At 75.0% G+C, this 42,459-nt stretch carries 35 protein-coding genes, 1 tRNA gene and 2 pseudogenes; 12 read left to right on the top strand and 26 right to left on the bottom strand.

Features of this window, described 5'->3' with window-relative positions; all coding sequences use genetic code 11:
* Positions 1 to 237: 237 nt before the first annotated feature.
* From FVA95_RS17410 to FVA95_RS17385, 6 genes are read left to right on the top strand one after another with little or no spacing between them, the layout of a single operon-like run.
* Complete coding sequence (locus FVA95_RS17410) at positions 238 to 996, top strand: hypothetical protein (RefSeq protein ID WP_149665162.1); 759 nt, start codon at positions 238 to 240, stop codon at positions 994 to 996.
* The gene (locus FVA95_RS17405) at positions 989 to 1,954 is read left to right on the top strand and encodes an FtsK/SpoIIIE domain-containing protein (RefSeq protein WP_149665161.1); all 966 of its coding nucleotides are present in this window, start codon (positions 989 to 991) and stop codon (positions 1,952 to 1,954) included. The genes FVA95_RS17410 and FVA95_RS17405 overlap by 8 nt, the downstream gene beginning before the upstream one ends.
* Complete coding sequence (locus FVA95_RS17400; protein WP_149665160.1) at positions 1,951 to 2,250, top strand: hypothetical protein; 300 nt, start codon at positions 1,951 to 1,953, stop codon at positions 2,248 to 2,250. The genes FVA95_RS17405 and FVA95_RS17400 overlap by 4 nt, the downstream gene beginning before the upstream one ends.
* Entirely contained in the window at positions 2,250 to 3,782 is a 1,533-nt protein-coding gene (locus FVA95_RS17395) for a replication initiator (RefSeq protein WP_149665159.1), read from the top strand. Before FVA95_RS17400 ends, FVA95_RS17395 begins: the two co-directional genes overlap by 1 nt.
* A 28-nt stretch (positions 3,783 to 3,810) precedes the next feature.
* Positions 3,811 to 4,026, top strand: coding sequence for an AlpA family transcriptional regulator (locus FVA95_RS17390; protein WP_240051556.1), 216 nt, complete (start codon positions 3,811 to 3,813; stop codon positions 4,024 to 4,026).
* Positions 4,027 to 4,058: 32 nt separating this feature from the next.
* A complete protein-coding gene (locus FVA95_RS17385) occupies positions 4,059 to 5,237 on the top strand; it encodes a site-specific integrase (RefSeq protein WP_240051555.1) in 1,179 nt (392 codons plus the stop codon).
* 83 nt (positions 5,238 to 5,320) lie between these two features.
* Here FVA95_RS17385 and FVA95_RS17380 read toward each other — a convergent pair.
* From FVA95_RS17380 to FVA95_RS17305, 16 genes and pseudogenes are all read right to left on the bottom strand, one after another.
* Positions 5,321 to 5,394: transfer RNA gene (locus FVA95_RS17380), tRNA-Pro, on the bottom strand.
* Between the two features lie 27 nt (positions 5,395 to 5,421).
* Positions 5,422 to 6,147, bottom strand: a complete 726-nt coding sequence (locus FVA95_RS17375) for a response regulator transcription factor (protein WP_240051554.1) — start codon at positions 6,145 to 6,147, stop codon at positions 5,422 to 5,424.
* Between the two features lie 26 nt (positions 6,148 to 6,173).
* Complete coding sequence (locus tag FVA95_RS17370; protein WP_149665156.1) at positions 6,174 to 6,947, bottom strand: DUF5995 family protein; 774 nt, start codon at positions 6,945 to 6,947, stop codon at positions 6,174 to 6,176.
* 73 nt (positions 6,948 to 7,020) lie between these two features.
* Complete coding sequence (locus tag FVA95_RS17365; RefSeq protein ID WP_149665155.1) at positions 7,021 to 9,960, bottom strand: LuxR family transcriptional regulator; 2,940 nt, start codon at positions 9,958 to 9,960, stop codon at positions 7,021 to 7,023.
* Positions 9,961 to 10,175: 215 nt separating this feature from the next.
* Entirely contained in the window at positions 10,176 to 11,150 is a 975-nt protein-coding gene (locus FVA95_RS17360) for a zinc-binding dehydrogenase (RefSeq protein ID WP_240051553.1), read from the bottom strand.
* Positions 11,150 to 12,562, bottom strand: coding sequence for a ribosome biogenesis GTPase Der (der, locus tag FVA95_RS17355; protein WP_164514873.1), 1,413 nt, complete (start codon positions 12,560 to 12,562; stop codon positions 11,150 to 11,152). Before der ends, FVA95_RS17360 begins: the two co-directional genes overlap by 1 nt.
* Positions 12,563 to 12,645: 83 nt before the next feature.
* Complete coding sequence (locus FVA95_RS17350) at positions 12,646 to 13,341, bottom strand: 1-acyl-sn-glycerol-3-phosphate acyltransferase (RefSeq protein WP_149665153.1); 696 nt, start codon at positions 13,339 to 13,341, stop codon at positions 12,646 to 12,648.
* The gene (gene cmk / locus FVA95_RS17345; RefSeq protein ID WP_149665163.1) at positions 13,338 to 14,012 is read right to left on the bottom strand and encodes a (d)CMP kinase; all 675 of its coding nucleotides are present in this window, start codon (positions 14,010 to 14,012) and stop codon (positions 13,338 to 13,340) included. Before cmk ends, FVA95_RS17350 begins: the two co-directional genes overlap by 4 nt.
* 103 nt (positions 14,013 to 14,115) lie before the next feature.
* Positions 14,116 to 14,478, bottom strand: coding sequence for a chorismate mutase (gene aroH, locus FVA95_RS17340; protein ID WP_020622138.1), 363 nt, complete (start codon positions 14,476 to 14,478; stop codon positions 14,116 to 14,118).
* Complete coding sequence (locus FVA95_RS17335) at positions 14,478 to 15,239, bottom strand: pseudouridine synthase (RefSeq protein ID WP_020622137.1); 762 nt, start codon at positions 15,237 to 15,239, stop codon at positions 14,478 to 14,480. Before FVA95_RS17335 ends, aroH begins: the two co-directional genes overlap by 1 nt.
* Positions 15,240 to 15,405: 166 nt before the next feature.
* Positions 15,406 to 16,233, bottom strand: a complete 828-nt coding sequence (scpB, locus tag FVA95_RS17330; protein WP_149665152.1) for an SMC-Scp complex subunit ScpB — start codon at positions 16,231 to 16,233, stop codon at positions 15,406 to 15,408.
* A 229-nt stretch (positions 16,234 to 16,462) separates the two neighbouring features.
* Positions 16,463 to 17,305, bottom strand: a pseudogene (locus FVA95_RS32995) (ScpA family protein); the annotation flags it as partial.
* Between the two features lie 2 nt (positions 17,306 to 17,307).
* Positions 17,308 to 18,201, bottom strand: a complete 894-nt coding sequence (locus tag FVA95_RS17320; protein ID WP_149665150.1) for a ParA family protein — start codon at positions 18,199 to 18,201, stop codon at positions 17,308 to 17,310.
* Between the two features lie 189 nt (positions 18,202 to 18,390).
* Complete coding sequence (locus FVA95_RS17315; protein ID WP_149665149.1) at positions 18,391 to 19,080, bottom strand: DUF4097 family beta strand repeat-containing protein; 690 nt, start codon at positions 19,078 to 19,080, stop codon at positions 18,391 to 18,393.
* A gap of 55 nt (positions 19,081 to 19,135) precedes the next feature.
* Positions 19,136 to 20,059 carry a site-specific tyrosine recombinase XerD gene (locus tag FVA95_RS17310; RefSeq protein ID WP_149665148.1) on the bottom strand — a complete coding sequence of 308 codons (924 nt, stop codon included), beginning with the start codon at positions 20,057 to 20,059 and terminating at the stop codon, positions 19,136 to 19,138.
* 3 nt (positions 20,060 to 20,062) lie between these two features.
* A complete protein-coding gene (locus tag FVA95_RS17305; RefSeq protein WP_149665147.1) occupies positions 20,063 to 21,055 on the bottom strand; it encodes an LLM class F420-dependent oxidoreductase in 993 nt (330 codons plus the stop codon).
* 141 nt (positions 21,056 to 21,196) lie between these two features.
* Between FVA95_RS17305 and FVA95_RS17300 the strand changes: the two genes are divergently transcribed.
* The 6 genes from FVA95_RS17300 (at position 21,197) to FVA95_RS17275 (ending at position 29,007) form a co-directional block, all read left to right on the top strand.
* The gene (locus tag FVA95_RS17300; protein ID WP_149665146.1) at positions 21,197 to 22,534 is read left to right on the top strand and encodes a cytosine permease; all 1,338 of its coding nucleotides are present in this window, start codon (positions 21,197 to 21,199) and stop codon (positions 22,532 to 22,534) included.
* Positions 22,535 to 22,602: 68 nt separating this feature from the next.
* A complete protein-coding gene (locus FVA95_RS17295; protein ID WP_149665145.1) occupies positions 22,603 to 24,195 on the top strand; it encodes a hydantoinase/oxoprolinase family protein in 1,593 nt (530 codons plus the stop codon).
* Positions 24,192 to 25,292, top strand: coding sequence for a DUF917 domain-containing protein (locus FVA95_RS17290; protein ID WP_149665144.1), 1,101 nt, complete (start codon positions 24,192 to 24,194; stop codon positions 25,290 to 25,292). Before FVA95_RS17295 ends, FVA95_RS17290 begins: the two co-directional genes overlap by 4 nt.
* Positions 25,289 to 26,422 carry a DUF917 domain-containing protein gene (locus tag FVA95_RS17285; protein WP_149665143.1) on the top strand — a complete coding sequence of 378 codons (1,134 nt, stop codon included), beginning with the start codon at positions 25,289 to 25,291 and terminating at the stop codon, positions 26,420 to 26,422. The genes FVA95_RS17290 and FVA95_RS17285 overlap by 4 nt, the downstream gene beginning before the upstream one ends.
* Before the next feature lie 18 nt (positions 26,423 to 26,440).
* On the top strand, positions 26,441 to 27,523 hold the full coding sequence (locus tag FVA95_RS17280; protein ID WP_161992339.1) for a DUF917 domain-containing protein: 1,083 nt from the start codon (positions 26,441 to 26,443) through the stop codon (positions 27,521 to 27,523).
* Entirely contained in the window at positions 27,520 to 29,007 is a 1,488-nt protein-coding gene (locus tag FVA95_RS17275) for a CdaR family transcriptional regulator (RefSeq protein ID WP_149665141.1), read from the top strand. The genes FVA95_RS17280 and FVA95_RS17275 overlap by 4 nt, the downstream gene beginning before the upstream one ends.
* Positions 29,008 to 29,051: 44 nt before the next feature.
* On the opposite strand, the gene FVA95_RS17270 is transcribed toward FVA95_RS17275, so the two are convergent.
* From FVA95_RS17270 to FVA95_RS31740, 10 genes and pseudogenes are all read right to left on the bottom strand, one after another.
* Positions 29,052 to 29,684, bottom strand: coding sequence for an NUDIX hydrolase (locus FVA95_RS17270; protein ID WP_020623249.1), 633 nt, complete (start codon positions 29,682 to 29,684; stop codon positions 29,052 to 29,054).
* 183 nt (positions 29,685 to 29,867) lie between these two features.
* Positions 29,868 to 31,646, bottom strand: a complete 1,779-nt coding sequence (locus FVA95_RS17265; protein ID WP_149665140.1) for a CTP synthase — start codon at positions 31,644 to 31,646, stop codon at positions 29,868 to 29,870.
* 22 nt (positions 31,647 to 31,668) lie between these two features.
* Positions 31,669 to 32,591 (bottom strand): annotated as a pseudogene (locus FVA95_RS17260) (copper transporter).
* On the bottom strand, positions 32,576 to 33,763 hold the full coding sequence (gene steA / locus FVA95_RS17255; RefSeq protein WP_149665138.1) for a putative cytokinetic ring protein SteA: 1,188 nt from the start codon (positions 33,761 to 33,763) through the stop codon (positions 32,576 to 32,578). The pseudogene FVA95_RS17260 and the gene steA overlap by 16 nt, the downstream one beginning before the upstream one ends.
* 217 nt (positions 33,764 to 33,980) lie before the next feature.
* The gene (recN, locus tag FVA95_RS17250) at positions 33,981 to 35,969 is read right to left on the bottom strand and encodes a DNA repair protein RecN (RefSeq protein WP_149665137.1); all 1,989 of its coding nucleotides are present in this window, start codon (positions 35,967 to 35,969) and stop codon (positions 33,981 to 33,983) included.
* A 90-nt stretch (positions 35,970 to 36,059) separates the two neighbouring features.
* Positions 36,060 to 36,986 (bottom strand): NAD kinase, encoded by a 927-nt coding sequence (locus FVA95_RS17245; protein ID WP_149665136.1) that lies wholly within the window; start codon positions 36,984 to 36,986, stop codon positions 36,060 to 36,062.
* Complete coding sequence (locus tag FVA95_RS17240) at positions 36,983 to 37,816, bottom strand: TlyA family RNA methyltransferase (protein ID WP_149665135.1); 834 nt, start codon at positions 37,814 to 37,816, stop codon at positions 36,983 to 36,985. The genes FVA95_RS17245 and FVA95_RS17240 overlap by 4 nt, the downstream gene beginning before the upstream one ends.
* Before the next feature lie 2 nt (positions 37,817 to 37,818).
* Entirely contained in the window at positions 37,819 to 38,025 is a 207-nt protein-coding gene (locus tag FVA95_RS17235; protein WP_020622954.1) for a hypothetical protein, read from the bottom strand.
* A gap of 70 nt (positions 38,026 to 38,095) precedes the next feature.
* Complete coding sequence (locus FVA95_RS17230) at positions 38,096 to 39,103, bottom strand: HAD-IIA family hydrolase (protein ID WP_149665134.1); 1,008 nt, start codon at positions 39,101 to 39,103, stop codon at positions 38,096 to 38,098.
* Entirely contained in the window at positions 39,100 to 42,231 is a 3,132-nt protein-coding gene (locus FVA95_RS31740) for a hypothetical protein (protein WP_193564370.1), read from the bottom strand. Before FVA95_RS31740 ends, FVA95_RS17230 begins: the two co-directional genes overlap by 4 nt.
* Positions 42,232 to 42,459 lie beyond the last annotated feature (228 nt).

Here is a 42,459-nt window from a genome sequence, read left to right as displayed (position 1 = left end):
CAGCAACGACTGAACACCCGACAAGGGGGTCAGTCCCAATCCGTCGTTACGGGGTTACTCCCAACCCGCCGTTGACACCTGACCTCGTCGGTCGGTGGCGCGGGTCGGGGCGCTTCTTCCCCGGTGTCCCGCCCCGCGCCCCGGCGCCCGCCACTCCCGCCCGTCTGCGCTCGGAAGGCCCTGATCATGGCTCGCACCGCTGCTCCGTCCCGTTCGTTCGGTGTCGGGAAGTCCCGTGTGGACTCCTTCGAGATCATCTCCGCCCCGCCCGCCAATCCCGTCGTCCGTGTCCTGGCGCTGCTGCTGCGCCTGCGCGCGGAACTCACCGTCGCCGCGGTCCTTGTGGCCGTGTGGGTGTGGCTGGGTCCCGACCACGCCCGCGACAACGCAGGGCGCTGGGTCGCGGTGCCCGGCACCGGCTGGGACACCACCACCCGCACCGCCGTGCTCGTCGCCGCCGCTCTGGTGCTCGCCGGGCTGCCCTGGACCCGTCGCTTCCTGTTCCATCGCGCGCAGGCCGTTCTGACCCGCCACCGGGTCCGGCAGACGCTGTTGGAGTGCCGGGTCCTCAACTCCCGCTCTCGGGCCTGTCCGCTGACTGTGTGGGCCCGCCCGACCCGTGTCGGGGAAGCGGTGTGGGTCGTCCTGCGCGCGGGGATCTCCCCGACCGCGGTGGCCGAGCAGGTCGAGGAGCTGGCGTCGGCGTGTTTCGCCCGGGACGCCCGGGTCATCCCGTGGCCGCGGTTCACCAACGTCGTCCGGGTCGAGACCATCCGCCGCGACCCGCTGGCGCCGAACTTGATCCGCTCGGACCTGTTCCGCTACGCCTCCGGCGACATCCACGACCCGGGCTGGCCCAGCTCGGACAGTCCCGACTCGCCGGCGCCGGCCCCGCGGCGCGAGCCGTCCCGCCCGGCGCTGCCCGCGGCCCCGCAGCCCGCGTTCGACAGGTCGGTCGACAACGGGCGTGGTGGGGACTGGTCGGACTATGTCTGAGCACCCGCCCACGCAGCCCCTACCGCTGGCCAACGATGACGAGAACGCGCCTGGGCGGCTCGTACGGCCGCTGCTGGTCCTGGCCCGCTGGGCCGAGGAGTTCACCGCCCGCCGCCGAGCCCGCCGCACCGACGCCGGCCCCTCGATCTGGGAGCCGATCCACCTCGGCACCGACGAGGACGGCCGCCCGGTCCGGGTCCCGCTGATCTACCGCAACATGCTCCTCGCCGGGGAGCCCGGAGCCGGGAAGTCGGTGGGGCTGAACAACATCGTCGCCCACGCCGCTCTCGCGACGGACTGCCGGTTGTGGTTGTTCGACGGCAAGATCGTCGAACTCGGCCTGTGGCGGTCGTGTGCGGACCGGTTCGTCGCCAACAGCCTCGACGACGCCATCGCCGCTCTGCTGGACCTGCAGTCGGAGATGGACTCCCGCTACGCCGTCCTCGACGACGAACGGCGCCGCAAGATCGCCCTCGCCGACGGCGTCCCGCCGATCGTGGTGGTGCTCGACGAGCTGGCCTACTTCTCCGCGACCGTCGGCACCAAGCGCGAGCAGGAAGCCTTCTCCGTGCTCGTGCGGGACCTGGTGGCCCGCGGCCGCGCCGCCGGGATCATCGTCGTCGCCGCCACCCAGCGGCCCAGCTCGGACATCATCCCCACCTCGCTGCGGGATCTGTTCGGGTGTCGGTGGGCGTTCCGCTGCACCACCGACGCGTCGTCGGACATCGTGCTCGGGCACGGCTGGGCCGTCCGCGGTCACTCCGCCGCGAGCGTGGCTCCGGAGACCAAGGGCATCGGGTTCCTCCTCGCCGAGGGCGGTGTCCCGCGGCGGATCAAGGCTGCGCACCTGTCCGACGAGCAGGTCTACGCCCTGGCCGAGCGCGCCGCCATGCGACGGCTCGCCGCCGGGATCGCCCACGGCCAGGACCTCGACGACGCCACCGGTGGTGCGGCGTGACCGCCCGGCCGACGACGGCTGAGCTGGTTCATGCCGGGCTGCGCCGGTGCGCGGCTGCCCGCCGTCAGGTGACCGCCCGCTACGACCGCGGAGCCCTCACCGCCACCGAGTGGGCCGACGCCCTCGCCTCGCTGCACGCCCGCTGGTGGGCCGTGCTCGCCCGCACCGCCGTTGCCGACCACGCGATCCCGCTGGTCTACATCGCGGCCGTGTCCGACGCCGAGGCCTCCGCCCGGCGCTCCGCCGCCGACTGGGCCTGCACCGCTGCTGCGGCTGCTGCGACACGGGTCGCGTGATGAGCACCGGCCAGCACTCCGCGGCCGTCGACAGCCTCGCCGCTCGACGCCTGGCCCGCCTGGCCGGATCCACTCCCGCCGCCGACCTCGTGACCGCCGCCGGACGACGCGAGGACTTCGCCGGGTGGCTGCGCCACGTCACCCCCGCCGCCGGATGCGCCCACCCCATCCGACTGTCCGGCACCGTGTTCCGGGTCGAGGAAGCCACCGGCCGCATCACCTCCGAGCGGCACACCGCCGAGATGCCCGACGGGCTGATCTATACCGCCTGCGGCAACCGCCGCGCGAGCGTCTGCCCCTCCTGTGCCGAGACCTACCGCGCGGACACCTTCCAGCTCGTCATCGCAGGACTGGTCGGAGGCAAAGGCACCCCCGCTTCGGTTGCCCGGCACCCGTGCGTGTTCCTAACCGTCACCGCACCCTCGTTCGGCCCGGTCCACGCCCACCGCACCGACCGGAAAGGCCGGCCACTTCCGTGCCGCCCCCGCCGCGACGACACGTCCTGTGAGCACGGGTTGTCGCACGCCTGCTGGGAGCGCCACGCCGAAGACGACCCGCGCGTGGGGCGGCCGTTGTGTCTGGACTGCTACGACTACCCGCACCAGGCGGTGTGGAACCTGCACGTCGGCGAACTCTGGCGCCGGACGATGATCGCCGCCACCCGCAACCTGCGCCGGCTCGAGAAACTCACCGGCCACAAGCTCCGCCTGTCCTACACCAAGGTCGCCGAGTTCCAGGCCCGCGGCGCCGTCCACCTCCACGCCCTGGTCCGCCTCGACGGCCGCGACCCCGACCCGGCCCTGTCACACCTGACCCTGTCGCCCCCGCCGGGGATCTCCGCCGCCCAGGTGGCGCTGCTGCTGCGATCCGCGGTCACCGAGACCTCGTTCACCACCGCCCCGCACCCCTACCGGCCCCAGGGCTGGCCGATCGCGTGGGGTGAGCAGGTCGACCCGCGCCCGGTCCGGCTCGCCGCGCGCGACCTCGACGACCAAGCGGAGATCACCACGACCGCCGTCGCCGCCTACCTCGCCAAGTACGCCACGAAGGCGACCGAGACGGCCGGGCATCTGTCGACGCGGTTGCGGCCGGACACGGTGCGGTCCTACACCGACCACGCCACCCACACCGGTCGTCAGATCGACGCCTGCTGGCGGCTCGGACAGCGGCCCGGCGGCTGGGACCCCGACGACTGGTCCACCTCGTGGGGCCGACTCTGGCGATGGGCCCACATGCTCGGCTTCGCCGGCCACTTCTCCACCCGCTCCCGCCGCTACTCCACCACCCTCACAGCGCTGCGGCAGGCACGTCGGGACTGGCAGCGCGACCACGCCAACCCCCGCCCCGCTGCCGAGGACGTCGAGCGCCTCGACGACGGGGAGGACACCACCGAGGTCGTCATCTCCTCGCTGCACTTCGCCGGGATCGGCTGGCACACCACCGCCGACGCCCTGCTGGCCAACACCGCCGCTGCGCAGGCCCGGGCCAGGAGGCGCACCGCGCGCGAGGAACTGACCAGCACGACAGCCTGACCAAGCCCCGCAACTGGAGGTGATGACCATGACTGCTGATCTACTGCTCGGACGCTGGTACTCCACGGAGGAACTGGCGGAGCTGCTGAACGTCGACCCGTCGTCCGTGCGTCGTTGGCGGACCGCGCGGCCGCCACAGGGACCGCCGTTCGTCCGGGTCTCGTCCCGGGTGACCATGTACTCGGCCGCTGACGTCGAGACCTGGTTGCGGAGCCGCCGCGTCGATCCCGGGAGGGCCGCGTGATGGCCTCTCCGGGTCAGGGGCTTCCCCTGGGCGTGACGATCCGGGGAGACGTCGAGCACCGGCCGGACCGCCCGCAGCCGTATCGGGCCCGCGTCCGGTGGATAGACCCGGCCACGCGGCAGCGCCGATCCAAGTCGGAGGCGTTCGACACCGAAGCGGCGGCCCAGGGCTGGATCGAGCGGGTGCAGCGGCTCGCCACGTCCGGGGTCGATCCGATCACCGCTACCCGCACGCTCGCCGACTACGGCGACACCGTCATGCCGCTTGCCCTGCGTGGGCTGGAGGCCAAGACCTACGACCCGTACCTCGCGGGCTGGAAGTACCGGGTGGTGCCGACGCTCGGCCACCTGTCGGTGCACATGGTGACGAACGGTGCCGTCGATCGCGCGGTGCAGCAGTGGATCGCCGACGAGTGCAGCCGCTCGACGGTGAAGAACAGCCTGGCCGTTCTGGTGCGTGTGCTCGAACAGGCCGTCCGCGACGGGATCGTTGACCGCAACCCCGCTCGGGTCACCGGTTGGCAGTACGCGTTTCGCCAGGCTGAGGACGAGCTCGACAACCCCCGGGCGCTGGCGCTGCCGAGCTGGGAGTCGCTGAGCACCCTGGCCGACGCGCTGGTCGCCCGGTCCTCCGGGCAGTTTCGCGGCTGGGGTGACGTCACGATCTTCGCTGCGTGCACCGCGGCCCGGATCGGCGAGGTGTCCGGGGTCCGGGTCGCCGACATCGACACCGGCCGGTGGCTCTGGACGGTGCGCCGGCAGACCACGCCCTCCCCTGGCGGTCTCGTCGATAAGGGCACCAAGGGCAAGCGGGCGCGGTTCGTACCGTTGATCGCGGAGGTGCGCGAGCTGGTCCAGCACCGGATCGACGTCGTAGAGGGCCGGCCCGACGCCCGGCTGTTCACCGGGCCCCGCGGTGGCCGGATCACGACCGCGGTGTTCCGGGACGCCACCCACTGGGACGAGATCGTCGCATCCCTCGGGTTCGAGCACTTGCGCCGCCACGGACTCCGTCACACCGGCCTGACGTGGATGGCCGACGCCGGTGTCCCGGTGCACGTGCTCCGGAAGATCGCCGGTCACGGCTCGCTGACCACGACGCAGCGCTACCTGCACCCGGATCAGGCCGCGGTGTCGGCCGCCGGGGATTCGCTGACGGCCTTCCTGCGGGCCCCGCGGTCCCCACATGGTCCCCAGGAGGCTGCGGGATGACCAGCACGATGATCGACACCCGGACAGCGAAACAGCCCGCCGACCTGGTGGTTTCCCAGATCAACGGGCTGTTGTTCGGCCTGTCGGGACGACAGGATTTGAACCTGCGACCCCTTGACCCCCAGTCAAGTGCGCTACCAAGCTGCGCCACGTCCCGGCCACCCCTCGCGGGGCACGTGGAACTTTACCGCATCCACGGCAGGACCCCACCAGGGGTGTCGTCCGTGGCATCGACGCTGCGCACGAGCGCGACCGCCTCCAGCTGCGAGCCGACGTCGAGCTTCGCGAGCACGGCCCTGACCTGCGTGCGGACCGTCGGGAGCGACACGACGAAGTGCTCGGCGATGGCGTGCGCCCGCATGCCGGCGGCGAGCAGTTCGAGGACCTCCCGCTCGCGGCGGGTCAGGGTCGCGATGCGTCCGCGGACGGCCCGCTGGCGGCGGTCCCACTCGACGTAGCGCTGCACGAGCTCGTCGCGGTGGGTGAGGTGCAGCAGCGAACGACCGGCGCGGGCCTCGCGGATCGCGACGGCCAGCGCCGGCATCGAAGCCGTCTTCGACACCCAGGTGAAGCCGCCGTGGTGCAGGGCGGCGCCGATCCGGGTGGGGTTGGAGCTCCCCGAGAGCACGAGGACCCGCCAGCCCTGGGCACGCAGCCCCGGGACGAGCGGGACGGTGTCGATCCGGCGGCCGTCGGCGTCGCGCCCGAGGTCCAGGTCGAGGACCAGCAGCCCGGGCTCGACCCCCGCGACCGCGCGGTGCACGTCCACGTGGGAGTGCGCGGGCCGGAACGAGGCCCGTTCACCCTCCGCGCGCAGCGCCAGCGCCAGCGACGACCCGACGAGCTCGTGGTCGTCGATGATCAGCACGCTGTCGAGCGGCGGGGCCGCCGCCGACGGAGGGTGTGACACCCGCCCGCCCCCCACTCGGGCGGGTGTCACGTCAGGGCTCCCAGCGTGAGCAGGCCACGCCCCAGGAGCGCGGTCCGGCGGTCGAGCGCCGCGACCTCGTTCTCGTACTCCATCGGCCGGGAGCGGAGCTCCCACAGCTCGAGCGCCTGCCGCCAGGCGACGTCGCGGGCCAGCACCACCGGCACGTCGGCGACGCAGCCCAGCAGCTGCTCGGTCAGCGAGACCTCACCGGGGGCCGTCTGGTCGAAGCCGTCGAGCAGGCGGACCATGTGCAGGGAGAACACGTCGTTCACGGCCCGGTAGTCGGCCCGCTCGGCGGGGCCGGGGGCGCTGCGCCCGAGGACGGTGCAGGTCCGCACGACCGCGGGCGCCAGGTCGAAGTTGACGTGCGCGTTCACCCCGACGACCGCGTACTCCACCGGGGAGATCCGCTCGTGCCGACGGCGCTCCAGCAGCACCCCCCAGGACCGCGGTGGGGTCCCGCCGGTCGCCTCGGCGTGCAGCGCCCGGAAGTAGCGGCGGGCGAACTCCACGTCGAGCCGGACCAGGAAGTCGCGGTCGGCGAACAGGTCGTCGTCGAGCTGGTCGCGGATCCCGCGGGTGATGCGCAGGTACAGCCGGTTGAACGAGGCGACGCCGTCGCCGGGGCCGTACTCGCACTCGAGGATCTCCTGGAGGCGTTCCTGGTGCGCGATGACGCCGTCGATCGTCTCGGGTGAGGTGGCGAGCAGTTCCGCGACGCGCGCCCGGCCCGCCGGGGCCGCGCCCTCGTCGGAGGGCGTGTCGATGGTCGCCGTCATCGGTTCCTCCGCGTCGCTCGGTCCGGTGATCACCTTGGTCGAGCGGGCGTGGCGACGGTATAGGGCGAATGACCTAGATGTCGGCGCGGTGCTCACGCAGGACGGCCGCGGCGCTGGTGCGGTTGGTGACGTCGAGCTTGGCGAAGACCGAGGCGAGGTGGGCACCGACCGTCTTCGGGGTGATGAACAGCCGGGCCGCGATCTGCTTGTTGGTGGCGCCGTCGGCGAGGACCTCCAGCACCTCGCGTTCGCGGTCGGTGAGCCGGGCCAGCGGGCCGTCCACGGCGACCGGGGCATGACCGACCGCGCCGACCGCGGCGAGTGCGGGCACCTCGATCCGGGTCCGGTGGGCGACCTCGGCGATCTCGGTCAGCAGCGGACCGGCCCGCAGTCCTGCGGCGAGCTCGGCGGCACGGCGCAGGTCCGCGGCGCCGTCCTCGGTGCGTCGGCCCGACAGCAGCGCCTCGGCGCTGCGCAGCCGGGCGTAGGAACCCGGGTAGGGCTGGCCGAGGCCGTCGAGCAGGTCGGCGACACCCCGCCAGGTGTCCGGGTCGGCGCCCGGGGTGATCCGGGCGTCCTCGGCGGAGCACATGGCCTCGTAGCTCGCGATCACCCCGCGCAGCGCCGGGGCCGAACGCTCCCCGCGCTCGACGAGGTCGCGGCGGTGGCGGCGCAGCCGCCGCAGCCCGCTGGCGTCGGGGGGTCGTCCGGCGAGGACGGCCTGGGCGTGTGCGCGGGCGCCGTGCCAGAGCAGCGGCGCCACCGCGAAGACGTCGTCGATCCCGGACTCGACGACGTCGAGCCCCTTCCCGACGTGGGCGAACGCCAGCTCCGGGTTGCCCCGCCACATCTCCAGCCCGGCGCGCAGGATCAGCAGCGGCAGCCGCTGCTTGGGCAGGCCCGTCGACCCGGCGACGAGCTCGGCCGCGGTGAGGTCGACGTCGGAGCCGTCGAGGTCGCCACGCCCCATCCGGAGCCGGGCGCGGGCCAGGCGCAGCTCCAGCATCTGCGCACCGGACGGGGCGGCCGCCCACGCCGTCGCCACCTCACGCTCGGCCTCGTCCCAGGCTCCGGCGCGGAACAGCCCGTTCGCCGCCACCACCCGCAGCGACACCGACGCGGTCCGCCCCAGCCCCAGCCCGGACATCCGCTCGGCGCCCGCCCGGGCCGCGGCGACGCCGTCGTCGAGGGCGTTGAGCGGGCCGGTCAGCAGCTCCGCGCGCCGGGCCAGGCACTCCCCCAGCGTCTCCGGGTCGCCGCCGGCCTCGGCGACGGCGACCGCCTCGGTCAGCGCGTCGAGCCCGGCGGTGCCGTCGCGGGAGTGCGCGGCACCGAACCCGAGCGTCGCCAGCACCGACGCCAGTGCCCGCGGCTCGCCCACCCGGCGCGCCGCGACCAGCGCGTCCTCGGCGACGGTGCGGGCACCGGCGTAGTCGGCCCGGTCGAGGAGCGCGGCTGCGAACCCGGCGAGGACCTCGGCGCGGGCGGCGACGGCGGTGTCGTCCGGGTCGTCCGGGTCGTCCGGGTCGTCCGGGTCGTCGCTGTCGGCGGGCAGGGTGGCGACGGCGCGCCGGTGGGCCTCCTCGGCCTCGGCCAGCTGACCCGCCGCACCGAGGTAGCGGCCGAGCCGGGACCGGAGCACCGCATGCTCGGTGCCGGTGGGCGCGTCGGGTTCGCCGAGCCGTTCGGCCAGCAGCGCCACGGCCGAGCCGTGGTCGCCCGCCAGGGCCGCGGCCGCCGCCGCCCGTTCCAGGTAGCGGCTGCGGTCGCGGACGGCGGCCGGGACCGGCAACGTGGCCGCGCGCAGCCAGTGCCGGTGCGCCTCGGCGTAGCCGCGCAGCCGTTCCGCCTCCTGCGCGGCGTCGAGGGTCGCCTCCAGCGCCTCGTCGGGGCGCCCGGCGAGCTGCCAGTGGTGCGCCAGGCGGGCTGCCGACCCGGGGACGCGGTGGCCGCCGTGCAGCGCGGTGGCGTAGCGGCGGTGCAGCTCGACCCGCTCGGCGGGGAGCAGGTCCGCGGAGACGACCTCGGTCATCAGCCCGTGCCGCAGCGTGTAGCCGTCGGCACCGGCGACGACGACGAACCCGGCGTCGGCAGCCTCCCGCACGGCGGCGGCCAGCTCCGCCCCGTCGACGTCGACGACGGCGGCCAGCAGCGTGTGCTCGACCTCCCCGACCCCGGCCGCGACGGCCCGCACGACCGCCGTCGCCGCCGCCGACAGCCCGGCGGCGCCCGCCCGCACCAGCTCGCGGACGGTCTGCGGCACCCCGTGCGGGTCCCCGTCGAGCACGGCGCGGACGGTCTCGCGGGCCAGGAACACGTTCCCACCGGAGTGCCGCCACACCAGGTCCTCGATGTCGTGCCGCTCGGGTGCCCACCGCGCGACCAGCTCGGCCAGCTCGTGCCGGGGCAGCGGCTCCACCCGGGCGAAGCGCACCCCACGGTGCCGGCGCAGCTCCCCGGTGAGCCCGAGGAGGTCGATCGGGACACCGCCCGCCGGGTCGTCGCGGTAGGTGCCGACCAGCAGCACCGGCGACGACGACAGCGCCGCCAGCAGGTAGGCGAACAGATCGCGGGTGGAGCGGTCGGCGCGGTGCAGGTCGTCGACGACGAGCACCACCGGCGCCCGGCGGGCCGCCCGCTCGACGACGGCGGCCAGCTCCCCCAGCATCTCGACCCGCCCGGCCGGAGCGTCGGCGCGGTCCAGCCGGGACAGCGCGGCGGCACACTCCCGGCCCAGGGCGCCGCGGCTGCGGGACTGTTCGCGCAGGGCGGACACGACCGGCCAGAACGGCGGGGCGTCGGCGATGTCCAGCGCGCGGCCGGACAGCACGACCGCGCCACCGCTCGTCGCGGTCCGGCCGAACTCCGACACCAGCCGGGTCTTGCCGACCCCGGCGTCGCCGCCGAGGAGAACGGCCGAGGCGCCGCCGGCGACGGCGTCGCGCAGCGCCTCGGCGAGCAGGTCCAGCTCCGCGACCCGGCCGTGGAAGACCTCGGCCGGTGTCTCCCTCACGTCCGGCCACGATAGTGACCGTGTCGTCACCGTTCCAGGGGGCCCGTGGTGACGGTGCACCGAGCGAGCAGGATCGAGGGCTCGCAGGCAGCACCCGCCCGCCGGAGCCGTGCGACGGCCGTCACTCCGGCGTCGTCACATCGGCTCCCTCTCACGTCTGCACAGTCACGTCCGGGCGCTCGTCGGGGCTGCGCCGGTGGATGAGGGGCGTGGCGTCACGAGCCGGACATCTCGATCACGACCTTGCCGACGGCACTGCCGGACCGCAGGTGCGCGACGACGTCCGGGGCGTCGTCGAGGGCCACGACGCGGTCGACGGTGGCACGCACCCGCCCGTCACCGACGAGGCCGAGGACCGGCGTCAGCGCGGCGGCGACCGCAGCACGCTCGTCGGCGCCACGGACGCTGAAGGTGGTGCCGATCAGGCGCAGCCTGCGGAAGGACAGGGTGTTCAGGTCCAGCGTCGCCGACGGCCCGGCGAGCCGGCCGATCTGCACGATCGTCCCGCCGATCCGCACGGCGGACAGGACGGCCGCCAGGTGGTCGCCGCCGACGAGGTCCAGCACGACGTCGACGGGCCCGTCGAGATCACCCAGCGCATCGATCCCGACGAGCGGGATCGCCCCCGCGTCGACGAGCGCGGAGCGCTTGGTGGGCGAGGTCGTCGTCGCGAGGACCGGCGCGGCCCCCAGCGCAGCGGCCAGCCGGATCGCGACCTGCCCGACCCCGGTACTGCCCCCGAGCACCAGGACGGCGCCGCCGTCGGCGCCGAACCCGGCCTGGGTGACCAGCGCGTCGTGCGCGGTCTCCAGCGCGACCGGCAGCGCGGCGGCCTCGGTCCAGGTCAGCCCGGACGGGACGGGCAGGGCGCGGCGGGCGTCGACGACGGCGTACTCGGCGAACGCGGCCGGGGCGGACGCGAACACCCGGTCCCCCGGCCCGCGGCCCGGTGCGCCGGTGACGCCCGGACCGGCGGCGACGACCTCACCCGCGAGCTCCATGCCCGCGGTGAAGGTGCCGTCGTCGTCGGCGTGCGGGACGGGGTAGCCACCACCCAGCGCGAGCAGGTCGGCCCGGTTCACCCCGGCCGCCCGGACCCGCACGAGCAGCTCCCCCGGCCCCGGGGCCGGGGTGTCGATCCGGCCGACCTCCCAGGTCCGGGCACCGGGACGGCCGCGGAGGGCCCGCATCACTTCTTCCGGGCGCGCTTCTCGCGGACCCGGACCGAGACGCGGATCGGCGTGCCGCCGAACCCGAACTCCTCACGCAGCCGCCGCTCGATGAAGCGCCGGTAGCCCGCCTCGAGGAACCCGCTGGTGAACAGCACGAACGTCGGCGGACGGGTCTGCGCCTGCGTCGCGAACATGATCTTCGGCTGCTTGCCGCCGCGGACCGGCGGCGGGGTCGCGGCGACGAGGTCGTTGAGCCACTGGTTGAGCCGCCCGGTCGGCACCCGAGTGTCCCAGGACGCCAGTGCGCGGTTCAGCGCCGGTGCGATCCGCTGGGTCGACCGGCCGGTCAGCGCGGACACGTTGACCCGCTCCGCCCAGCGCACGCTGATCAGGTCGCGCTCCAGCTCGCGGGTGAGCTGGTGGCGGCGCTCCTCGTCGACCTTGTCCCACTTGTTGAACAGGATGACCAGGGCGCGCCCGGACTCCACCACCATCGTCAGGACCCGCTGGTCCTGCTCGGCGATCGGCTCGGAGGCGTCGATCAGCACCAGGGCGACCTCGGCGGACTCGATCGCGGAGCTCGTCCGCAGCGAGGCGTAGTACTCCATGCCCGAGGCCATCTTGACCCGCTTGCGCAGGCCGGCGGTGTCGACGAAGCGGAACACCTGGCCGTCGAGCTCGACCAGGGAGTCGACCGGGTCGACGGTGGTGCCCGCGACGTCGTGGACGACCGACCGCTCCTCGCCCGCCAGCTTGTTCAGCAGGCTGGACTTGCCGACGTTCGGCTTGCCGACCAGCGCCACCCGGCGCGGGCCGCCCCCGGACGCGCCGAAGTCGTCGCGCGGGGTCTCGGGGAGGATCTCCAGGATCGCGTCGAGGAGGTCACCGGAGCCGCGGCCGTGCAGGCCCGACACCGGGTGCGGCTCGCCGAGCCCGAGCCGCCACAGGTCGGCGGTGTCGGAGGTGAGCCGGTCGTCGTCGACCTTGGTGGCGCACAGCATCACCGGGACGTCGGCGCGCCGCAGGACCCGCGCCACGGCCTGGTCGGTCGCGGTCGCACCGACCGTGGCGTCGACGACGAGCAGTACCGCGTCGGCGATCCGCATCGCGGTCTCGGCCTGGCGGGCGACGAAGCCCTGCAGGCCGTCGGCGTCGGGCTCCCAGCCCCCGGTGTCCATCAGCTTGAACCGGCGGCCGTTCCACAGCGCGTCGTAGACGACGCGGTCACGGGTCACCCCCGGCACGTCCTGCACGACCGCCTCGCGACGGCCCAGCATCCGGTTGACCAGGGTGGACTTGCCGACGTTCGGGCGGCCGACGACGGCCAGGGTCGGGGTCGCCAGGACCTCGTCGGGGTCGATCCCGGCGGTGACCACACCGTCGGAGTCGACCGCGACGAACTCGGCCGGGTCCAGCCCGAGCCGGTCCATCTCGGCCCGGTCGGCCGCGTCACCGACCCCGACGCCGGCGTCGTACGCCGCGCCGAGGCTCGTTCCGCGTTCGCTGTTCTCGCTCACTGCTCTCTCACGTCCCCGGCCGCGTCGGGCCGTGTCACTTGCCTGTGTTCGTTGTCCAGTTCGCGGACCAGTGTCCGCAGGGCCTCCGTGACCTGGGCGGTCGCGGCGGCCAGGCCGTCCCGTCCCGGCGCCGTCGGCGCCGGCAGCGGGTCACCGACCAGCACGTCCACCCGGGGGCGGAAGCGGCGGGCCGCACCCACCGGGCGGCGCGTGCCGCGCACCGCCACCGGGAGCAGCGGCGCCGATGCCGAACGAGCCAGCCAGGCCGCGCCCTGCCGGGCCCTGCCGATGTCACCGCCGAGCCCGCCGGTGCCGCGGGTCCCCTCCGGGAAGACGGCCACCATGCCCCCGTCGCGCAGGACCTCCAGCAGGGTCGTCAGCGGCCTCCGGTCGACGACGTCACGCCGCACCGGCACCTGCCCCAGCCACCGCAGCAGCGTCCCCACGATCCCGGTGAACATCTCCGCCTTCACCAGGAACACCACGCGGCGCCCGAACATGCCGAACAGCAGCGGTCCGTCGACGAACGCGGTGTGGTTCGCGACGAGCACCACCGGACCGGTCGCCGGGATCCGCTCCCGGTGCCGGATCCGCACCCGGAAGAACGGCACCCACACCCACGTGCCGATCCAGCGGCCGAGGTCGTGCAGCCACCCGAGAGTGTGCTCCGGCAGCGCACGCGCCCGGCTCACCCGTCCAGCCCCCGCGCGGCGACGAGCTCGCGCAGCTTCGCCAGCACCGCGTCCGCCGACAGGTGGTCGGTGTCGAGCACCAGCGCGTCCGCCGCCGCATACAGCGGGGACACCCGCCGCGACGAGTCGAGCCGGTCCCGGCGTTCGACGTCGGCGAGGGTGACGTGCAGGTCGGCCTTGCGGCCCGCCTTCTCGTCCTGCCGCCCGCGCCGCGCCGCGCGGACCTCCGGCGACGCCGTCAGGTAGACCTTGAGCGGCGCGTCCGGCACCACCACGGTACCGATGTCGCGGCCCTCGACGACCATCCCGCCCCCGCTCTCGACGGCCGCCCGGATCAGGGCGTGCTGGCGGGCGACCATCTCGGCGCGGACCTGCGGCACCGCCGAGACGGCCGAGACGAACCCGGTCACCTCGGGGCCGCGGATCGGGCCGGAGACGTCCTCGCCGTCCAGGGTGATCGTCGGCGCGTCCGGGTCGGTGCCCGACTCCAGGCGGGCCCCGACGGCGGCGCGGACGATCTCGTCCTCCGTCGCGCCCTCCCGCAGCCCGGCGCGCAGCGCGGCCAGGGTCGCGGCGCGGTACATCGCCCCGGTGTCCAGATAGGCCGCTGAGCAGGCCTGCGCCAGCCGCCGGGAGACGGTCGACTTGCCCGTCCCGGACGGACCGTCCATCGCGACGACGCCCCGCAAGGCCACCTTGTTCCCCCACCGTGTTCGAGTGTGCTGCGTCCGGCATTGTCGCCGGTCGGCCCCCGCCACGACGGGGCGGGGTGTCCTACTGGGGTAGATCGGTGCGCAGCGCCCGGGCCCCGTGCAGGTAGACGTGACGCATCGCCGAGCGCGGCTTCGGGGTGTCGACGTGGGCGAGCAGCCGCAGCACCCGCGGCAGCGCGCCGGGCACCGACATCTCGGTGGCGCACATCAGCGGCACGTCGGTGAGCCCGAGCAGCCGTGCCGCGTACGCCGGGAACTCGGCCGTGAGGTCCGGCGTGGCGGTGAACCAGATCGAGATGATGTCGTCGGAAACCAGCTCGTTGCGTTCCAGCACCGCGGTGACCAGCTCGGCGGAGCGGTCGAGGATCTGTTGCCGGTCGTCGGCGTCGACCTGGGTCGCGCCCCGCAGGGCCCGCACGGCCATCAGAGACCGACCGCCTTGTACAGGGAACCCACCTCGACACGGTCGAGGGGACGGAGCTTGCCGGGCCGCTGGTTGCCCAGCGCGACCGTGCCGACGTGGGTCCGCACCAGCCGGAGCACCGGGTGACCGACCTCGGCGAGCATCCGCCGCACGATGTGCTTGCGGCCCTCGTGCAGGACCAGCTGCACGGTGGCGCGGCCGGGGACGGCGTCGACGAGCTTGAACGCGTCGACGCGGGCGATGCCGTCCTCCAGCTCGATGCCGTCGCGCAGCCGTCGCCCGAGGTCCCGGGCGATCTTGCCCTCGATCTCGGCGAGGTAGGTCTTGGGCACCTCGTAGGACGGGTGCATCAGCCGGTGGCCGAGCTCCCCGTCGTTGGTGAGCAGCAGCAGTCCCTCGGTCTCGGCGTCGAGCCGGCCGACGTGGAACAGCCGCTGCGCGGTGTTCATGATCTCGACGCGGTCGGCGAGCAGGTCACCGATGCACGGCCGGCCCAGGTCGTCGGACATCGTGGAGTGCAACCCGTACGGCTTGTTCAGCGCCAGGTAGACCTGGTCGTCACGCAGGGTGACCCGGGCGCCGTCGACGTGGACGACCGCGGTCTCCGGGTCGATCCGGCGGCCCTGCTCGCGGACGGTCTCGCCGTCGACCTGCACGCGTCCCTGCGCGATGAGGTCCTCCGCCGCGCGCCGGGAGGCGACGCCCGCGCGGGCCAGCACCTTCTGGAGCCGGACGCCGTCGGGGTCGTGTGTGTTGCTCATGATGACTTGTTGCCTCGTCCAGGAATGTCAGGGCCGGAATCGGTGGGGCCGGGTGGTCGTCGGCAGGGCGCCGGACCGGCCGGGTACCGACGGTACCCGGCGTGCTCGGCTGCGGCGCCGACAGGCGGCGCGCGCCGGGTCCGGTGTCGACGTTCCCGGACCGGGGTCAGCTGTCCAGGTCGTCGATCGCGTCGATGTCGGGGAGCAGCGGTGCCAGCGGGGGCAGCTCGGCCACCGAGGATATCCCGAGCCGTTCGAGGAACAGCTCGGTGGTCCGGAACAGCGTCCCCCCGGTGTGTTCCTCGGTGCCCGCCTCCTCCACCAGCCCCCGGGTGAGCAGCGTGCGGAGCACGCCGTCGCAGTTGACGCCCCGGACCGCGGAGACCCGGGCACGGGTGACCGGCTGGCGGTACGCGACGACGGCGAGGGTCTCCAGCGCGGCCCGGGTCAGCCGGGCGCGCTGGCCGTCCATCAGCATCTTCTCGACGTAGGGGGCGTAGCGGTCGCGGGTGTAGAACCGCCACCCCTCCCCCGCCCGTCGCAGGTCGATGCCGCGCCGGTCGGCGGTGTAGGCCAGCGACATCCGGTGCAGCGTCTGCCGGATCCGCGACGGCGTCTGGTGCAGCGCCGTGGCCAGCGACGCCTCGTCGACGGGGGCGTCGACGACGAGCAGCAGCGCCTCCAGGGCGTGCTCGAGCTCGGTGTCGTCGGCGAGCTCGTGGAACTCGGGGTCCTCGGGGTCCTGATCGTCCTCGGGCTCCGGGTCCTCCGTCCGCGGGTCCTCGGATCGGGAGAGCTCCGGCCCGTGGGAGGGATCACCACCGGTGGGGTCGCGTCGTGGCTCCCGGCTCACATCGAGATGCACGTTTCCGCCCTCGGCGGGGCCGGAACGTGCATCTCGATCGCTCGGCCCGGTCGTCACTGGTGCGGTGGTGGCGGGGGCCGGGCGGTCCTCCGGGTCGTCGGAGCCCGGCCGGTCGTCCGGCTCAGTCACCGGTGGTTCCGGTCCTCTCGTCGTCGGGTTCGGGGTGGAGCACGTCCGCCGGGTCCGGGTCGGAGCCGTGACCGGCGAGGTCGGTGTCCTCCGGATCGAGGTCCTGCCGATCCGGGTCCTCGGAACCGGGACCCTCGGGGTCCGCGGCGGCGGAGCCGGACGCGACGGGGTCCTCGCGGTGGTTCTTCTTCCTGCGGCGCCGGTCGCGGGCCCGCACCGCCTCCTCGGCGGCGGCGGCCTCGTCCTCCAGTGCGGCGGCGTAGGCGACCGGGTCGTCGTCGCGGTCCGCGGTCCAGGTGACCGTCAGGTCGGCGAACGCCTCCGGCTGCTCCAGGGCGACCGAGCGCTCCCGGTACAGCTCCAGCAGCGCCATGAAGCGGGCGATGACCTCCAGCGTCGCGACGCAGTCGGCGGTCAGGTCGGCGAAGGTGGCCGTGCCGACGAGCGCGAGGCGTTCCCGCAGGATCGCCGCGTGCTCGGGCACCGACACGTGCACCGCGTGCAGGTGGTCGACCCCGACCTCGTCCGGCGGGCGGGGCCGGAACACTGCGGCGGCGAGTTCGGCGAAGGCCTGCGCGTCGACGCCGAGCAGCACCTCGGGCAGCAGGTCGGCGTAGCGGTCCTCGATCGCGACCGAGCGCGGGAAGCGGCGCATCGCGCCGTTCTCCAGCTCGACGAACAGCGCCGCGGCCTCCTTGTAGGCGCGGTACTGCAGCAGCCGGGCGAACAGCAGGTCACGGGCCTCGAGCAGGGCGAGGTCGTCCTCGTCGTCGACCTCGGCGCCGGGCACGAGCCGCGCGGCCTTCAGGTCGAGCAGGGTCGCCGCGACGACCAGGAACTCGGTGATCTCGTCGAGGTCGGCGTCGTCGCCGAGGTCGGTGAGATGGGCGATGAAGTCGTCGGTGACCTTGTGCAGGGCCATCTCGGTGAGGTCGAGCTCGTGCTTGCCGATCAGCTGCAGCAGCAGGTCGAACGGGCCCTCGAAGTTGTACAGCCGGACGGTGAAGCGCCGGGTCCGCGGCGCCGCCACGTCCCCGTCGTCGAGCCCCTCGGGGGCGCCGTCGGCGAGCAGCGTCACCGGGCGATGACCTCGCGCGCGAGCATCCGGTAGGCCTCCGCGGCGTACGACGTGGGAGCCCACGTCGTGATCGGCTCCCCGGCGACCGTGGTCTCCGGGAACTTGATCGTCCGGTTGATGACGGCGTCGAACACCTTCTCCCCGAACGCCTCCACCACGCGGTCGTGGACCTCGCGGGTGTGCAGCGTGCGGGTGTCGAACATCGTCGGGAGCACACCGAGCAGGCGCAGGTCCGGGTTGAGCCGCTCGGTCACCTTGTCGATGGTGTCCATCAGCAGCGCGACGCCGCGCAGCGAGAAGAACTCGCAGGCCAGCGGGATGAGGACCTCGTCGGCGCAGGCGAGCGCGTTGATCGTGAGCAGGCCCAGCGACGGCTGGCAGTCGATGAGGACGATGTCGTAGTCGGGCAGGAACCGCTTGAGGGCGCGGCCCAGTGCCTGCTCCCGGCCGACCTCGGTGACGAGCTGGACCTCGGCCGCCGACAGGTCGATGTTCGACGGCAGCAGGTCGAGGTTCTCCACGCCGGTGTCCTGGAGCACCTCGTCGGCCTCGACGCCGCGCTCCATCAGCAGGTTGTAGACGGTGGACTCGAGCTGGTGGGGCTGCACGCCGAGGCCCACCGACAGCGCGCCCTGCGGGTCGAAGTCGACGAGCAGGACCTTGCGGCCGTACTCGGCGAGCGCGGCCCCGAGGTTGATGGTCGACGTCGTCTTCCCGACGCCGCCCTTCTGGTTCGCCACCGCGATCACGCGGGCCGGCCCGTGCACCGACAGCGGTGCGGGCTCGGGAGCGCGCGCGCTGGTGGTCTGGGTGCCTCGCCCGTGATCCGGCGCCGGCTCGTCGCTCGGGTCGTCGAACCTGCCCTGGGCCTCCGGCCGCGTCGGGTTCATGCGGTCTCCGGTCTCGTCGCGGGTACCGTGCCGGGTCTCGGGTCCCGGTCAGGGCCTGAGACCGCACTGCAGGAGATGCCCCCACGTGCGGCGACGTCCCTGTCGGGCCACGTCGCGGTATCGATTTCCGGTCACCCTACCCTCGGGCGGGCGCCGTCCGGCCGACGGTGCGCCCCGGCGTGTCGCGCCTCAGCCCGCGGGCAGGACCGACACTCCTCCCGCGCTGCTCCTCGCGGTGATCCGGTGGTCGGCACCGGGCTGGTCGGGGACGCCGACCTCGGTCGACCCGGCGGAGGTCTCGGCGGTCACCTCGTAGGCCGGACCGACCGGGACCCGGACCTCGACGCCGCCGGCGCTGGACTCCGCGGTCACGTCCGCGGCCGCCGCGGCGAAGGTCAGCTCGACCGAGCCGGCGCTGGACTTCGCCCGCACGTCGCCCGGTCCGACGCCGGTGGCGTCGACCCCGCCCGCCGACGAGGTCAGGTCCAGCGCCCCGGTCAGCCCCCGGACCTCGATGCCGCCCGCGCGCAGGTCGACCAGCGCCGACGACGCGGCAGGCGCGGTCACCACGAGCCCTGCCTGGCAGCGGTCGCCGCCCTGGTCCGGGCAGCGGGCGGTGATCCGCAGGACGCCGCCCTCGACCTTCTGCTCGACCTGCGGGCGGGCGTCTCCGGTCCACCGCAGGTCCTGCTCGACCGCAGCCTTCTCCCCCGCGACGAGGCGCACGTCCCCGGCGTCGGAGTCGACCTCGACGCGGGTGACCGTCCCGTCGACGGGCTCGTTCACCGTCTGCTGCTGCTCCGGCCCGGCGGCGACACCACCGCACCCGGCCAGGAGGAGTCCCGCCACGACCGCCGTCACCCACGTTCCGTACCGCATGGGCGGAACGTAGTCGTTCGTCCTCCCCCGCGGCCCGCCGCCCCGGGGTCCGTGGTCACCCCCGGGCGCGGGGGTGCGCGGTGGCGTAGACCTCGCGCAGCGTGTCGACGGTGACGTGGGTGTAGATCTGCGTGGTCGCGACGCTCGCGTGCCCGAGCAGCTCCTGCACCACCCGCACGTCGGCGCCACCGGAGAGCAGGTGGGTGGCGAAGCAGTGCCGCAGCGTGTGCGGGGAGACGGTGGCGACGACGTCGCCGGGCAGCCCGGACGCCTCGGCGGCAGCCCGTAGGACGTGCCAGGCGCTCTGCCGGGACAGCCGGTTGCCGCGGGCGTTGAGCAGCAGCGCCGGGCTGCCCGTGCCCCGTGCCGCGAGGTCGGGGCGGGCGCGGACCCGGTAGGCGTCGACGGCGGCGAGCGCGGGGCGCCCGACCGGCACGATCCGCTGCTTGTTCCCCTTGCCGTGCAGCAGGATCGTCCGCGCGTCCGGGTCCAGGTCGTCGAGGTCGGCGCCGACGACCTCGGAGATCCGGGCGCCGGTGGAGTACAGCAGCTCCAGCAGGGCGCGGTCGCGCAGTCCGATCGGGCCGTCGGAGACGCAGCCGGCGAGCAGCTGGTCGACCTGGTCGACCGACAGCGCGGACGGCAGCCGCGAGCCCAGCGCGGGCGGCGCCACCCCGGCCGCGACGTCGGTCGGGGTCAGCCCCTCGTGCAGCGCGAACCGGTGCAGCCCGCGGACCGCGGCCAGCGCCCGCGCCGCCGACGACGCGGCCAGCGGACGCTCCCCCGTGCGCAGGGCCGCGACGAACGCGGCGACGTCGGCCTCGGCCACCTGGGTCAGCTCCGTGCGTCCCAGGCGGTCGAGGTGGTCGAGGTAGCGCCCCAGGTCGAGCCGGTAGGAGCGCAGGGTGTTCTGCGCCCGTCCCCGTTCGACGGCCAGATGGTCGAGGTAGTCCTCGGCCACCCGTCGCGCGGTCGGCACCGGTCAGTCCCGCAGGGCCGGGACGACCTCGCGCTCGAACAGCTCGATGCCCGACCGGTCGTAGGCGGCCTCGGGGAAGTAGAAGATGCCGTAGCTCATGCCGACGGCCGCCAACGCGGAGAGCTTCTCCACGATCTGCTCCGGGGTCCCGACGCCCGGCATCCCGCGGAACGCACCCAGCGCACCCTGGGCCTTCTCCGCGCCGACGACCGGCTCCAGCCGGGCGACGAGCCGGGCGAGCCGCTCCTCCACCTCGGCCTCGGTGTGCCCGATCGCGACGTTGTAGTTGGCCGAGCGGACGATGGCGTCGTAGTCGGTGCCGACGTCGCGGCAGTGGTCGGCGAGCAGCGCCGACTTGTGCCGGAAGCCGTCGAAGGTGCCGTCGAAGTTGGTGTACTGCGCGTACTGCGCGGCGATCCTCAGCGTGACCTTCTCGCCGCCGCCGGCGATCCACAGCGGGATGCCGCCGTCCTGGAGCGGGCGGGGCGCGACGATGGCGTCGTCGACGGTGTAGTGCGTGCCGTTCAGGGTGGCCCGGCCCTCGCGCCAGGCCTGGCTGAAGATCTGCACGCCCTCCTCGAGCATGCCGAGCCGCTCACCGGGCCGGGGGAAGCCGTAGCCGTAGGCGCGCCACTCGTGCTCGTACCAGCCGGCGCCGATGCCCATCTCGACGCGGCCCTTCGAGATGACGTCGGTGGTGGCGGCGACCTTGGCCAGGTGGGCGGGGTTGCGGTAGGCCATGCAGGTGCACATCTGGCCGAGCCGCACCCGCTCGGTCGTCGCGGCGAAGGCGGCCATCAGGCTCCACGCCTCGTGGCAGGCCTCGTCGGTGGGCGCGGGGACGGTGTGGAAGTGGTCGTAGACCCAGACCGACTCCCAGACGTCGCCGCGGTCGGCGTGCTCGGCGAGGCCGCGCATCACGTCCCACTGCGCGGTGGGGTCGACGCCGACGAGATCGAGGCGCCAGCCCTGGGGCACGAAGAGTCCGAAACGCATGCACCGAGCCTAGGACGCCCGCCGCTCCGCGGCCGGGAAGGGCGATCTGCACAGTCGCCGGCCCCGGACCGGGCACATCGCCCCGTGACCTGGTCCTGACCTGCACCTACCGTTCTCCCGACCAGCCGAGAGGAGACCGAGATGAGCGGTGGGGTCGGTACGGACGACTACGCCCTGAGCAGGGTTCCGGAGCACGCCCGGTACTCGTGGTGGAGCGTGGCGGTACAGCGGTTCGGGCAGGTGTCGGCCCTGAGCCAGTTCCTGCTCGGCTCGACACTCGGGTTCGGGATGGGGTTCTGGGACGCCTTCCTCGCCTTCACCCTCGGCGCGGTGATCCTGGAGCTGGTCTCGATCGGCGTCGGGATCATCGGTTGCAAGGAGGGCCTGAACACCTCGCTGCTGGCCCGCTGGACCGGCTTCGGTCACGGCGGCAGCGCACTGATCGGTGTCGCGATCGGGGTGAGCCTCGTCGGCTGGTTCGGCGTCCAGTCCGGGGTCTCGGCCGAGGGCCTGGTCTCGCTGGTCGGGGTGCTGCCGGTCTGGGCGTGGTCGCTGGTGTTCGGCCTGGTCGTCACCATGATCGTGCTGTGGGGCTTCGGCTCGATGCAGTGGGTCGCCTTCGTGACGGTGCCGGCCTTCCTGGTGCTGGTCGGCTGGTCGATCGGCAGCGCCCTGCTCGGCCACGACGTCGGCGCGCTCATGGTGAGCCCGCCGCCGGGGCCGTCGATCTCGCTGGTGGAAGGCACGACGCTGGTCGCGGGCGGCTTCATCGTCGGGGCGATCATCACGCCGGACATGACCCGGTTCAACCGGACCTCCGCCGACGTGGTCAAGCAGACCGTCGTCGGGTTCACCCTCGGCGAGTACGTGATCGGCATGTCCGGTGTGCTGCTCGCACACGCCGTCCGGTCCGACGACATCATCACCATCGTCACGTCGTCGGTCGGCTGGGTCGGCACGCTGATCATCATCCTCGGCACTCTCAAGATCAACGACTGGAACCTCTACTCGGCCGGGCTGGGCGTGGTGAACTTCGCCGGCAGCGTCCTGGGGCGCACCGTCAGCCGCCCGATGGTCACCCTCGCGCTCGGCGTCGTCGGCTCGCTGCTGGCCGCGGGCGGCATCCTCGACCTGTTCACCGGGTTCCTGTCGGTGCTGGGCGTGGTGTTCCCGCCGATCGCCGGGATCATGGTCGCCGAGTACTTCGTGGTGAAGCGCTGGCGCGGTGACCTGGAGGCCGCGCGGACCACCGGTGCGCTGCCCGCCACCTCGCCGACCTGGGTGCCGGCGACGCTGGTCGTCTGGGCCGCCTCGGCCCTGCTCGGCGGCCTGGTCGACGCCGGGCTGCCCAGCGTGAACTCGATCGTGGCGGCCTTCGTGCTCTACGTCGTCGCCGGGCGGCTCGGGCTGCTCCGCGGGATCGGCGTCAGCCGCACCGAACGGCCGGACGTGGTCCCGGCCCCCGCCGTCACGTCCTGACCCGCACTCCGCGCCGCCCGTCCGCGATCCCGCGGGCGGGCGGCGCGGCACCACCGAAGGAGCACTCCATGCGCATCGGCATCGACGTCGGCGGCACCAACACCGACGCCGTCCTGCTCGACGACGCCCCGGCCGGCGGAGTCCGGGTACTGGCCGCCGTCAAGTCCGCGACCACCGACGACGTCACCTCCGGCATCGTCGGCGCGCTCACCGGTCTGCAGGCCGACCACCCGTTCTCCCCCGACGACGTCGACGCCGTGATGATCGGGACGACGCACTTCGTCAACGCCCTGGTCGAGGCCCGCCGCCTCGCCCCCACCGCGGCGCTGCGCCTGGGCCTGCCGGCCACCGCGGCGCTGCCGCCGATGGTCGACTGGCCGCAGCGGCTGGTCGACGCGATCGCCGGGCGCGGCTACCTCGCCCACGGCGGCCACGAGTTCGACGGCCGCCGGATCTCCCCGATCGACCCGGACGAGCTGCGCCGCCACGCCGCGGACATGGCCGCGCACGGCGTCCGTTCGGTCGCGATCTCCTCGGTGTTCTCCCCGGTGACCAGCGAGTGCGAGCTGGCCGCGGCGGAGATCATCGCCGAGGAGCTGGGCCAGGACGTCCCGATCTCGCTGTCCCACGAGATCGGCCGGGTCGGGCTGCTGGAGCGGGAGAACGCGACGATCGTCAACGCCGCGCTGCGCGAGCTCGCCGCGCACATCGTCGACGCGCTCGCCGGGGCGGTGCAGGGCCAGGGCATCACCGCGCCGCTGTACCTGTCGCAGAACGACGGCACCCTGATGGACGTCGGCTACACCCGTCGCTACCCGGTGGCGACGTTCGCCTCGGGTCCGACCAACTCGATGCGCGGAGCCGCCGTGCTGTCCGGGCTGGGCACCTGCGCGGTCGTCGACGTCGGCGGCACCACCTCCGACGTCGGCGTGCTGACCGCTGGCTTCCCGCGGGAGGCCGCCGTCGAGGTCAGCGTGGCCGGGGTGCGCACCAACTTCCGGATGCCCGACGTGCTCAGCGTCGGCATCGGCGGCGGCTCCCTGGTCCGCACCGGCGGGCCCGGACGGTCCGAGGGGCCCACCGTCGGCCCGGACTCGGTCGGCTACCGGCTCACCGAGCGGGCGCTGGTGTTCGGCGGCGACACCCTGACCGCGACCGACATCGCCGTCGCGGCGGGCCGGGCCGACATCGGGGACCGCTCCCTGGTCGCCGGGCTGTCCCGGGAGCTGGTGACCGCGGCGCTGGACCGGATCGCCTCCGACGTCGCCGACGTCGTGGACCGCATGCGGATCTCCGCCGACCCGCTGCCGGTGGTCGCCGTCGGCGGCGGCTCGGTGCTGCTGCCCGACGCCTTCCCCGGGCTGGGCGCGGTGCACCGCCCGGAGAACTTCGCCGTCGCCAACGCGATCGGCGCGGCGATCGCGCAGGTCGGTGGGGAGGTCGACCGGGTGTACGCGATCGAGCCGGGGCACCGCGACGCCGTCGTCGACGCCGCCAAGCAGGAGGCGGTCGACCGTGCGGTCGCCTCCGGCGCCGACCCCGGCTCCGTCGCGCTCGTCGACTTCGACGAGGTCCCCATCCCCTACCTGCCCGGCAACGCGACCCGCATCCGCGCGAAGGCGGTCGGCGACCTGCGTCTGGAGCGGAGGGTGACCCGGTGACTGTGCTGACCGTCGAGGACCTGCCCGCCCTCGCCCGCGGCGCCGCGCTGCTGGGGACCGGCGGCGGTGGCGACCCCTACCTGGGACGGCTGCTGGCCCAGCGGGCGCTGCGCGAGCACGGGCCTGTGCCGCTCGTCGACCCCGCCGACCTGCCCGACGACGCCGCCGTGTTCGTCGTCGCGCAGATGGGAGCGCCGACGGTGAGCGTGGAGAAGCTGCCCGCCTACGACGAGATCGGCCGCGCGGTCACCGCGCTCGCCGAGCACCTGGGGGTCACCCCCACCCACGTCGCGTGCATCGAGGCCAGCGGCATCAACTCCACGATCCCGGTGGCCGGTGCGGCGATGCTCGGGCTGCCGCTGATCGACGGCGACGGCATGGGCCGGGCGTTCCCCGAGCTGCAGATGGTGCTGCCCGGCATCGCCGGCGTCCCCGCCACCCCGATGTCGATCACCGACGAGCAGGGCAACACCGGCGTCCTGCACTGCCCCACCGCGAAGTGGGCCGAGGACCTCGCCCGCTCCATGACGATCACCATGGGCTGCACCGCGATCATCTCGAACTACCCGATGACCGGGGCCCGGGCGCGGGAGACGATGATCCGCGGCACCCTCGGGCTCTGCGTGCGCATCGGGCGTGCCATCGCCGGGGCCCGGGCCGGGTTCACCGACCCGGTCGCCGCGGCCGCCGCCGAGATCGGCGGACGCGTGGTGCACACCGGGAAGGTCGTCGACGTGCAGCGGCGCACCACCACCGGGTTCGCCCGCGGGACGGCGACGCTGTCCGGCGGGTGCGTCCTGCACTTCCAGAACGAGCACCTGATCGCCGAGGTCGACGGCGCGACGGTCGTCACCACCCCGGACCTGATCATGGTGCTGGACACCGCGACCGGGGAGCCGGTGACCACCGAGGCGCTGCGCTTCGGGCACCGGGTCAGCGTGCTCGCCGCCCCCGCGGACCCGCGCTGGCACACCCCGGAGGCGATCGCCGTCGTCGGACCGCGGTACTTCGGCTACGACACCGACCCGGTACGGGTCGCAGGCAACACCGACCCGGTACGGGTCGGCGAGACCGCCACGGACGGAGCGCCGGTATGAGCTGGACCCTGACCCCCGACGACCTGCCCGACCTCGCCCGCGGCGCCGCGCTGCTCGGGACCGGCGGCGGCGGGGACCCCTACATCGGGCGGCTCATGGTGGAGCAGGCGATGCGCGAGCACGGGCCGGTCACCGTGCTCGACCCGGCCGATCCGGCCGACCTGCCGGAGGAGATGTTCGTCATCGCGACGGCGATGATGGGCGCGCCCACGGTGATGATCGAGAAGATCCCGCGCGGCGACGAGCCGGTGCTCGCCCTGCGCCGCCTGGAACAGCACCTCGGGCGCACCGCGGACGCGACCATCCCGATGGAGTGCGGCGGCATCAACTCGATGATCCCGCTGCTCGTCGCGGCCCGGACCGGGCTGCCGGTGATCGACGGCGACGGCATGGGCCGGGCGTTCCCGGAGCTGCAGATGGAGACCTTCGGGGTGTACGGCGTGCCCGGGTCCCCGATGGTCGTCGCCGGGGACCACGGCGAGTCGGTGCTCATCGACACCGGCACCGACAACCACCGCATGGAGCACCTCGCGCGGGGCGCCGCCATCCGGATGGGCGGGTCCGCGCTGATCGCGGAGTACCCGATGTCCGGCGCCGACGTGCGCCGCACCGCGATCCCGCACACCCTCACCCTGGCGCTGCGGCTGGGCCGGGCGATCCGGGAGGCCCGCGAGCAGCTCGGCGACCCGGTCGCGGCGATCGCCGACACGCTCGCGCCGACGCTCTACCGGCACCTGCGGGTGCTGTTCGCAGGCAAGGTCACCGATGTCGAGCGGCGCACCGTCGACGGGTTCGCCCGCGGCACCGCCCGGTTCACCGCGTTCGACGGCGGCTCGGAGCTCCGCACGGTCTTCCAGAACGAGACCCTGGTCGCCACCGTCGACGACACCACCGTCGCGGTCGTCCCGGACCTCATCTGCGTGCTGGAGGCCGAGTCCGGGGAGCCGATCACCACCGAGGCGCTGCGCTACGGCCAGCGCGTCGTCGTGGTGGGGATCTCCACCCCGGACATGATGCGCACGCCGGAGGCCCTCGCCGTGTTCGGGCCGGCCTGTTTCGGTCTGGACGTGGACTTCGTGCCGCTGGAGGCGGCGGTCCCCCGGGGCGCGGGCGCCACGGACCGGGTCTGACCTGGCAGCATCCCCGGCGTGGAGGTGACCGCGGGAGACGTCGACGCCCTCGTCACCGGGGTGCTGCTGCTGGGCTCCGGCGGGGGTGGCGACGCCCGGGTGTACGCCCACGTGCTGCGGTCGGTGCTGGCGGCGGGCCCGATCCGGCTGCACTCCCCGGCGGAGCTCGGCGACGCCCCGGTCGTGCCGGTCGGGATGCTCGGCGGCACCCGGGTGCTGGGCGAGAAGCTGCCCTCGGGCGACGAGCTGCCCGCGGCCGTGCGCGCTCTGGTCCGCTGGACCGGGGTCGAGCCGGCCGCGGTCATGCCGTTCGAGGCGGCCGGGCTGAACGGCGTGCTGCCGCTGCCGCTGGCCCACCAGCTGGGGCTGCCACTGGTCGACGCCGACCTGATGGGGCGCGCGCTGCCCCGGGTCGACCAGCTGACCCGGGTCGTCGCCGGGGGCGCGGTGACGCCGATGGCGCTGGCCGAGCCGGCCGGGCAGACCGTCGTCGTCGACGGCGGGGACGCGGTGTCGACCGAGCGGACCGTGCGGGCGTTCGTCGCCCAGGCGGGCGGCTGGGCCGGGACGGTGATGGCACCCGCACCGGCCTCGGCCTCGCTCGGCGACGCCTGCCTGGGCACGCTGGGCCGCGCACTGGGGCTGGGTCGCGCGCACGCCGGGCTGGGTGACACCCCGGCACCCGCCCGCGTCGCGGACGCGCTCGGCGGACACCCGCTCGGCGGCGGCCGGGTGGTGGACGTGCGCCGCTCCCCCGTCGGTCGGTTCGGCCGGGCCGCGGTCACCGTCGACGCGCCCGGTACGGGCGTCCTGCGGATCGAGGCGGAGAACGAGTACCTACTCGTGCTCGCCGACGGCGAGACGGTGGCCGCGTCGCCGGAGGTGATCGTGCTGCTGGACCGTCGCTCGGCCGTGCCGATCGCCGCCGACGGCGTCCGCTCCGGCGACGACGTGCTGGTCCTGGTGCTGCCCGCGCCGCCGTGGTGGGCGGCCCGCCCGGATGCCGCTGTCCACGTCGGTCCGGAGGCGTTCGGGCTCGGACCGCCCACGGCCCGCGACGGGGCGGCACCGGCGCGACCCGGGACGGGGGCGGAGCGGTGAGCGGCGGGCTGGGTCTGTCCGGGTTGCTCGCCCACCCCGACTGGGCCGCGGTGCGCGCACTGGGCGGGCCCGTCCCGGACGGCGCCACGGTCGAGCGGGTGGTCACCGTCGCCGACCTGCACGCCGACCCGGGTGAGGTGCGGGCGGCGTTGCTGACGGTCGCGGTGTCCGCGCCGCGCGAGGACTGGCACCTGGACGTGCTGCTGCGCCGCGCCGTCGCGGCCGGGGCCGTCGCGGTGCTGCTCGCCGGGGACGCACCGTTGCACCCGGCGAGCCGGCTGCTCTCCGGGCGGCTGGAGCTGCCGGTGCTCGGCACTCCGGACGCGCTGGCCGCCGCGCTGACCGCGACCCGGCTGCTGCAGGAACCCGACCAGGTGGTCGCGGCACTCGTCGGTCGGACGGCGGCGGTGTGCGGGGTCCCGCACGGCGGCGTGGACGACCTCGTCGCGGACCTCGCCCGGACCTGGCGACGGCCGGTGTGGCTGCTCGACCCGGGAGGCTCGGTCGTCGCGGGCGCGGACCCGACGGGGCCCGCGCCCCCGCCGCCCGACGCCGGGTCGGCGCTGCTGGAGGTGGCGTTCGGTCCGGGCCCGCCGGACGGTCGCCTGGCCGTCGCGGAGCCGGAGGGGGTGCCCGCCGAGACCGCGGCGCTGCGGGCGGCGCTGGCCGTCGCCGCGGACTCGGTGCGTCAGCGGCTCGCCGAGCAGCGGCTCACCGTGGAGCGCGACGCGCGGCTGCGGACGGCGCTGCTCGCCGAGATCCTGCAGGCCGGGGACCCGCTCCCGGCCGGGCTGCGTCGCCGGGCGCTCGACGCGGGCTGGTCGCTGGACGGCTGGCACGCGGGCCTGCGGATCGACGTGCCGTCCTCGGTGGACATCGTCGCGGCCCGGGAGCAGGTGCTGCGGGCGGTGGAGACGGCGCGGCTGCGGGCGGTCGTCGTCGAACAGGGGCCGGGGTGGAACGCCTGGACGACGTTCGACCACGAGCCCGTCGCCGGCGAGCTGCAGCAGCACGCGACCGCCGCGCGGCGCACCCAGTGGCTGCTGCGGGACTCCCTGCCGACCTCGACAGGGGTGGGACGGGTGCACCGCGGGGCGGGCGGCCTGGCCCGGACCCTCGGCGAGGCCGGGGACGCGGCCCGGCTCGCGGCCGAACGCACGACCAGCGGCCGGTTCGTCCACGTCGACCGGCTCGGCCTGGGGGCGCTGCTGCTGGCCTGGACCCGCACCGACACGTTCCTGCCCGCCGCCAGGTCGATGCTGGAGCCCCTGCAGGGCAGGCCCGGGGACCTGCTGACGACGCTGACCGCCTACCTGGACGCCGAGTCGTCGCTGACCGAGACCGCGGCGGTGCTCGGGGTGCACCGCAACACCGTCGCGACCCGGATCGAACGCGTACGCCACGTGCTCGGCGTCGACCTCGCCGACCCGGACGAGCGCCTCGCCCTGCACCTGGCGTGCCGCAGCGTGCTGTTCCACAGCTGAACGCGGCTACGGCCGGAGGATGCGGCACCCCGCGGCGGAGGCGGTCACTCGTCGGCGCGGCGGGCGAAGCGGAACGGCCGGTCGACCCACTCGGCGTCGACCGGCCGCGGGTCGAACTCCCCGGCCAGGACCGCGCGGGCCGCGAGCAGCCCGGCGCAGGACACCGCGTTCACGATCTCCCCGGAGAACACCATCCCGAGCGCCTCGGCGATCGGGATCCAGCGCAGCTCCAGGTCGGCCTCCTCGTCGTCGCCCAGGTCGGGGCGGGGCTTCTCGACGAGGTCGCGCGCCAGGAAGATGCGGACCGACTCGTCGGAGAACCCGGGCGAGGGCACGACGTCGAGCAGCACCGACCAGTCGCGCGCCGACAGTCCGGCCTCCTCGGTCAGCTCCCGGTCGGCGGTGACCGCGGGGTCCTCCCCCGCCACGTCGAGCAGGCCGGCGGGGAGCTCCCACAGCCGTCGCCGGACGGCGTGGCGGTACTGGTGCAACATCCGGACCCGCCCGGACTCGTCCACCGCGACGACGGCGACCGCCCCCGGGTGCTCCAGGATCTCGCGGGTCGCGACCCGACCGCCGGGCATGACGACGCGGTCGGACCGCAGCGCCATGACACGGCCGGAGTAGATGTCGGTGGCCGAGCGGACCGGGAAGTCGTGCTCACCGGGGCGGGTCACCGGGCCACCGCCCGGCGGGTGCGCAGTTCGATCACCCGTCGGACAGTAGTCGCCGGGCCCCGTCCGTGCGGGTGCGCGGGCCGTACGGGCCGCGCCCCGCGCCCGGCGGCAGGGCGTCCGACCAGCGGACCGGACCGCACCACCGACGGCGGCCCGGTCCGGTCGGGTCGGGTCGGGTCGGGGTCAGCGGACGGAGGTGCTCTCGGCCGGGGCCACGCCGTTGCCGCCCGTGCCGACGGCGACGTCGTCGCCCTCGACCGTCTCGGCGTCGTCGGCGTCGGTGTTGTCCCGGCCGGGCAGGTGCACCGGCAGCCGGTCCTCGGCCCGGTAACGCAGCGCCGCCTTCACGAACGCCGCGAACAGCGGGTGCGGCCGGGTCGGGCGGCTCTTGAGCTCCGGGTGCGCCTGGGTCCCGACGAAGAACGGGTGCTGCGACGACGGCAGCTCCACGAACTCCACCAAGGTGCCGTCCGGGGAGGTCCCGAACACCAGACCCGCCTCGGTGAGCTGCTGCCGGTAGGCGTTGTTGACCTCGAAGCGGTGCCGGTGCCGCTCGGAGATCTCGCGCGTCCCGTAGGCCTTCGCCGCGACCGAGCCGGGCTGCAGCACCGCCGGGTAGGCGCCCAGGCGCATGGTGCCGCCCATGTCCCGCTCGCCCGCGACGACGTCGCGCTGGGTCGCCATCGTCGAGATGACCGGGTGCGCGGTCTCCGGGTCGAACTCGGTCGAGCTGGCGCCCTCCAGGCCGGCGACGGTGCGCGCGGTCTCGATGACCATGCACTGCAGGCCCAGGCACAGCCCCAGGGTGGGGATGCGCCGGGTGCGGGCGTGGGTGATCGCGCCGAGCTTGCCCTCGATGCCGCGGATGCCGAAGCCGCCGGGGATGAGCACCCCGTCGACGCCGTCGAGCGCCTCGGCCGCGCCGGCCGGGGTCTCGCACGAGTCCGACGGCACCCAGCGGACCGCGACCTTTGCATGGTGGGCGAAGCCCCCGGCCCGCAGCGCCTCGGTGACCGAGAGGTAGGCGTCGGGCAGGTCCACGTACTTGCCGACCAGCGCGATCGTCGCGGTCTCCCGCGGATGGTGGACGCGGTCGAGCAGATCGCCCCACACGGTCCAGTCCACGTCGCGGAAGGGCAGCCCGAGCCGGCGCACGACGTAGGCGTCGAGGCCCTCACCGTGCAGCACCTTCGGGATGTCGTAGATCGACGGGGCGTCCGGGCACGCGGCGACGCCGTCGAGCTCGATGTCGCACATCAGCGAGATCTTGCGCTTCATGCCCTCGGGGATGTCCCGGTCGGCGCGCAGGACCACCGCGTCGGGCTGGATGCCGATGTTGCGCAGCGCCGCGACGGAGTGCTGGGTCGGCTTGGTCTTCAGCTCGCCCGACGGCACCAGGTACGGCACCAGCGACACGTGCAGGAAGAAGCAGTTGTCCCGGCCGACCTCGTGGCGGACCTGCCGGGCGGCCTCGACGAACGGCAGCGACTCGATGTCGCCGATGGTGCCGCCGACCTCGGTGATGACCACGTCGGGGGCCACGCCCTCGGCGTCGGGCTCGGCCATCGCGAGGACGCGGTCCTTGATCTCGTTGGTGATGTGCGGGATGACCTGGACGGTGTCGCCGAGGTACTCGCCGCGGCGCTCCTTGGCGATGACCTCGGAGTAGACCTGGCCGGTGGTCACGTTGGCCCGCCCGGCGAGGTCGCGGTCCAGGAACCGCTCGTAGTGGCCGACGTCGAGGTCGGTCTCGGCGCCGTCCTCGGTGACGAACACCTCGCCGTGCTGGAACGGGTTCATCGTCCCGGGATCGACGTTGAGGTACGGATCGAGCTTCTGCATGGTGACGCGGAGCCCGCGCGCGGTGAGCAACTGACCGAGACTGGAGGCGGTCAGGCCCTTACCCAGCGAGGACGCGACCCCACCGGTGACGAAGAGATGACGGGTGGCGCGAGTCTGCACGGAGCTTCAGCCTACCGATCGGTCAAGGGGCGGCGGGAACCGGCCCCGCCGTTCCGGCCCCGGAACCGTAGCGGCCGGTGCCTCCTGCCTGTCGTTCGGCGAGTGCGAGCACGGTCGCGACCCGCCCGGCCCCGGTGCCGACGCCGTCGACGGTGGCGAGCCGGCCCCGGCCGCCCGGGCGGCGGCGACGGCCGAGCCCTCCGCGGCGTCCCGCCCGGCCAGCACGGCTCCCGTACCCCGACGGTCGAGCTCGGCGGCCAGTGCCGCGGCGGTGCCTGCCGAGGCGTCGGCGTCCACCCCGGAGTACGCCGCCCCGGTCACGACGACGGCGAGTCTCCCGGCCGCGGGGCTGCCCTGCGGGGCCTCGGCGAAGCCGCCGCCGGCGAGCCCGGCGAGGACCGTGCCGGCCGCGTCCGGGGCGGGTGCGGGGCCGTCGGGCGGGGTCAGCAGGGCTGAGCCGAGCAGGCCCCCGGCGAGCGCACCGGCGTCGGTGGCGGTGGGGAGCTGCGCCCCCGACGGCAGCAGTCGCGCGGACAGGTCGCGCAGCTGGTCGGCGCGGGCCGGGTCGGTGACGGCCGGGGTGAGCACGACCTCCCCCGCGACGCTGCCACCCGCGGTGACGACGAGCTCGGCGACCGCGCGCGTGTCGGCCGGGTCGGCACCGAGCGAGACGACGGTCACCGGCACCCCGGTGAGCTTCCCGCGCACCAGGTCCGGTCCGACGCGGCCGGCGAACTCGTCGCTGGCGTGCAGCTGCGCGGCCAGGGCGTCGCGTTCGGCGCTCAGCCGGGCGGTCTCGCCCGTGTCCGCCCCCGAGGCCACGACGTCGGCGATGCGCTGTGGCAGCCCGACGACGGCGAGGGCGAACCCGGCCGCGAGGGCCAGCACGAACACCGCGACCAGGGCGATGCGGTGGTGGCGCCGCGAGATCACGCCGGGAACCATCCGGCGACCAGGGCCCGCACGCTCTCCAGCACCCCGTGCAGCCACTCCAGCACCGCCGGACCGCCACCGGACACGAGCACCGCGACGACAACCGCGACCACGGCGGCCGCGACGAGCAGCAGCAGCGGCGCGAACGAGGTCCGGCTCCGGTACATCTGCGCGATCATCGTGCCGTCGACGACACTGCCCCCGGCCTGGAGCCGGGTCAGGAAGGTCGAGGCGTTGCTGCCGGAGCGTCCGCGGTCGAGGAACTCCCCCATCGACGCGGACAGCCCGACCGTGACGATCATCGAGGCGCCGCGGTGGTGGGCCAGCAGCAGCGCCAGGTCCTCGGGGTTGGCCATCGACGGGAAGGTGACGGCGCTGGCGCCCAGGTCCTGCACGCGGTGCAGCCCCGGGGCGTGCCCGTCGGGAAAGGCCGGGACGACGACGTCGGCGCCGCTGGTCAGTGCCTGGTTCGACACCTCGGAGGGGTCGGCGACGATGAGGTCGGGGCGGTGGCGCGCGTTGAGCAGCGCGTCCGCGCCGGCCCCGACGCCGATGAGCACCGGCCGGTACTCCTTGATGTAGGCCTTGAGCTGCTTGAGCACGGCGAGGTGCTCGAACCCGGCGGCGACGACGAGCACCGGCCGCCCGTCGAGGGCGACGTCGACCTCGGGGACGCCGTGCCCGTCGAGCAGCAGCGAACGCTCACGACGCATGAACTCGATGGTGTTCGCGGCGAACGCCTCGAGCTGGTGGGTCAGGCCCTGCTTGGCCTCGTCCAGGGCGTCGGCGACGGTGTCCTCGGTCTGCTCACGGCCCTCGCACAGCGGCTGCTCGCCGGAGTAGAGGACGCCGTCGTGCAGCCGCACCCGGATGCCGTCCTTGACCGCGCGGAGGGTGTCGGGACCGCAGTCGTCGACGAGCGGGACACCAGCCTCGACGAGCACCTGCGGGCCGAGGTTCGGGAACCGGCCGGAGATCGACGGCGCGGCGTTGACGACGGCGGCGACCCGGACGGCGACGAGCGCGTCCGCGGTCGCCCGGTCCAGGTCGACCTGGTCGATCACGGCGATGTCGCCGGGCCGCAGGCGCCGGAGCAGCGACTCGATGCGGCGGTCGGCGCGTGCCGGGCCGGTCAGGCCCGGCAGCTCCGGTCGGGAACGGTGCAGCAGGCCGGACAGCTTCATGTCGCGCACTGTGACAGGTGGGGCGCCCGTGACCACGGAGGCACGCCGCGTGAGAGTGTGACGTCACTGGCCCGGACCATCCCCCGCGCCGCCGGCCGGCGGCAATCGGAGCAACGGACCGCTCACCCACAGCAACGACACACTGCCCGCCTGCTCACCCTGGCCACCCGACCCGGCCGCTCGGCCCGATCGCTCGCCCGGCCGGTCAGCCGGCCGCTCAGCCGGCCCGCGCGACCCGGCGACGCCGCGGCGACGCCGCAGGACGGGTCGCCGCGCCGTCCGAGCCGGTTCCCCGGGTGTCGGTGCCGCAGGAATCGGTGCCGCAGGAATCGCTGCCGCGCGGCCCGGGAACCGTTCCCTCCGCCTGCGCGGTGGAGAGCTCGGTCTCCGCGTCCCGCGGGGGCCGGCCGCGCCGGGACTGCGCGCGCCGCGACCGGGCCTCGGCGAGATCCGCGGGGCGTGCCGCCGCGCGGTCGGCCTCCCGGTGCGCGGTCGCGGCGCTGAGCAGCTCCTCGGCATGCGCGCGGCCGGTGTCGGTGTCGTCCATTCCGGCCAGCATCCGTGCCAGCTCCCCGGTGCGCTCCTCCTCGGTGAGCCGCCGCACGCTGGAGCGGGTGACCCCCGCCCCCGACGCCTTCTGCACCACGAGGTGCCGGTCGGCGTACGCCGCGACCTGCGGCAGGTGCGTCACGACGATGACCTGGTGCCGCGAGGCCAGCTGCGCGAGCCGGCGGCCGATCTCCACCGCGGCCCGGCCGCCGACGCCGGCATCGACCTCGTCGAACACCATGGTCGGCACCGGGTCGGCTCCGGCGAGCGCGACCTCCAGGGCCAGCATGACGCGGGACAGCTCACCGCCGGAGGCCCCCTTGTGCAGGGGCTGGGCCACCGCGCCGGCGTGCGGGACGAGCCGGATCTCGACCTCGTCGACACCGCTCGACCCGGCCTGGCAGCGCCGCCCGCCGACCTCGAGCACCGGCCCGGTGTCGGCGGCGGGCCGCGGCTGCACACCGACCTGCAGCGTCGCGTCCTTCATGGCGAGACCGGCGAGCTCGGCCGTGGTGGCCTCGGCCAGCCGGGACGCCGCGGCGGTGCGCGCCGCGGTGACCGCGGCGGCGTGCCCGGCCAGCTCACCGGCGAGGGCGTCACGGCGGGCCGACAGCTCGGCCAGCGCCTCGTCGGAGGTGTCGAGCCCGGACAGCCGTTCGCGGGCGGTGGCCGCCCAGGCGAGCACGCCGTCGGTGTCCGCGGCGTACTTGCGGGTGAGCGCCTTGAGCTCCGCCTGCCGGGCCAGGACGCGGGACAGCAGCTCGGGGTCGGCGTCGAGCCGGTCGAGGTAGCCGGACAACTCGGCCGCGACGTCGGCGAGCACCGCGACGGCCTCGGTCAGGCGTGGGCCGAGCTCCTCGAGCGCGGGGTCACCGCTGCCCTCGACGAGCCCCTTGGCCTGCCCGGCGAGCCCGACGGCACCGGGGGCCTCGCCGTCGTCCGTCCCGGACAGCGCGAGATGTGCGCTCTCCGCGGCGGCCCGCAGGTCGTCGGCCTCGGCCATCCGGCGGGCCTGTCCGACGAGCTCGCGGTCCTCCCCGGGCTGTGGGTCGACGGCCTCGATCTCGGCGAGCCCGTGCCGCAGCAGGTCCGCCTCCTGCGCGAGCCTGCGCGCGTTGTCCCGCCGCTCCGCGAGCTCGGTGACCACCTGGAGCCACTCGGTGCGGACCGCCCGGTAGGCGGCCAGCGGCACCGCGACCGGATCCCCGGCGAAGCGGTCGAGCAGGGCACACTGGTCGGAGCCGCGCAGCAGCCGCAGCTGGTCGTTCTGCCCGTGCACGGCGAGCTGGGTCTCGGCGAGCCTGCCCAGCACCCCGTTCGGCACCGACCGCCCGCCCAGGTGGGCACGGGAGCGCCCGTCGGCCGACACGGTGCGGGCGGCGATCAGCGACCCGTCCTCGTCGGCCTCGGCGCCCACCTCCTCGGCCAGCTCCAGGGCACCCGGCGAGGCCGCGAACCGGCCCTCGACGACGGCCCGCTTCGCCCCGGCCGACACCCGCGAGGACTCCGCACGGCCACCGCCGAGGAGGTTCAGCCCGGTCACGACCATGGTCTTCCCGGCGCCGGTCTCGCCGGTCAGCACGGTCAGGCCCGGGTCGAGCTCCAAGGTCGCGTCGTCGATCACGCCGAGGCCCTGGATCCGCATCTCGGACAACATGCGTGGGACCATACGTTCGAACACCGACAGCGTTCGAGCCCCGACACGCAGCCGGCACCGAACGGATGTTCCCGTGCGCCGAACGGTCGATCAGGCGTTCGAATCCGGTGCAGCGGTCCGGGCCCCGCGCCAGCCCCGGACGGGCAGGTCGAACTTGCGGACGAGCCGGTCGGCGAAGGGCTGCGCGGCCAGGCGCACCATGCGCACCGGCTCCGACGCGCGGCGCAGCTCCACCCTGGCCCCGGGTGGCACGGCGACGGTGCGGCGACCGTCGCAGTCCAGCACGGCGGACGGGCCGTCGGCGGACACCTCGATGGCGACGGTGCTCTCCGGCGCGATCACCATCGGCCGGGCGAACAGGGCGTGTGCGTTGCTCGGGACCACCAGCAGCGCCTGCACCTGCGGCCAGATCAGCGGACCGCCCGCGGAGAACGCGTAGGCGGTGGAGCCGGTCGGGGTCGCGCAGAGCACCCCGTCGCAGCCGAAGGAGGACACCGGGCGGCCGTCGACCTCGAGGACGACCTCGAGGATGCGGCCGCGGGTGGTCTTCTCGACGACGGCCTCGTTCAGCGCCCAGGCCCGGCCGAGAACCTGCCCGGCGGCGGTGACGACGGCCTCGAGGGTGGTGCGTTCCTCGACCTCGTAGTCGCCGTCGGCGAGCTTCTGCAGTGCCTCGGGCAGGGTGTCCTCCTCGGCCTCGGCGAGGAAGCCGACGTGGCCGAGGTTGACGCCCAGCAGTGGCACGCCGGCGTGGCGGGCGAGGTCGGCGGCGCGCAGCAGGGTGCCGTCGCCGCCGAGGACCAGGACCGCCTCGGCGCCGCGGGCGCACTCGGGGCTCCCGGGGACCGGGACGGGCTCGTAGCCCGCGGGGACGTCGGGGTCCGCGGCGAGCTCGGCCCACTCATCGGCGAGCACCCGGGTGCGCAGGCCGAGCCGCCCGAGTTCGCTCATCACGTGCAGCGCGGTCTTGCGGTTGGTGGGCCGCCCGGTGTGCAGGACCAGCAGGACGTCCCTCATGCGGGGCCGTCCGCGACCGCGGCTGCCAGCATCGGTGCGAGCTCGGGCTGCGCGGGGGCGACGCCGGCCGGCCCGTCGGCGGGCCGGCGCAGGTGCAGGAAGTACTCGACGTTGCCCGACGGGCCGGGCAGCGGGCTCGCGGTCGCACCGAGGACCTGCAGCCCGGCCGCGGCGGCGGCGGTCGCGACCCCGTGCAGCGCCTCGGTGCGCAGACCCGGGTCGCGCACGACACCGCCGGACCCGAGCCGGTCCTTCCCGACCTCGAACTGTGGTTTCACCATGGGCAGCAGGTCGCCTCCGGGCGCGGTGCAGGCGGCGAGTGCCGGCAGCACGGTGCGCAGCGAGATGAACGACAGGTCGGCGACGGTCAGGTCGACCGGTCCGCCGATCTGCGCCGGTTCGAGGGCCCGGACGTTGGTGCGGTCGTGCACGTGGACGCGCTCGTCGGACTGGAGGCGCCACACCAGCTGGCCGTACCCGACGTCGACGGCGACGACCTCCGCCGCCCCGCGGGTGAGGAGCACGTCGGTGAAGCCGCCGGTGGAGGCACCCGCGTCGAGGCAGCGCCGCCCGGCCGGATCGACGCCGGTGAACGCGTCGAGGGCCCCGAGCAGCTTCGTGGCGCCGCGGGATGCCCAGTCGGGCTCGCCGGCGTCGTCCGGGCGAACGAGGACGGGTGCGTCCCTGTCCACCACGGTGGCGGGCTTCGCCGCCGGCATGCCGTTGACGACGACCCGGCCGGCGGCGATCAGTTCGGCGGCCTGGCCGCGGGAGCGGGCGAGCTTGCGGCGGACGAGCTCGGCGTCCAGCCGGGAACGGGTGGGGCCCATCGTCACTCCCGTTCCGAGCCGGCGCTCAGCGCGCGGCCGAGCGCGGCGTGCACCCGCTCGAACGCGGCCGGGTGCTCGGCGACCGGACGGTCGTCCAGCGCGTCGAGCGCCGCGACGGCCGCATCGACCTCGGCACGCAGGGCCGCGACCGGGCGGTCCTGCTCGGGCCGCGGGTCGCCCGGACGGGGTCCGGGTGCGGGAACGCTCATGGATGGTCTCCGGGGACGGGGTTCTGACGCCACGGTAGCCGACGGTCCCGACAGCGGCGGGGACGCGGCGTCACCGCCCTGGCGGCTCCGCCAGGCCGAGGTCGGCCAGCACCTCGGCGGCGGCCGCACCGTCGGCGCGGACGTCCTGGACGCCGTGCTCCCAGGCCACCGCGCAGAGCGCACGCAGCGCGTCCACCGTGGGTTCGGGACCGTCCCCGTCGCCGGAGAGCACGAGCGTGCCCCCGTCGACGGCGACGTGCCAGCCGGGTCGCGGCCCGGGGGCCAGCTCGTCCGGTGCACGGGTGAGCGCGGCGAGGTCGGCCCCGATGTGGGTGGGGCGCAGCTCCGGGGCGGCGACGAGCAGGTCCGCGGCACCGCTGACCCCGGTCAGGACCATCAGCGACGGGGCTCCCATGGCGTTGGCACCCTCGATGTCGGTGTCGAGCCGGTCCCCGATGACGAGCGGGGCCCGCGCGTCCCCGGCCCCCTCGCGGAGCAGCCGGGCGGCGGGCTTGCCCGCCACCTGCGGCTGCGCGCCGGTCGCCGTCCGCACGACCTGCACCATCGAGCCGTTGCCCGGCAGCGCACCCCGCTCGGTGGGCAGGGTGGGGTCGACGTTGGAGGCGATCCACAGCGCCCCGGCCCGGACGGCGACGACCGCCTCGGCCAGGATCCGCCATCCCGTGTCGGGCGAGTGCCCCTGGACGACGGCGTCCGCGCCGTCGGCGGCGTCGACGACGGCGAGCCCGCGGGCGCGGACCTCGTCGGCCAGCGCCGAGGTGCCGACGACCAGCACCCGCGCCCCCGGCGGGAGCTGCTCGGCCAGCATCGCGGCCGCGGCCTGCGAGCTGGTGCGGACGTCCTCGACGCGCGCCGGGAACCCGAGCTCGGCGAGGTGCGCGGCGACGTCGGCGGGGCTGCGGGAGGCGTTGTTGGTGACGTAGACCGTGGGCACGCCGCGGTCGGCCGCCCCGAGCACCGCCTCGACGGCCCCCGGGACGACCTCGGGGCCCCGGTACAGGGTGCCGTCGAGATCGGCCAGGAGGACGTCGTGGCGGGACAGCAGGTCGTCGGTCACCGGTCGCCGGCCCCGGGGTCCCGGCGCTGGTCCTGGTCCTGGTCGGTGACGGGTGCAGTCGGGTCCGGCGCGGTGTCGTCCCGTCCGGTCCCGCCCTCCGGGGCCGCGCTGCCGGCGCCCGACGGGCTCTCGGGGTCGGACGGGCCGTCCCCGTCCACGGCGCCCGACGTGGTCCCCCCGGCCGTCACCTGACCGGCGGCGGTGTCGGCCCCGGCGTCCCCGCGGACGTCGTCCGTCCCGTCCTCGCCGGTCCGTTCCTCACGGGTGCCGGCCCCGACGGTCCCGTTCTCGTCGGTCTCGTCCTTATCGGTCCCGTCCTCGTCGGTTCCGTCGACCACCGGGGCCTCGGTCTCGGCGCTGTCGGAGCTGTCAGAGCTGTCGGTGGACGCGGCATCGGAGCGTGCACTGTCGGCATCGGTGCTCGTGGCACCGCCTGCGTCGGTGCCGGTCTCGGTGCCGGTCTCGGTGCCGTGGTCGTCGGCGGCCGGAGGCACGTCCTCCCAGCCGACGGCGAGCTCGTCGTCGGCGCCCTCGAGCTCGTCGCCGGTCAGCTCGGCGATCCGCGCGGCCGCGTCGGTCTCCCGGTGCGCGTCGGCGTCGTGGGCGTGCACGAACCACTGCACGGCCTCCGACTCACGGCCGGCGGCGAGCAGGTTGTCGGCGTAGGCGTAGAACAGCCGGGCGCTCCACGGGTCGCGGCGCGCCGCGTCGAGCTCGGGGACCTGGAGCCCGACGACGGCGGCGTCGGCCTCACCGAGGTCGCGCCGGGCGCCCGCGGCGACGATGAGCAGCTCGATGCGCTCCTCGTGGCCGAGGTCGCGGGCCTCGGGGCTGCGGGCCAGGTCGAGGGCGCGCTCGGGACGTCCGAGGGCGCGCTCGATGTCGGCCATGACGTGCACGTGCCCCGGTCCGCCGCCCATCCGGCGGGCCGCGCGGAAATCGCCGAGAGCCTCGTTCCACTCCCCCGCGTGGTAGGCGACGATGCCGGCGGCCTCGCGGACGACGGCGATCCGCGACGCCCGGCGGCGTGCGTAGCGCACGTGCTCCAGGGCCTGCACGGGGTCCTCGTCGACGAGCAGACCCGCGGCGACGAGGTGCCGCGCCACGACCTCGGCGGTCTCCTTCTGGAGCCCGCGCAGGTCCCGCCGCACACTCGGGTCGAGCTCGGCGGCCGACACCGAGTCCGGCAGGTCCGGCTCGGCGACGAAGGTCCGCTCGGCCGACTCCGGGATCGCCCGGCGCGGACGGTCATCACGGCCACGGTCGTCCCGGCCGCGGTCATCACGGCCACGCTCATTGCGGCCACGGTCGTTCCGACCCCGGTCGTCGCGCCTGCGGTCGTCCCGGCCGGACCGTGGTCCACGGTCGTCCCGGCCGCCACGCGGGCCGCGGTCATCGCGTTCCCGGCGCGGGCCACGGTCGTCACGGTCACGGAGCGGACGACGCTCGTCGCGCCCGGCGGGACGCTCCGCACGGTCCGCGCGGGGACCGTCGGCAACCCCTGCCGTGCCCGCTGCGACCGGGTCGGTCCCGGCACGGTCGACGGCGTCGGCCCCCGCACCGCGGGAGTCGGTCCCGCGAGTGTCCGTCGCCCGGTCGCTGTCGGCCTGGCCGCTGTCGGTCCGGGCGCTGTCGGGTGCGACGGTGCCCGTGCCGCCCGCGTCGTCGGTGCGCTCGTCGCGGCCGGCCGGGGCGCCGTCCGCCGCTGCGGACGACGTGTCCGGTCCCGGGGTGCCGGTACCCGCTGCGGTGGCATCGGAGGTGGCGGCGTCGGAGGTGGCGCCGGTCGACGGTGCAGGCTCGCGATCGTCGTGGACCGGTGTACCGGCCGACGACGGGGTCACGACAGGGGCGTCACCGGCCGGGGTCGACGACGGAGCCGGGTCGGTCTGCACGACGTCCCGGGGCTCCAGGGCCGTGGACCGCTCGGCCGGGCGGCCCTGCGACGGTCGTTCCTCGCGGGCGCGGTACGGGCGCTCCTCCCGGGGCCCGCGGTCGTCGCGGTCGCGGTAGGTGCTGCGCCGTCCCTCGCCGCGGTCGTCACGACCGCGAGGGGCGCGGTCGTCGCGCTCCCGGTAGGGGCGGGCACCGCGGTCGTCACGGCCGCCTGCCGAACGGCCGCCACGGTCGTCGCGGTCGCGGTAGGTGCTGCGCCGGTCCCCGCCGCGGTCGTCACGGCCACGGGGGTCACGGTCGTCGCGACCGCCGAAGGCGCCGCCACGGTCGTCACGGTCCCGGGACGGACGGGTCGGCCGATCCTCGCGGTCGCGGAACGAACGGCCGCCACGGTCGTCGTTCCGCTGCGGACGAGGCCCACGGTCGTCACGGTCCCGGAAGGGACGCGCGCCGCGGTCGCCGGAGGCGCGTGTACCGCGGTCGTCCCGCCCGCCGAAGGAACGGCCACCACGGTCGTCACGGTCCCCGGCCGAGCGACCACCACGGTCGTCGCGGTACGGGCGGCCGCCACGGTCGTCGCGGTCGCGGGCGGGCCGTCGGTCGTCACGGCCCGGGTAGGAGCGGCCACCGCGGTCGTCGCGGTCACCCGTGGGTCGTCCCCCGCGGTCACCGCGGAACGAGCGGCCGCCACGGTCGTCGCGGCCGGAGCCCGGACCACCGGCGCGGCCGTCGCGCTCCCGGAAGGACCGACCGCCGCGGTCGTCGTCACGCTGCGGACGGGGGCCACGGTCGTCGCGGTCCCGGTGGGGACGGCGGTCGTCCCGGCCCGAGGTGGGCCGGCCACCGCGGTCGTCGCGGAACGGGCGGCTGCCGCGGTCGTCGCGTCCACCCCGGAACGAATCACGGCGGTCGGAGCCACCGGACCGACGATCGTCGTCGCGGCGCGGCCCCCGGTCGCGGTTGTCGCCACGGAAGCCGCTGTCGCACCGGCCGGTGTCGCGTCCGCCCCGGTCGGACCAGGAGCGGCCCTCGGTACGACGGTCGTCCGGACGCCCTCGGTCGTCCCGCACACGGTCGCCACTGCTGCGGCCGGCCCGGTCGTCGCGACGCGGGCGGTCGTCGCCGTCACGGCGCCGTCCCCGCTGGTCATCGCCGCGCGACCATCCCGACCCGCTGCGCGAGCCGCGCCCCTCGCCTGCCCGGCCGTTGCCGGGACGTTCCCCGTCCGTCACGTGGTCAGGGTACAAACGAACACCGTCACTTCCGCGGTCAGCGACCGCACTGGGCGAACCGCTCCGCGCAGCGAGGCGGACACGGCTGCAGACATACGAAAAAGGGGAGCCCACAGCGGTTTCTACACCGTTGCGGACTCCCCTTTCAGAGGTTGAATGTCGGCGGCGACCTACTCTCCCACACCCTGGCGAGTGCAGTACCATCGGCGCTGGAAGGCTTAGCTGCCG

This window comes from Pseudonocardia sp. EV170527-09 (assembly GCF_008369905.1).
In the GTDB taxonomy this organism is placed as follows: domain Bacteria; phylum Actinomycetota; class Actinomycetes; order Mycobacteriales; family Pseudonocardiaceae; genus Pseudonocardia.
Note: the sequence above shows the minus strand (reverse complement) of the source record. Positions and strands in the feature narration are given on the sequence as shown.

Coding starts and splice junctions, on each gene's coding strand:
- FVA95_RS17360 (WP_240051553.1), bottom strand. CDS start 11,150: ATGCGGGCCCTCCGCGGCCGTCCCGGTGCCCGGACCTGGGAGGTCGGC.
- FVA95_RS17295 (WP_149665145.1), top strand. CDS start 22,603: ATGCGCATCGGCATCGACGTCGGCGGCACCAACACCGACGCCGTCCTG.
- FVA95_RS17335 (WP_020622137.1), bottom strand. CDS start 15,239: ATGAGCAACACACACGACCCCGACGGCGTCCGGCTCCAGAAGGTGCTG.
- der (WP_164514873.1), bottom strand. CDS start 12,562: ATGGACCGGCTCGGGCTGGACCCGGCCGAGTTCGTCGCGGTCGACTCC.
- FVA95_RS17300 (WP_149665146.1), top strand. CDS start 21,197: ATGAGCGGTGGGGTCGGTACGGACGACTACGCCCTGAGCAGGGTTCCG.
- steA (WP_149665138.1), bottom strand. CDS start 33,763: ATGAAGCTGTCCGGCCTGCTGCACCGTTCCCGACCGGAGCTGCCGGGC.
- FVA95_RS17390 (WP_240051556.1), top strand. CDS start 3,811: ATGACTGCTGATCTACTGCTCGGACGCTGGTACTCCACGGAGGAACTG.
- recN (WP_149665137.1), bottom strand. CDS start 35,969: ATGTTGTCCGAGATGCGGATCCAGGGCCTCGGCGTGATCGACGACGCG.
- FVA95_RS17285 (WP_149665143.1), top strand. CDS start 25,289: ATGAGCTGGACCCTGACCCCCGACGACCTGCCCGACCTCGCCCGCGGC.
- FVA95_RS17305 (WP_149665147.1), bottom strand. CDS start 21,055: ATGCGTTTCGGACTCTTCGTGCCCCAGGGCTGGCGCCTCGATCTCGTC.
- FVA95_RS17395 (WP_149665159.1), top strand. CDS start 2,250: ATGAGCACCGGCCAGCACTCCGCGGCCGTCGACAGCCTCGCCGCTCGA.
- FVA95_RS17320 (WP_149665150.1), bottom strand. CDS start 18,201: ATGAACCCGACGCGGCCGGAGGCCCAGGGCAGGTTCGACGACCCGAGC.
- FVA95_RS17405 (WP_149665161.1), top strand. CDS start 989: ATGTCTGAGCACCCGCCCACGCAGCCCCTACCGCTGGCCAACGATGAC.
- FVA95_RS17370 (WP_149665156.1), bottom strand. CDS start 6,947: ATGACGGCGACCATCGACACGCCCTCCGACGAGGGCGCGGCCCCGGCG.
- FVA95_RS17315 (WP_149665149.1), bottom strand. CDS start 19,080: ATGCGGTACGGAACGTGGGTGACGGCGGTCGTGGCGGGACTCCTCCTG.
- FVA95_RS17235 (WP_020622954.1), bottom strand. CDS start 38,025: ATGAGCGTTCCCGCACCCGGACCCCGTCCGGGCGACCCGCGGCCCGAG.
- FVA95_RS17240 (WP_149665135.1), bottom strand. CDS start 37,816: ATGGGCCCCACCCGTTCCCGGCTGGACGCCGAGCTCGTCCGCCGCAAG.
- aroH (WP_020622138.1), bottom strand. CDS start 14,478: ATGGCCGTGCGGGCCCTGCGGGGCGCGACCCAGGTCGACGCCGACGAC.
- cmk (WP_149665163.1), bottom strand. CDS start 14,012: ATGGACGGTCCGTCCGGGACGGGCAAGTCGACCGTCTCCCGGCGGCTG.
- FVA95_RS17245 (WP_149665136.1), bottom strand. CDS start 36,986: ATGAGGGACGTCCTGCTGGTCCTGCACACCGGGCGGCCCACCAACCGC.